This is a genomic window from Limnohabitans sp. 2KL-3 (genome assembly GCF_001269405.1).
In the GTDB taxonomy this organism is placed as follows: Bacteria; Pseudomonadota; Gammaproteobacteria; order Burkholderiales; family Burkholderiaceae_C; genus Limnohabitans_A.
On the sequence record NZ_CXON01000026.1, the window covers coordinates 1 to 48,140 of the forward strand.

Genomic DNA, 48,140 nt, shown 5'->3' on the forward strand with positions numbered 1-48,140 from the left:
TGGGTCGCAAGAACTGGCTGTTTGCGGGCTCACTCAGAGCGGGCCAAAGGGCGGCAGCGGTGATGAGTCTGATCCAGTCGGCCAAACTCAACGGTCACGACCCGTACGCGTACTTGAAGGACGTGATGGAGAAGCTGCCAACCTGGCCCAATAGGCGGATTCAAGAGTTGCTGCCACACCGCTGGCAGCTGACTGGGCAAAGAATCGGCTGAAACTTGTGGGTGGGCAGGGGTTCGCCGTACGCTTACGTAGGAGCGGCGCCCCCACCGCGAAAAGCCTCGCAGACCACTAGCCATCGTCCCGACGGCGGGGCTCACACAAAATGAAGAGGCTCTCACAAAAGCAGGGCCTTCCCTTGTAGGAGCGATGCCCCCGCCGCGAAAAGCCTCGCAGACCACCACCCATCGCCCCGAGGGCGGGGCTCCCACAAAATGAAGGGGCGCTCACAAAAGCAGGGCCTTCCCTTGTAGGAGCGGCACCCTCGTCGCAAAAAGCCTCGCAGACCACCACCCATCGCCCCGAGGGCGGGGCACCCACAAAATGAAGGGGCGCTCACAAAAGCAGGGCCTTCCCTTGTAGGAGCGGCGCCCCCGCCGCGAAAAGCCTCGCAGACCACTACCCATCGTCCCGAGGGCGGGGCTCCCACAAAATGAAGGGGCCCTCACAAAAGCAGGGCCTTCTACAAAAGCAATGACTCCCACAGTCAGTGCTGAGCAAAGCGCAGTCTGCGGCCTCAGGCCGGAAAGCGTTCGCGCAGTTTGAGCTTGTAGAACTTGCCCGTGGAGGTTCGGGGCACGGCGTCGATGAACTCGTAGCGGTCGGGCACTTGCCATTTGGCAAAGCCGTGCTGCAGCAAGTGCGCGGCAAAGTCTCCGGGCCGTGGTGCTTTGCCAGGTTTGAGCACGATGCAAGCCAGCGGCCGCTCGCTCCACTTGGGGTCGGGGATGGCAATGACGGCCGCTTCAGCCACGTCGGGGTGGGCCATCAGGGCGTTTTCCAGATCGACCGAGCTGATCCACTCGCCGCCCGACTTGATCAGGTCTTTGGTGCGGTCGGTGATGCGCACAAAACCCAAGGCGTCCAGGCTGGCCACATCGCCCGTGCGCAGCCAACCGTCGGCGCTGAACTTGTCTTCGCTCACGGGCACCTGGTGGTAGCTGCCGGTGATGAAGGGTCCGCGCACCTGGATTTCGCCCACATGCTGGCCGTCCCAAGGCGCATCGAGTCCGTCTTCGCCCCGGATGCGCAATTCGGTCAAGGGCACGGGCACGCCCGCCATGGCAGCGCGGCGGTAACGCTCGTCCATGGGCGCATCTTTCAGCTCCGACTTAGGGTAAGACACGGTGCACAAAGGCGAGGTTTCGGTCATGCCCCAGCCTTGCAAAATCCAGATGCCGTGCCGGTCAAAGGCGCGAATCAGCGCCTCGGGCACGGCCGCACCACCCACCAATGAGCGCATGCCAGCGGGCAGTTTCCAGCGGTCCGGTTGGGTAGTTTGTGCGGCCTCAAAAGCCTGGATCAGGCCCATCCAGATGGTGGGCACGCCCAGCGAGAGTGTGGGGGGCTCGGCCGTCATCAGGTCCAACAGGTCTTCCGGGTGCAGGTGCGGGCCGGGAAACACGAGCTTGACGCCCATCATCACCGCGCCATACGGAATGCCCCAGCTGTTGGCGTGGAACATGGGCGTGACGGGCAAGATGACGTCGCTGCCTTTCAAGCCCCAAAAGTCTCCCAAGCAGCCCACCAGCGTGTGCAAGATGGTGGAGCGGTGCGAGTACACCACGCCTTTGGGGCGGCCCGTGGTGCCCGAGGTGTAGCACATGGACACAGCATCGTCTTCGGCGTGCGGGGCGTATTGAAAAGCCTGTGTGTCGGTGCTGGCGAGCAACTGCTCGTAATCGGTGAAGGGTGCGGGCACCGCTGCCCCGGAAAACGGGAACACGATCACGCGCTCGAAACGGTAGAGGTGCGCAAACTGCTGGTACAGCGGCAGCAACACGTCGTCGATGATCAGCACCTTGTCTTGCGCGTCGTTGGCGATCCAAGCGATCTCTTCGGGCGACAGGCGCAGGTTGAGGGTGTGCATCACGCCGCCCGCGGCCGGGATGCCGAAATAGCACTCCAGGTGCGCATGGTGGTTCCAGCACAGCGTGGCCACGCGTTCACCCTTTTGCAAGCCCAGGTTTTGCAGGGCTTGTGCCAACTGGCGCGTGCGTTGGTAAAACGCGCCGTAGCTGTGCCGCACCAGCGACTTGTCGGGCAGGCGCGAGACGATCTCGTTGCGGGCAAACAAAGTGCCCGCCCGTTCGAGCAAGTGGTTCAGCGACAAGGGCATCTGCATCATGGTGCTGCAGATGGTGGCCTGGGCGGGGGATGCAGAAGAAGGTGAGGTCATGACGGGCTGGGGTTGAACTTGTCTGCCCAAATCATGCGGCCCACAGTACACAGTGCAGGCTAGGGAAAACCCAAGGCCCGTGTCACTTGTTGGTCCGGCACGCTGAAGTTTGCATGAACGCTTTTTGGGAGGAGCGATGCCCCCGTCGCGAAAAGCCTCGCAGACCAACAAGAATTGCCCCGAGGGCGGGGCTCCTACAAAATGCAGTGCATTCCTTGTAGGTGCGACGCCCCCGTCGCGATCACCCTCGCAAACCACCAAGAATCGCCCCGAGGGCGGGGCTCCCACAAAATGCAGGGCATCCCCTTGTAGGAGCGACGCCCTCGTCGCGATCACCGTCGCAGACCACCAACAATCGCCCCGAGGGCGGGGCTCCCACAAAATGCAGGGCATCCCCTTGTAGGAGCGACGCCCTCGTCGCGATCACCCTCGCAGACCACCAAGAATCGCCCCGAGGGCGGGGCTCCCACAAAATGCAGGGCATCCCCTGTAGGAGCGACGCCCTCGTCGCGATCACCGTCACAGACCACCAAGAATCGCCGCTAGGGCGGGGCTCCTACATTGTTCACATGGCTGGTCGCTGTGCCCAAGACAAGCCTTCACTTCAGACTTCATTAGGCGGGATCCACTGTTCAACTCACTTGGGCAGGTCGCGTGCGCCGCTTTCAGGTCGGTACATCTTGAACAGCTGCTCGGGGCCGATGCTGAAGTAATCGGCTGGGCCGCCCCCGCGCAGGATGTGCCCGGCGTTGGCCGTGTCGTAGACCCCGTTGGCAATCAGGCGCTCGTCGATGTGCACCCCAATCACCTGGCCAAACACCATCCATGTGTCCACTTTTTCGCCCTGCAGGTTTTGCATTTGCAAAATTTGGGTGCAGCGGCATTCAAAGCTGACCGGGCTCTCGGCCACCCGGGGCACGCTCAGCAAGCGGGATGGGGCGGGGGTCAGACCGGCCAGGGCAAATTCGTCCACCTCGGGGGGCACGCCCTCGCAGGTCTGGTTCATGGCTTCGGCCAGGGGGCGCGTGACCAAGTTCCACACAAATTCGCCATTGGCTTCAATGTTATTGAGCGAGTCCTTGCGCCCGATGCTGGAAAAACCAATCAGCGGGGGCACGTAGTTGAAGGCATTGAAAAAACTGTAGGGGGCCAAATTGAGCACGCCGCTGTCGCTGCGGCTGGACACCCAGCCAATGGGGCGGGGACCCACGATGGCGTTGAAGGGGTCGTGCTTGAGGCCGTGGCCCAGGTGGGGTTCGTAAAAATGAGTCATCGGCAAACTATAAGCAAGCCATTCAAGCAGCACTGTCTTGCGCCGGACAAGGCCCCAAGAAGCGTGGCGGCAAGGGTCAAGCTGAAAGGGTAAAGTTCTGAGCGCCCAGTTTGACTGAACAAACCCGGTGATGTTGACATGAGCGCTTTCTGGTGGAACCGGTGTCTTCACCACGATGGCGCTTGCATACCATCCCACAAAATGCAGGGCATTGCCCCTGTAGGAGCGACGCCCTCGTCGCGAAAAGCCTCGCAGACCACCAAGAATCGCCCCGAGGGCGGGGGGCCTACATTCATCACGGAGCTGATCGCTGTGCCCAAAACCAGTCTTTCACTTCATACTAGTCAGGGCCGAATCCAAAGCCCCTTGGCCTGCCGCCCTCTTGGGGTCGACAAGCTTTTAGGCCCAAGCTCAGCTGCGCTTGGGCGTCTCCAGGCCGCCGGTGTAAAACCGGTTGTAGGTGGGCGAGATGACGAGTTCGTTGATGCAGGTGCGGGCGGGCATTTGGGCCAGGAACAAGATGGCCTGCCCCATGTCTTCGGCTTGCACCATGAGATCGCGCTGCGCTTGTGACGGGGGCACGGGGCGTTTGTCCAGGATGGGGGTGGCCACCTCGCCGGGCAGCAGCGAACTGGCCCGGATGCCGTGGGTGCACTCTTCCATGTTGATGGATTCGGTCAGGGCCAAAACCGCGCGTTTGGTGGCGTTGTAGGCTGGCCCCGTGAGCTTGGAGGCGTACAAGCCCGCCCATGACGACACGTTGATGATCAAGCCCCCTTGCTGTTGGCGCATGGCGGGCAAGACCGCGTGCACGCAATAAAAAAGGCCCGACAAATTGATGGCCACCACATCGTCCCAAGCCTCAGGCGTGACGACGTCGAAATTGCGCTGCGTGGCATTGGTGCCCGCGCTGGTCACCAAGATGTCGATGCGACCATGCCGGGCCAGAATGTCTTGCGCCGCTGCCTTGACCGCATGCTTGTCGGCCACGTCGAGCAAAATTGCCTCGGCACTGCCCAAGGCTTGCAGCGTGGCCAAAGCGCTGGCGTTGGTGCTGGCCGTGCGGCCAGAAATCACCACATGGGCCCCGGCCTTGACGAGTGCGATGGCCCCCGCCAAACCAATGCCGCTGCCCCCACCGGTGATCCAGGCAATCTGGCCTTGGAGTGAAGAGGTCATAGAGGGCTCCTGTGTGGGGGGTTGAGGGTGCAGGCTTTCAAAGCGGCCTGTTGAGGGTGGGTCGAATTTAAGCAGTCTTGTGCTGCTGGCCTGCTGCTCAGGTGACAGGCGGGTCGACATCGCCCCAGGGTGTGCCTCTTGCATAGGGAGCTCTGGGGCTTGACCCAAGGGCTAGCCCTTATTGCCCGTGGTCTGGCCTGTGTTCACAATGAAAATTCATTTGGAGCAACTCTATGGACTGGTTAGACCAATCGATCATGCGCTTGCGCGGCGTGGCCCAAGGCCGTACGCCTGAAACCCATTCACTCACGGAAGCCCTGCAGGGCAAATACCACTACACCATCGGCCCTTATTCAGACCCGGTGCTGAAGGTGCGGCCCGGCGACTGCATTGTGGTGGAAACCCGAGACGCTTTTGAGGGAGCCATCAAGTCCGAGCAAGACCTGCCTTCCCGGGTGTTGACCATGCCCTTCGTCAACCCGCAAAACGGCCCCATCATGGTGGAGGGGGCGGAAAAAGGCGATGTCATCGCGGTGCACATCAAGTCCATCCGCCCACGCGGCCCCAACCCCCGAGGCACCTGCTGCATGATTCCGCAGTTTGGTGCCCTCAGCGGCACCTCATTGACGGCTTTGTTGTCCGATTCATTGCCTGAAATCGTCCGCAAAATCGATGTCGATGAAGACGGTGTTTACTGGAGCAAACGCGTCACATTGCCCTACAAACCGCACATTGGTACCTTGAGTTGCTCGCCCGAGATCGACTCCATCAACACCCTCACCCCCGATGCCCATGGCGGCAACATGGACCTGCCTGACATGGGGCCGGGCAGCATCACCTATTTGCCGGTGCAAACAGCGGGCGGCAGGCTCTTCATTGGCGATGCCCATGCCTGCCAGGGCGATGGTGAGGTGTGTGGCACGGCCGTGGAGTTTGCCAGCACCACCACCATCGAGGTGGACCTGATCAAGGGCTGGCAAATCGACTGGCCCCGGCTGGAAAACGAAGCCGTCATCATGGCCATTGGCAGTGCACGCCCACTCGAAGACGCCACCCGCATTGCTTACCGCGAGTTGGTGTTGTGGATGGAGGCCGAGTACGGCTACGACCGTTGGGATGCCTACATGATGCTCAGCCAATGCGGCCAGGTTCGGCTGGGCAATTTTGTCGACCCCAAATACACCGTGGGTGCGGCCATCACCAAAAAATACCTCGCGCCTGAGGGCGTTTGAGCGCCTTCAATACAGCGCCTTGCGCTGCCAATTTTTTCAACTGAAAGGGGAACCCCATGGATTTAGGACTCAAAGGCCGTACCGCGTTGATCACGGGTGGCACCAAAGGCATTGGCCAAGCCATTGCACAAACCTTGGCCGCCGATGGTGCGCATGTGGCCATTTGTGCCCGCAATGCGGCTGAGGTTGAGCAAAGCGTTCAAGAGTTGGCCCGCCATGGCGTCAAGGCTTTTGGCCGCGCGGTGGATGTGGGTGATGGCGCGGCTTTGCAAGCCTGGGTGATCGATGCGGCAGCCGCTTTGGGCGGCATCGACATTGTGGTGGCCAACGTCAGTGCCCTGGCCATCAACAACGATGAGAACGGTTGGCAACAAGGCTTTCAGGTGGACATGATGGGCACCGTGCGCCTGGTCAATGCCGCCATGCCTTTTTTGGAGAAAAGCAGCCACGCATCCATCGTCACCATCTCCAGTGTTTCAGGCCGGGAGATCGATTTTGCGGCGGGCCCTTATGGCGCTTTCAAGGCGGCCATCGTGCACTACACCCAAGGCCTGGCTTACCACTTGGCGGGCAAGCACATCCGCGCCAACAGCGTATCGCCGGGCAACACCTATTTCGCGGGCGGTGTGTGGAACCAGATCGAGGTGGGCAACCCTGAGCTGTACAAACAAGCCTTGGCCATGAACCCGACAGGCCGCATGGCCACCCCCCAAGAAATCGCCAACGCTGTGGCTTTCCTGGCCAGCCCGGCGGCCAGCTTTGTGACGGGCACCAACTTGGTGGTGGACGGGGCCTTGACCAAAGGCGTTCAGTTGTGAAGGCGGGCTTGGGCTGCTGAGCGGCTCAAGCCTTGCAGACCTGCACAACACGGCCCTTGACTGAGGGCCTGCAAGTTCTGGCCTACAAGGGCAAGCGTTTTCAGTGACGCCCTTCGTTTTGGTTGTAGCGCATGATGCGCCCGTGTCGGCCTTCCTTGTCGCGTTCGATGTCGTAGCAGTCACCAGCAGGGCCGGTGCGCCGTGCCAGCAAGGGCGCTAAAAGGGCGTGGTCTTGCGCGTCCAGGCGCAAGGCTTCAATGCGCTGCGTGGCCGGCAGGTGGCGCGTGGAGGTGAAGCCCATGATGGCGCTGCCCACTTGGGGGCGGTCGATCACCCAGCGCGTGGCCACATCCCCCAGGCCCACGCCGTGGCGCGTGGCGATGGCCTGCAAGGCTTGCAGCAGTTCCTGAAACAGGTCCCATCCGCCAAAATCTTCGATGATCAGTTTGTATTTGGTGTGTGAGCGGTTGGCCAGAGGCTCGGTGGGTTCGGCTTGGCCCAGCCAGGCATCGCTGAGCAGGCCGCCGGCCAAGGTGCCGTAGCACAGCAGTTGCAGACCGCGCTCTTGGCACAGCGCGCCCAGGCCTTGGTCGGGGCGGCTGTCGAGCAAGGAGTACTGCACCTGCGTGCTGATCAAAGGAATGCCCGCGTCCAGAATTTCCCGGGTCAGGGCGGTGTTGAAGTTGGTCAGGCCCAGGTGAGCAATTTTGCCTTCGCGGCGCAGATCGCTCAGGATGCCCAGCGCCTCGACATAGCCCGGTTGGGCCAGGTTCCACCAGTGAAACTGCACCAGGTCCAGCTGGTCCACGCCCAGGCGTTCCAGCGAACGGTCGATGATGCCGGTGAGGTAGGCGCGGTCGCATGAGGTCAGTCGGTCGTAGTCGGGCACACATTTGGTATGGACCTGAAGCTTGGGGGCCAGATCAGTGTGCTCGCGCCGAAATCGACCAATCAAGGCCTCCACGCCGATGTAATGGTCAGCGCAGTCAAAGGTCGTGAGCCCGGCCTCCACGAAGGCGGCCATGTCTTGCACGGCTTGCGCCTGATTGACCTCACCATGGCCGCCCGCCAAGTGCCAGCAGCCTTTGATCAGTCGGGACGCACGGTAATTCGGTGCCAGCTCGGTGGTGGAGATACTCATGGGGTTTTGTCAAGGTCTTGTGAAGGGGTGGCCAATGGCTCTGCGGTGACGGCCGCGTGGTTGAACTGCCGAGTGCCGCAGCGCTTGATGACAAAGCGGGCCTTGCAATTCGGATCGGGGCAGGCGACGCGGGCGTCGGTGCTCATCCAGTCGTTGGGGTGGCAGGGGCGCTGCTTGGCGGGCAAGATGGGCAGCAGCGCCGCCAGGGTGTAGATGGACCAGCTTTGCCCAGGCGGAAAATGCAGCTGCTCACCATGCAGCTCGAAGTGGTCGCCGGCTTTGGCCTTGCACCAGCAAGGACCATCGCCTTCCCACTCCACCCGCAGGTCGAACAATTCAAATTGGTCGTTGCCTGCGGGCTGGCTCATTTGCTCACGCCCAACTCGCGCGACACGCTGGTGATGAGGCCACGGTACTCGTCCAGCGCTTGTTTGGCGGCGGGCGATTTCTTGCCAGCCTCTGCCAGCCATTCATCCTGCACAAAAGCCAGCTTGGTGCGCAGCTCTTGCAGCAGGGGGCCTTGCACGGGTGTCACCTTGACCCCGGCAGCGGCCAGTTGGCGGTCGGCGTCGTCTTCCTTGGCCTGCCAGACGGTGGCAAAGCGGCGAACCATGGCTTCACCCGAGAGCTTTTCAATGGCTGCGCGGTCGCGGGCCTCCAGAGCCGCCCACTTGGCGGCGTTCACCACCACGAACTGGCTGGAATGCGCAAAACCACCCGGCACATACGAAGCCGTGGGCATGTGCTGGGTCATCTTGAAGGCCACCACGGTCTCTTTTTGCTGGAACATGCCCTGGATCACGCCCCGCGAGATTTGTTCGTAGGCTTCGGACAGTGGCGAGGAGATGGGCGTCATGCCCAGCGAGCGGGTGATTTTTTCGACCGTGGTGCCGGGCACACGGATCTTGATGCCACTGACCGCGTTCATGGAGGTCAAGGCATTGGCCTTGGTGAACAGCTGGTAGGAGCCATTGGTCCACAGGCCGAGCAAGACGGTGCCTTCGTGCTCGTTGGCTTGTGCAAAGTGTTTTTGGTAGGTGCGCCAGTAAGCCAGCGAGTTCACCACCGCGTGGTCGGTTGTGAAAGGCAGCTCGCCCATTTCGGTGAACTTGAAACGGTTGGGCGTGTAGGCATGCACGCTGAAGGCGATGTCGGCCACGCCGTTTTTGACCAAGTCAAAGTGAGCTGGCGGCGCACCCAGTGCGGGCAGCACCTGGATCTTGACGCGGCCCTCGGTGGCTTTTTCGACATCGGCGGCCCAGGGCTGGATCATTTCGGTGACCACATGGTGGGTCGGTGGCAGCCAGTTGGAAAAGCGCCAAACGGTTTGGGCTTGCGCTGCCAGGGCAAGACTGCCCAGCGCTGTGATGAGCAAGGACTGGCGCAGAAAACGAGGGGTGACCATGGGAAAGCTCCTTGGGTTGAGGGTGATGGAGGTGACGAAGGATTTTGGGAAAAAATCAGGTGATGGAGGGCAGCCACAACGCAATGGCCGGCACAGCCAGCAAAATGCCCAGGCGGATCACGTCCGCCGCCACAAAGGCGCTGGCCCCGCGAAACACCACATTCAGCGGGACCGATGGAATCTGGCTGGCGAGCATGTACACGTTCATGCCCACGGGTGGGGTGATCAGTGCCACCTCGATGAGGGTGACGATCAGCACACCGAACCAGATCGGGTCAATGCCGTAGCTCACCACCAAAGGAAACACAATGGGCAGTGTCAGCAACAGCATCGACATGCTTTCCAAAAAGCAACCCAGCACCAAATACATGGCACAAATGATGAGCAGGAACTGCATGGCCGACAGGTCCATGCCCTGAAACACGCCGCCCAACCAGGGGGTGAAGCCCGAGATGGTGATGTACTTGGACAAGACCAGGGCCCCGATCAGAATGAAAAACAAGCTGGTGGTGGTGACCGCGGTCTCGCGCAGCACCTGGGCCAGCAGTTTGCGCGTCAGTCGCCCGCGTGCAATCACCATCGCAAAGGCGCCTGCAGCGCCGATGCCCGCTGCTTCGGTCGGGGTGAACCAGCCGCCATAAAGCCCACCAATCACCAAGCCGAACAACAGGACCACACTGCCGATGCCGCGCAAGGAATGCAAGCGCTCTGTCCATGTGCTGCGCTCGCCGGCCGTACCCGATTGCGGGTGTCGCCAGGTGTAGACCATGACCGCGCCCACATACAACAAGGCCCCCAACAGGCCGGGCAGCACTCCGGCGATGAACAGCTTGCCGATGTCGGTCTGGGTCATGATGCCGTAGACCATGAGGGCCACACTGGGCGGAATCATGATGCCCAAAGTCCCGGCCGATGCGATGCAACCCGTGGCCAGCGCATCGCTGTAGCCGTAGCGTTTCATCTCGGGGTAGGCCACACGCGTCATGGCCGCCGAGGTGGCCAGGCTGCTGCCACAAATGGCCGCAAAACCCGCGCAGGCCAGCACGGTGGCAATCGCCAGGCCGCCACGCAGATGCCCCACAAAACGGTAGGTGGCGCGGTACAGCTCGCGCGAAATGTCCGCCTCGTTGATCAGGTTGCCCATGAGAATGAACAAAGGCACCACCGTGAGCGAATAGTTGTTGACGGTGCTGAAGGCCGTTTCACCCACCATGAACAAGGTAGGGCTCCAACCCAGGACACTCAGGCACCCGACCACGCCCGTGACCAGCATGGCCACGGCAATGGGCACTTCCAAGGCAATCAGGCCCAGCATCACGGCCATGGCGATCAAGGTGGCGCTCATGACGATTCCCCCACACTGCGCTTGGACCACAAGGCCATCACCGCAGAAAGCGCCATGCTCACCGCCCCAAATCCGGCCACCCACGACAGGGGCACTTCGATGTAGGGCGCCCGGTCACCTGCTGCGCCGACCCGCAGCATGTACTGAAACAGGGCCCAGGCCAAATAAGCCAAGGCCACGCAGGACAAGATTTTGCGCAGTTCACGCAGCACGCGCTCCAAGCCTTTTGGCGCACTTCGCCACATTTGCAAAATACCAGCGCGCACATGTTCGTCTTGCGCGGTCACCAGGGGCAAGGTGGCATACACCAGCAAGCCCATGAGCAAGGCCGTTAACTCGTAAGCCCCGGTGATGGGGCGGCCTGCGATGCGCAAAACCACATCCAGAAAGGCCACAGCGGCCATGGCCGCGAGCACCCATGAAGCCACATGGACAAACCACAAAGCAGGTCGCGGTGCTGCTGCGGGCAGGGGTTCGGATGGGTCTGATTTCATGCGTTCACCATAATGTGATCACATAATACGGCACACCTCATGAACAAAGCAAGCGTGGATATACTGCCCCATGGCCCGACCCCGACGTGATGCCCCCAGCCCAGAATCCCTGCGATCCCCGATGCCGGTGTTGCGTCCGGTCTCGCGCGACTCGGTGCAGGACCGCATTTATGCCGAACTGTCAGACGCCTTGATTTGTGGTCGTTTGCAGGGCGGGCAAACCCTTCAGATCAGGGACTTGGCCGAGGCCTTTCACACCAGTGTGATGCCGGTGCGCGAGGCTTTGCGGCGCTTGGTGGCCGAGGGGGCTTTGGAGTCCGCCACGCAGCGCCCCGTGCGCGTGCCACACCTGTCGGTTCAGCGGCTGGACGATATCCACCAGGCCCGGCTTTTGGTGGAAGGGCACGCGGCCGAAATGGCGGCCGTGCGTGCGGATGATCATTTGTTGGCCGCACTGGAAGTGGCCGATGCCGAGTTTTCACGCGCGCTGCAAACGGGGGATGTGGAGGCTGAATTGCAGGCCAATCGGCGCTTTCATTTCACCTTGTATGAGGCGGCTCAGTCACCCACCTTGCTGTCCATGATTCGCAGTTTGTGGTTGCAAAGCGGTCCTTATGTGCGGGTGGCCGTGGCCCATCACAAGCCAGAGCACGGCGCTCCACGGACTTTGCACCACCATGGCCTGATGCAGGCCTTGGCGCAGCGCGATGCAAAAGCCGCTCGCCGCGAATTGGAGGCGGACCTCGATTGGGCTTGGCGACTGATGCAGGACAAAGTGGGCACGCCTGTCGAGGGTTCTGGGAGCGTTTGAAGTGCAAAAAAAAGCCCACCTTGTGGGTGGGCTTTTTTGTCAATGGATGACTCTGTATTTTTAACCTAAGGTGCCTGCATCTGCCATGAGGCAGCTGCCTGTGATGAATGACGCTTCTGATGACGCCAACCAAAGTATGGGGTATGCAATTTCGAGAGGGTCAGCCCAGCGCTTCAGCAAATTTTGTTCGTAACGCTGGTGGTCGATTTCAATGCCAGATTTTCGCGCCTCTGCAGCACGCTTGATGTGAAAGGGCGTAAGGGTGGCACCAGGACAAATGGCGTTCACACGAACTTGATGCTGTGCTTCTTCATAGGCCAAGGTTTTGGTCAATGAAACAATGCCAGCTTTGGTCACATCGTATTGACCCATGCCGACCCTGGGATGGAATGCATGTGTTGAAGACACATTCACAATGCAGCCAGTTTTACTTTTTCGCAAACTGGGTAATGCCTCCCTTGCCATGTACACATAACTGAGCAAATTGACCGCAAGGATTTGATTCCAAACATCAGCCGTTGAGTCCGCCAGTGGCTCATATGAGCGCATGCCTGCGTTGTTGACCAAAATGTCCAACTGGCCCCACTTTTCGATGACAAGCGAGACAACTTCCGCTGCAGACGCCTCATTGGCAAGATTGAAAGGGATACAAATGACTTCGGCGCCAGGGATGGCTTCTTGAAGCGATTTGGAAACTTCATTCAAGGGGGAATCTGGCAAATCGACCAGTACCACTTTGGCCCCATGCTCACAAAAAAGTTTGGCGGTGGCCGCGCCAATACCGCCAGCGCCCCCAGTCACAATGGCTACTTGATTGGCAAGTCTTTTCATATGGATGGACACCTATCCTAAGGTACTGATTTCTTGATGCTCAACGAAATCTGGGTTTCGACAAATTCGCAAAATTGCGACCATGCTGTACACACTCATGAGCAAGGCATTCAAGGGTATGGCCACATACCAGTAAATTTTGTTGGCTTGCAGATAGGGCGTGGTCTCGCCTGAGTTAAAGCCAAAATCTGCACCGAAATACACCAAGATCCAAAGCAAAAAAAGCATGGCCACATGGATGGCGATGGAAATCAAGCGCCTGAGGGCTGGACGCCAGATTTTGTCAAATGCCCCAACCCTGTACAGCGAACCCTCACGCCAAAGCGCTGCCGTTCCAGCAAACGTCAGCCAAACGAACAGAAGGTCAATGAGCTCGTCGTAACCCGAGACGCTGATGGCAGGAAAACTTCTTTGGACAATGCCAAAAGCCAATAGCAAAAACAGACCCAAGAAACATGCAATGACGGTCCATTTCAACAAATAGGCGATCGTTTTATCGAGCTGAATGAGGTACGTCATTTGATGAGACCAAAACCGAACAATTGCGGCAACCACATAGAGAAACCAGGGATGTACGTGACAAGTCCCAGCACCACCACCATGGCGAATAAATATGGCGCTAGCTCGCTCACAATTTCTGCAATGGGCACCTTTGCAATTCCTGATACCACAAACAAGCAAAGTCCAACGGGGGGTGTGACCAAACCAATCATCATGTTGACGACCATGATCACACCAAAATGGATGGGGTCAATTCCTATCGCTCCAATCACAGGTGCAAGGATTGGGTACGTGATGATCATGATGGCAATTGTTTCTAGAAACATGCCCAAAAACAGCAGTACCAAATTGATGATCAGCAAAATCATGATGGGATCTGCAGACAGCTTCATGAGGGCCTGCAAAATTTGATTGGGTACTTGCTGCTGAATCAGAACCCAACCAAATGGGGCTGACATGGAAATGATGAACAGCACTTGAGCTGTTTGCCTGCCTGACTCCCACACGGTGTCAATCAAAGCTTGCCAGGTGAGTTCGCGATACACAAATTGGCCCAACACAAAGGCATAAGCCGTTGCCAAAACAGCCGCTTCAGTGGGCGTGACAACACCTGAAAAGATGGCAATCAGAATGGCGGGTGGAAGGGCCAGTGCAGGAATTGCTTTTAAGACAGTGTTCCATGCTTCACTGCCAAATTTCACGCCTTGAGAGACTGGTAAATTCAATTTTTTGGCTTGCAGACCAATGGCAATCATCAACCCAATGCCCATCAAAAGGCCCGGAATGATGCCAGCTAAAAACAAAGCACCCACAGAAACATTGGCCAAGCTGCCATAAATCACAAATGGAATGCTGGGAGGAATGATGGGTCCAATGGTGGCCGATACTGCAGAGATGGTGGCTGCAAATTTGGCTTTGTACCCCTCCTTGACCATGGCTCGAATTTCAATAACGCCCAACCCTGCTGCGTCTGCAACGGCTGAGCCGGACATGCCCGCAAAAATCATGCTGCCAATGACATTGACATAGGCTAGACCACCTCTAACGCGTCCCACCAAGAGTTTGGCCACTTCAAAAATGCGTTCGGTGGTGCCACCCACATTCATCAAGTTGCCGGCCAATATGAAAAATGGAATGGCCAGCAGCGGAAATGAAGTGGTGGCTGCGTAAGTTCGCTGAATAAAAATTAAAAGTAAGTCTGTGCCGCTTGTGGCAATCATGATGACGCCAGCGATCAGACCCAATGCGCCTGCAATCGGAAATCCTAAAAGAATGGTGATGCAGGTCGCAACAAGTATGTACGCTACAAGCATTGCAGAACTTACTTCAATCAGGTTTTAGCTGCTGCTACTGCGCGTGACCAATTGTTCCAATTTTCATCACCGATGCTCTTGCGTAAAACATCGTATGCAGGAGCCATTTTGTCGCGGAAGGGCGCCACCTCGGGTCGGGTAATCGCAATGCCAGCCTTTTGCATCGTTGCAATTTGCTCTTCTTCTTTTTCGCGAACTGCTTTGCGTGCAGCTTGCCCAGCAACTGTAGCCTCCTCAGAAATAATTTTGCGTTGGGCTTCATTGAGCTTGTTTTGCCAAGCACGCTGGTTGGCTACCAGCATGATGGACGTGTAGATGTGTTTTGTCAGTGCAATATGGCTTTGCACTTCAAAGAACTTGGCCGCAAACGTGGTGCCAATTGGATTGTCTTGGCCATCGACCGTTTTGTTGGCAAGCGCCAGGTAGACCTCTTGGAAGGCAATGGTTTGGGTGTTGGCGCCCAAGGCTTCAAAGGCAGACTTGATGGCCAATTCGGGCGGCACCCGCAACTTCAGGCCTTTGATGTCGTCTGGGGTACGGATGGCTTTTCGGCTGTTGGAAAGAGCGCGGAAGCCCCACTCAAAGTTGGCAATCCAGCTGAAACCCACAGCAGAAAATTGTTGGGTAAGCCAAGCTCGGCCAGTGACATCGAGTGCTTTATGGGCGTGCTCATAGCTGTCGAACTGGTAAGGAATGTTGATGACGCCAAGTGGCTTGGAAATGGACTCGATGTTGGAGGGGTTCATCAAAATCATGTCGATGGCCCCAAGCCTTGTTTGCTGTGCGGTTTCGACGGGTGAGCCCAGTGCGTTGTTGGGAAAAATTGTAATTTTGACTTCGCCATTGGTGCGATCGCTGATGCGTTTCACCATTTTTTCGGCTTCGATGTGAACAGGGTGCGAGGGGTCGGCAGGGTGGGTGAGCCTCAGTTCAACGGCTGCTTTTGCCGGTATCCAGATAGAACCTATGGACGCAGCAGCCCCTGCTTGCAAAACGCTGCGCCTGTTGATTGAAAAAGTTTGTTTCGTTGAGTCGGTCATGTCTGTCTCCTTTTCAAATAATTCTTGCATACAAGATTTTGATCGTCAAGTGGTCTTCGAGCGGACATTTATTTTCTTTTTAACGGGGTTGGATTGGTCGCGAATCGACTTCACAACAATAGAAAGTCCATTTTGAACATGCGACTTCATGGCCTTTGCAGCGCCCAAACTGTCGTGCTGTTTGATGCATTCCAGAATGGCGCCGTGCTCAACCATGGCCTTGTCCCAGCGTTCAGGCCACAAGTTGGAGGCATATCGTGCGCGATCGATTCGAAGTGCCAACAAATCCCAGACCCACAGCAAAACAGGGTTGCCTGAGTATTCCAATATCAAGCGGTGAAAAGCTTTGTTGGCTTTGAAATAATCTGGCAGCTGATCTTGGGCACGATGCTTCAGCATGGTGTAGTGAAGAATGCCCAATTCGGCTGTTTCTGCCTCTGTAATTCGGGCTGCAGCCAATTCGCCTGCAAGTGCCTCAATGGCCGAAACAACATCAATCAAAGCGGCAGTTTCTTCTGCATCCAGTCGTGTGACGGTGGGGGATCGATTGGGGTTTACATCGAGTAAGCCTTCCTGTGCCAAAGTTTTGATCGCTTCACGCACAGGCGTTCTGGAAACATTGAGGCGCTCGCACAATTCACGCTCATTTAATTTTTCACCGGGGCCAATGGCACCAGCAATGATCAAGTTGCGCAGGGTCTGTGCGGTGCTGGCATGCATGTCCCCTTTGCGCAAAGTGGCGCTCTTATTAGTTTCAGCCGACAGGCTGTCCAGTGGGGTAGGGGTGTTGACTTTATTTTTCTTCATGGTTTGTTTCAGTTTGACAGACTTTATTCTTGTATGCAAGAATTAAGCATGAACATTGAGTCTGTCTTTCACAAATTTTCTACGAACAACTCCACTGAATCTGGCGTGGGACTCGTCGGTGCTGGTGAATTTGGGGCCACCTTTGTTTCTCAAATTCATCGAATGAAGGGGGTGAGGGTGGTGGCCATCTGCGACCAACAACCTGAAAAAGCCTTCCAAGTGGCACTTCAGTCTGGCATCGATCAGGCGCAAATTTTTGTAGCCCACGATCTTGAATCCGCTAAAAATGCCATCTCTCAGAACCGATGTGTTGTTCTCAATCAGGCCGAGTGGCTTGCGCAACTGCCCTTGCAGGCGGTCCTCGAAGCCACGGGTGATCCAGAGAGTGCAGCGGCCACTGCATTGGCGTGCATCAAGTCTGGCAAGCATGTGGTCATGGCCACCAAGGAGGCTGAGATTGTCGTGGGTGCTGAGTTGGCCAGGCTGGCCAAGCAACACAATGTAGTGGTCTCTCCAGTCGATGGTGATCAGCCCAGTTTGCTGATTGGACTGATTGAGTGGGCCCGGTTATTGGGTTTGCCGGTGATGGCCGCAGGCAAATCCAGCGAATCAGATTTTGTATGGACGCCAGCAACCAATGAGGTGAAAGCCTGGGGCCAAACAGTGGTTTCCACTGAAATAGGTCAAAACTTTATTCGCAACGGCCCTTATTCATGGCAGGACGTTTTAGCCAACCGTGCCAGCGTTCCATTTGAACTGACAACAGTTCCGGACCTTTGCGAAATGGGCATCGTGGCCAACCACACAGGTTTGCTGCCCGATTGCGCAAGCCTGCATGCGCCACTGGCCAGAACCGTTGAATTGCCCAGTATTTTTAGGCCCAAGGAAGAGGGTGGCATTCTCAGTGGCCAAGGCCGCGTGGACATGTTCAACTGCTTGCGTCGTCCCGATGAGCTCAGTTTTGCAGGTGGTGTCTTTGTGGTGATCGAGGCACCCGATGTCGCAACTGGAAAGCTTTTTGCGGCCAAGGGCATTCCAACTTGCCCCAACGGAAAATACGTCCTGATTCACAACCCGGTTCATTTGCTAGGCGCTGAGGCGGCCATGTCTATCCTCTCTGCGGTCAAACTTGGGGCATCGTGTGGTGGCCGAGATGTTCGCCCCGTGGTCGATTTAATTGCCATGGCGCAGCGCCAAATTGAGGTAGGTGAGTTGTTTGAGATTGGCACTCGGCATGTCATACCAGGCCTAGGCCATCAACTCATGGGTGCCCAGCCAATGTCTCCAGACAATCCACTGCCATATTATTTGTGTGCTGGTGCAAAAGTGCTGCGCCCCATTCCAAAAGGCAAAATTGTCACTTGCAGTGATGTTGAAATCGATTCAAATAGCATTCTTTATCAACTTCGATCATCACAAGATCAACACTTCTTTCCTCACTGACATGACGCAAGCAAATCCTGATAAAAAAAAGCTGCAATTCATTGATGCGCATCATCACTTTTGGGATTTGGAAAAGAACGACTACCCGTGGCTGAATGACCATCCAGAACCCAACTTCTTCCTGGGTAATTACGATGGCATCAAGCGCAATTATTTATACAAAGACTCAGTAGTGTCCGGTTAAAAAGTGAATAAATTCAACTGCTTAGCGCAGTCAGGTGGTGCGGTTGTGTAAGCATCGGTCTGCAAGGCGCATGAAATCGACGTTTTCTCGAAAACAGACACCGACAAAATCTGTAGAAAAGTGTAGAGCGAGGCATTCAATTGCAACTCCTTCTTGACAATGGCAATCAGCACGTAAGTGGCCACGGCGCACCAAATTTGCGTCTTGACCGCGTTCTCGCTGGTACCCAAAAACTTCTTGATGCGCAGATGCTGCTTGATCCATTTGAAGAACAACTCGACCTGCCAACGGTTCTTGTACAGGGCTGTGATGGTCAACGCTGGCAGTGTCATGTTGTTGGTCAGAAAGACCAGCACCTTTCCCGTCTGCGGGTCCTTGAACTTGATGCGCCGCAAGTGCTCGGGGTAGTCCTTGCTGGCGTAGTGCCCATTGAGTGCAATGGTCTGATCGCAGACAAGGCCCGTGGTTTTGTCTACAGGAGCCGAGTACATACGACGAGAGTTCATATTGCTCTTGGCACGGGTCACGAAGAAGGCCGCGCACTGGTGCATGGTGTACAGGCGAGAGAAGTCCAGATAGCCCCTGTCCATGATGTAAAAAGCGCCCGCCTCGATGGGCAACATGTCCAGCACATGCACATCGTGCATCTTGCCGTCGCTGATGTGGATGAAGGCTGGAATTGCGCCGCGCAAGTCCAGCAAGGTGTGCATCTTCACAGCGGCCTTGGTGGAGCGAAACGGTGCCCAGTCGAACAACCCCAGACACAGGTCGATGGTGGTGGAGTCCAAGGCGTAGACGGTGGCATCCAAATCCACGCCCATGGGTTCTTGTGCGTACAGTCTGCGGGCTCGGTCGATCAATCGCATCGCCAGAGCATGGTAAATGCGCCAGTCGCGAGAATTCAAGGCATCGGCCAGCGTCGAGCGTGCAGGAATGTGGCGCATGCCCATGTGAAAAAGTTTGGACTGATTGGCCGTCAAACACGCTTCGATGTCGCGCAAAGACTCGCGCCAAGTCAGTTGGGCAAACGCCATGATGCGAAACAGCTCCGTACAACTGAGCGTGCGCACCCCAGCATCGCCGCGATGGCGATCGACGATGCGACCAAAGGTCTTCCAGGGCACAAATTCCATGACCTGCGCGAACAATGTTTTGCCTGCGTTCATGGGCATCTCCAGGTGATTGAACCCTTGGAGCATGCCTAGTGCGCAAAATCAAATTCAAATCGTGGACACCCATGAAACCTCTGAAACCCTTGTCGTTACTCGCTTGCAGCGAGTTGGCTATCAAATAAACCGGACACTACTGACAAAGACTATTTGCAAGACAGCCAAGACTTTGAAGTGCTGGCCACAGTGCATTGCGAGGCCGAATGGAACAGAGATGATCAAGTTGGTGAGACCCAGTGGCTGACCGATATCCATGCGCAAACGGGTTTTCCCACAGCCATCGTGGCGCATGCATGGTTTGATACTGACAATGCGGCAGAAGTCCTTTCAAAGCAGGCTGCTTTTCCCTTGGTCAAGGGCATCAGGTCCAAACCCAAGACCACTTTGAGACCCGATCTTTTGACAAATCATTTGCCTGGGGGCATGCAAGACAAGAGGTGGCTAGAAGGGTATTCACGCTTAGAACAATACGGTCTTAGCTGGGATTTGAGGGTGCCGTATTGGCACCTGTATGAAGCGGCTGAAGTTGCGCGGCAATTTCCCAACACCCCCATCGTCTTAAACCACACTGGATTTCCTTGGGATCGAAGTGCGCAAGGCATTTTGGCCTGGAGCAAAGCCATGGAGGCTTTGGCCAAACACCACCATGTACACCTCAAAGTTTCTGAATTCGGTTTGAAAGACCAAGCTTGGGACTACACCTCCAACAAAGAAATTGTGCTGCGTGCCATCGGCATTTTTGGCATTGAGCGGTGCATGTTTGCATCCAACTTTCCTGTTGCGGGTCTGAGGGTTGATTTTTCGACCTTGCTCAATTCTGTTGCCAACATGGTCTCAGAATTTACGGAGAAGCAGCAGCATGATTTCTTCGTGGGCAATGCTGCCCGGTTTTATCGCTTGGATATCTGAAGACGCCAGACTGACATGCCATGAAGAACGTCTGAAAGAACGAGGCATGCGACCGCAGAAACGAAAAAGCCCGCTTTTGGCGGGCTAAGTCGTAGTTTGTAATGGCTCCTCGACCTGGGCTCGAACCAGGGACCTACGGATTAACAGTCCGGCGCTCTACCGACTGAGCTATCGAGGAACAGCTTGAAATTATAGAGTGCTTTTGGGCAAGTTTTGGGCAAGAGGTGCAGTTTTTTGAAAAATTTGAAGCCTCTGTTTAAAAACTGGTTTTCAGGGCCACACGCAGCGTCCGGGGGGCACCTGCGTACAGGTAATAGTGGCCAAACTGTTTGGGCGATTCGCGCCAATACTGGCGATTGGCCAGGTTGTCGACGGCCAAAGTCCATTGGGTGCGGGTGCCTTGGATGCGCGTGTCGTGGTGCACGGCCCAGTCCAGCGTGGTCCATGCGGGCAATTGAACGCTGCCGTCTTCGGTGGCTTGGCGCTCTGCCTCGTGGCTCAGGCGCAAGCTGGTGCGCAGGCCGGGTACGGCCGCAAAGCGGTATTGGGCTTGGGCGCGAAGCGTCATGCGGGGCACGTTCAGGGCGCGTTGGCCGTTGACGCTGGGGTCGATCACGGCGTTTTGGCGCAGGGCTTGTATCCAGGCGGCACCCATGTCCAAGGTCCACTGGGCATGCGTCATGCCGGCCGACAAGTCCAGTCCCCGGTGACGGGCTTGGCCGTCGATTTTTCGGGTGCAGGTGTTGTCTTCGTCGCAAGTGCCTTCGTCGCCCGATACGGGACGCGTGATGTCAAACCCACTCGCTTGCCAGCGCGTTTGGGCCCATTGGCCTTTGACACCGATTTCTGTTTGATGGCTGCGCAGCGCTGGCAGGGCCTGTCCAGCGTTGGTGTAACGGCTGCGGTTGGGCGCGACATCGGTCTCAATGCCTTCGCCGTAACTGCCATACACCGAATAAGCCGGCGTGATCTGGTGCGTCACAGCCAGCCATGGGGTGTTGAAGCTGCGCTGGTCCTGCACGGCTCGGCTGCCGTCGGTGCGTTGGCTGGCGCGGTTGAGCTGTGTGTGGCGCATGCCCAGCCACAGCGCGGTTTGTGTGTTGAGTTCAATGCGGTTGCGCAGAGCCACTTCGGTGGTGTATTCGCTGCGCTCGGTGTTCAGCTCGCTTGGGGTGGGCTGGGCCTCGGGGCTGACTGAAGTGCCGTCAATGTTGCCGGTGCCCGCCCAGTTGTAGGCTTGCATGAAAGAGGGGCGGTCGAGCAATCGGCTGCGCTGCACACTCAGACTCAGGTTGTGACGCAGGCCTGCCCAAGTTTGCTGGCCACTGAGTTCGGTGTGCAGCGCATCGCTGCTGCGGCGCTCGTTGTCGCTGCGGTAGTCGTACAGGTCAAAGCCGCCGTTGCTGCAGTACTTGTCGCCAATCCAGTCACCGTTGGGCAAGGTGCAGCCAAACGCAAAGGTCAAACGGTCGTCGGTGCGCAAGCGTTGTGCGCCGTATTGCGTAGTCCAAAGCCAGCCGCCGTCGAGGTTTTGCTTGAAGCGCAAGGTGCCCGTGGTGCCCGCAAAAACGCCGGGTACCGACCAGGCCTGGCGCGTGATGTTGCGTGTGCCGTCCACGGTGGGTGGCAGGGTGGGCACGCCGTTCAGGGGATCGGTGGCGTTGGCCAGCAGGCTGTAGGCGTTCACGCCCATTTGCTGGCGCTCGCTGCGTTCGATTTCCCATTCCAGGCGGCTGTCGGGCGTGAGGCGCCAGTCCATGGCCAGTGCAAACAGTTTGCGGTGGCCTTCGGTGTTCTTGATGTACGGGTTCAGGTCTTCGTAGGCGGCATTGAAGCGGTAGCCCAGTGCCTGGTCTTGGCCAAAGCGGCCACCCAGGTCCAGCCCGATGCTGCTGTTTTTGCCCGGGCCATAGCTGGTGCTGACCGAGCGGATGGTCTCGTCCTTGGCTGTGGGCGGACGTTTGACCACGTAATTGACCAAACCGCCCGGGGCGCTGGTGCCGGCCTGAATGCCGCTGGTGCCTTTGAAAAGTTCAATGCGCTCTTTGTTGTCCATGCCGATCATGGTTTCGGCCGAAATGGGCAGGCCTTCGCGGCGGTAGTTGTAGCGGTTGTCCAAGGTATAGCCGTGCACGCTCAGGCTGTCCCAATAGGCGGGTGAGTTGTAGCTGTCGGCCACGCTGGCGTCCAGGCGCAGGGCGTCGGACACGCGCTGTGCCCCGATGTCTTGCAGGGTCTGCTGGTCAATGGTTACCGCGCTGAAAGGCGCCTTGCGCAAAGGCACATCGCCAAAGCCGCTGACCTGCGAGGGGGCCGAGCCGATGATGGTGATTTCACTCACCGCTGGCGTTTGGGCTTGCGTTTGAGCTTGGGCACAGCCCCAGGCCAGACAAGCCACGGCGCTGGCGATGTGGGTGACGCGGCAAGTCAAACGCTCAGAAGAGCGGTGCGAACTGGACGAAAAAAATGGCGAAAAAAATGCCATGACGTTTTTCCTTCAACGTAATGGCAGGTCGGCTGGCTGGGAACATGGTGCGCCCACAAATGGGACACGGTTCTTTTGACAAGCTTCCCTGCGCGAGGATTACCTCAATCAGGTTCAAAGGGACTTTCTCAGTCGAAGGCCTCACGGCTTTCAACACCCCTAGCGAATGCGCCGCAGAATTGCGGCGCGAGGTGGATTCTAGGTCAAGGTGCTCACCACTGCGTGGGCAGGGGGTTTGCCTGTGCTGGGGGTCCCACAAAATGCGGGGCATCTCGTTGTAGGAGCGGCACCCTCGCCGCGATCAAGTCTCGCAGACCACCACCCATCGCCCCGAGGGCGGGGCTCCTACAAAATGCAGGACTCCCACAAAATGCGGGGCACCCACAAAGGGAGGGGCATCTCGTTGTAAGAGCGGCGCCCTCGCCGCGATCAAGCCTCGCAGACCACCACCCATCGCCCCGAGGGCGGGGCTCCCACAAAATGCAGGGCTCCCACAAACTGTGGTGCATTCGCCCAAACGGCGTTCCTGCAAACTTCGATGGGTTTCAGGCTTGTGTTGGTTGCAGCAACAAGCGTTGATGCAGCAGGGTGGAGGTTGTGGTGTATTGCAAGAGCTGTTTTTCGGCTGGTCGCAGCAAGGCCACCGCGCCGAAAGCGGCCAGTGTGGCTTCGTGGAAGCCGCAGAGGATGAGTTTCTTTTTGCCGGGGTAGGTGTTGATGTCGCCCACGGCAAAGATGCCGGGCTCGGAGGTGCCAAAATTTTCGGTGTTGACCACCAGTTGCTTGCGTTCCATGGCCAGGCCCCATTGAGCCACGGGGCCTAATTTGGGCGACAGGCCCAGACAGGTTTGCAGCACATCCAGGCTCAGCCATGCGGTTTCGCCTTGTGGGTTGAGCAGTTCCAGCGCTTGCAGGCGGCCTTGCTCCACCTTCAGTCCGGTGGGCTGTCCGGCCACAAAGCGCATGCGGCCTTGGGCGCAGGCTTGGCGCATTTGGGCGATCAACTCGGGTGCGGCGCTGAACTGGTCGCGTCGGTGCAGCAGGGTGACGCTGGCGGCCGCTTGGGGGCCTTGGGCTGCGTCCAGGCAGGTTTGCAAGGCGGTGTCGCCGTCGCCGGCCACCACCAAGTGGCGTCCTGCCCAGCGCTTGGGCGCGGGGTGTTCGGCAAACACCTGCGTGCCTTCAAAAGCGCTCAAGCCATCCAGCACCATGCGGCGCGGCACAAAAGCGCCCACACCCGCCGCAATGAACAAGGTGGAGGTGAGAAAGTGTTGTCCCGCATCGGTGCTGATGGCCAGGCGCTGGTCGGCTTGGCGTTCGATGTGGGTGACTTGTTGGCCCAGGTGCAGCGTGGCTTTGAAGGGGGCAATTTGCTGCTGCAAGCGCTCGACCAGCTCTTGGCCGGTACAAAACGGAATGCCCGGGATGTCGTAAATCGGTTTGCCCGCATACAACTCGGCGCATTGCCCGCCGACATGGGGCAGGGCGTCGATCACTTGGCAGTGAATGCCTTGCAGGCCCAGCTGAAACACCTGAAACATGCCCACGGGGCCTGCGCCAATGACCAGCGCTTCGGTCTCGATGGGGGCCTGGGTCATGGGAGGTATTTGAAAAAAAATGGCCGAAAAATCGGCCCCTTGCTTGAAGGGGCCGGGCAAACGATCAGCCTTGGGGCGCTGGCGTTCAGCGGATCAATTCGGCCAGCTTGCCGGTTTTGTCTTTCCAGGCATCGGCATCGGCCATGGGTGTTTTGCGTTTGGTGATGCTTTTCCAGCCGGGCAACAGGGCCAGCTCGGCGTTCAGCTTCGTCATGTGCTGTTGGTCGGCCGGCAGGTCTTCCTCGGCATAGATGGCGTTGACGGGGCATTCGGGGATGCACACGGCGCAGTCGATGCACTCATCGGGGTCGATGGTCAAGAAGTTGGGGCCTTCGCGGAAGCAGTCCACAGGGCAAACGTCCACACAGTCGGTGTATTTGCACTGGATACAGGATTCGGAAACAACGTGGGTCATGATGGACTCGGAAAAAAAGGGGTCCGCGCTTTCAGATGGGCACGGAAGTCTGGATTTTAAAGGAGATCGTTGGCCTCCCTCTGGAAGCGAACCCCTGCTCACAACAGGGGTGATGGTGAATCCAACGCATGGGCGATGCGGACCGATTTGTCGGGGCTGAAGCCACCGACCTACAAAATCATGGTGTCAACCGGTGGTGCGGGCGATGCGGGTCGATTTGTCGGGGCTGAAGCCACCGACCTACAAAATCATGGTGTCATCCGGTGGTTTGAGCCCCGGCATGAAATGAACCTGTAGGTCGGTGGCTTCAGCCCCGACATGTCGACTCAGTTCACCAGCACAGCCCCCGAGGTTTTGTGGCTGGCCGTGTCCACCAGTACCAGCGCACCCAAAATGCGCGACTGGGCAAAGGGCAGGGTCGCCAGCGGCTCTTGCAGGGCCAGCGTGACATGGCCAATGGCGTTGGGGGGCAGTTCGCTGGCTTCTTCTTCGGCCAAGGTGTTCACGTTCAGGCGGTGCACCACGCGCTGCACCTTCACTTTGACCCAGCGGTGGCCGTGCAGCGCCCAGTACAGGCGGCCCGCCACCAAGGGCTCGTCGTCCATCCAGGCGATGGTGGTGCTCAGCTGGCGCTGGCCCTCAGGAGCGCCCTCGGCGGCCAGCAGCCAGTCGCCACGCGACACATCCACCTCGCGGTCGAGGACGATGCCTGCGCTGTGGCCTGCGGCTTTGTTTTGCGGCTGGCGGGTGGCCGACAGCACTTGGGACACCACGGCGGTTTGGCCGCTGGGGAAGACCTTGACGGTCTGGCCCGGCGCGATGCTGCCGGTGGCCACACGGCCCCAGAACACGCGTCGGCCCTGGGTGGTGACGCCGGAGTCATGGAATTTTTCGACCCACTGCACCGGGAAGCTGAAGGCCACATCGGTCTCGGCCGGGGTGACGGGCAGGTCTTCAAGGATGCTCAAAAGGCTGGGGCCGGTGTAGCCGCACCAGTCAGGCTGGTCGTTGTTCTCGGTGGTCACCACGTTCCAGCCCTTGAGCGCCGACACGGGCACCATGGCGGTGACGGTGATGCCCGCTTCTTGGGCGAATTTGTTCAACGCCCGCGCGATGTTTTGGTAAGCCACAGTGGCATCGGTCACAGCGTCGAGCTTGTTGATGGCGAACACGATGGAGGGCACACGCAGCAGGTTCACCAGCAGCGAGTGGCGGCGTGTTTGCGGCAGCAGTTGCAAGTTGGGGTTGGCCCAGTCGAGCTTGATGGCGTCGACCAGCACCACGGCGGCGTCGGCGCTCGATGCGGCGGTGACCATGTTGCGGGTGTACTGCTCGTGGCCGGGCGCGTCACCGATGATGAACTTGCGCGCTTCGGTGTTGAAGTAGCGGTAGGCCACGTCAATGGTGATGCCTTGTTCGCGCTCGGCGCTCAGGCCGTCGGTCAGCAGGGCCAAGTCGGTTTCGCCCGACCGCTGCACCCCGGCCAGGTGGTCTTGCAGCACCGCCTTGGTGTCGACCAGCAGGCGGCCAATCAGCGTGCTTTTGCCATCGTCGACCGAGCCGCAGGTGATGAATTTGAGGGCTGAGAAATGTTGGTTGTTGTGCATGTCTTTTGCTTCCTGATCAGAAATAGCCGTCTTTTTTGCGCTTCTCCATCGAAGCCTCGGACGTCTTGTCGTCCATGCGGGTCGCGCCGCGCTCACTCACATCGGCCGCCAGCGTCTCGATCACGATCTGCTCAGGCGTAGACGCGGTGCTCTCCACCGGGCAAGTGCAAGTGATGTCGCCCACGGTGCGAAAACGCACGTCGCGCACCACCACTTTTTCGCCGTCTTTGGTGGGTGTCAGCTCGGTCACCGGCACCAGCAGGCCCCGGCGGTCCACCACTTCACGTTTGTGGGTGTAGTAGATCGAGGGCAGCGCAATGCGTTCGCGGGCAATGTATTGCCACACGTCCAGCTCGGTCCAGTTGCTGATGGGGAATACGCGAAAGTGCTCGCCCGGTTGCAGCTTGTGGTTGAACAACGTCCACAGTTCGGGCCGCTGCGCCTTGGGCTGCCATTGGCCAAAGCTGTCGCGGTGCGAAAAGATGCGCTCTTTGGCGCGGGCCTTTTCTTCGTCGCGGCGGGCACCACCGATCAGCGCGTCAAAGCGGAACTCTTCAATCGCTTCGAGCAACGTGACCGACTGGTGCACGTTGCGGCTCTCGCCGGGGTGGGCCAGGCGCACGGTGCCTTTTTTCATGGAGTCTTCGACGCTGCGCACGATCAGCTCAGCGTCCAGTTCTTTGGCACGCGCGTCGCGGAAGTCGGTCACTTCGGTGAAGTTGTGGCCGGTGTCGATCATGAGCAGCGGGTAGGGGATGCGGCCTGCGCCGAAAGCTTTTTCGGCGCACTTGAGCATGACCAGCGAGTCCTTGCCGCCCGAAAACAATAGGGTGGGACGCTCGAAAGCGGCGGCGACTTCGCGCAGGATGAAGATGGTTTCTTCTTCCAGTGCGTCCAGGTGGGCGTTGCTCAGGGTGTGCAGTTCGGTGGGGGTGAAGGCGGTCATGTTGGGCTTTTTGTAAAGGTTTTTGTAGGACGGTGGCTTTAGCCCCGACGTTGTCTGTTATCCAAGGTTGCATGTCGGAGCTCAAGCTGCCGACCTACGGGGTCCTTGCATGTCGGGGCTGAAGCCACCGACCTACGAGGGATTCATTTCTTGACGTGCAGGCCACATTCCTTGGCCGCCTCGTCTTCCCACCACCATCGCCCGGCGCGGAACTCTTCGCCCAGGCTGATGGCGCGGGTGCAAGGGGCGCAGCCGATGCTCGGAAAAAACTCGTCGTGCAAGGGGTTGTAGTCCACCTGGTTTTCGGCGATGTAGTGCCACACGTCACCCCAGGTCCATTTGGCCAGCGGGTTGAACTTGTACAAAGCCTTGGTGGCCACTTCGCTCTCATCGAGCAAAGGCACCTCGGCGCGGGCGTTGGATTGCTCTTGGCGCAGACCCGTGATCCAAGCCTTCTGGCCTTTCAGGGCGCGGGCCAGCGGTTCCATCTTGCGCACGCCGCAGCAGGCCTTGCGCAAGTCGATGCTCTGGTACATCGCGTCCTGACCTTTTTCACGCACAAACTGGATGACCGATTCGGACACAGGGCGGTACACCTTGATGGGGGCTTGCGAATGAGCTTGGGTGCGCTCGAGCAGGGCCAGGGTCTCGGTGTGCAGCGCACCTGTTTCCAGGACAAAGACCGGGATGTCGAGCTGCAGGCTGTTGATCAGGTGCGTGATCACCACGTCTTCGGCACCCAGGCTGGAGGCTTGGGTCACGGGGGTGAACTCGGTGGCCGCGCGTTGCAGCAAGGCTTGGGTCTCGGCCAGTTTGTTGGCAAAGTCAGGGCTGGCCTTGGCGTTTTGCTCGGTGGCTTTGACCGGAGCATTGCGAGAAGAAATCAGGCTGGAAGTCATGGATGTTGTCTGTAGGAGCCACGCCCTCGTGGCGATGAAGCGGTGGTGAATGTCCGGAAGTTATCGCGACGGGGGCGTCGCTCCTACGGCAAAGTGCGGTTGGGTTTCGACAGCCGAGCCTTGGTAGAACCCGTCAAAGCGCTCAAACTGGCGCTGCGCTGCCGAGGCGTCCACGCCTTCACGCAGCACGGCCACGTCAAAACCGGTGCGCTGCATTTGCACCAATTGGTCAATCAGCACATCGCCCGTGGCACGCAATTCGCCTGCAAAGCCCAAACGGCGGCGTAGCAAAAAGGCCTGGCTGTAGGCACGGCCGTCGGTGAATTTGGGGAACTGCAGATCGATGCGCGTCACACCATTCAGATCGAGCGTTCGCGGGTCGGCATCGTTGGCCAGTGTGAGGACCTCTGGCGATTCAATGGTTTGGTGTTCGGATGAGGAGAGGATGTTCATGGTCGTTCTTTTCTGGTGCAGGAGAGGCACCCTCGCTGCGATTTGAAGCTCATCGCGACGAGGGCGTCGCTCCTACAAGGGGATGCTGTGCAGGTTGTGGGAGCCCCGCCCTCGGGGCGATGGTGGGTGGTGTTGGATGTCGTGCATGTTGCAGGAGCCCCGGCCTCGAGGCGATGTTGAGTGGCGTTGGATGTTGTGCATGTTGTAGGAGCCCCGCCCTCGGGGCGATTCTTGGTGGTATGCGTGGCTTGATCGCGACGGGGGCGTCGCTCCTACAAAGGGGGTCAGGCGGTGGTTTCCTCGGCGGGGTGGCGGGCGGCGTTGGCGGCTGCTTTGAACGGCTCTTGCCCCACGCGGCGCAGGGTGTCGATGAAGGCTTCGGCCTTGTGGCCTTGGCTGGTGCGCAGGGCCTTGTAAGTGTCCAAAATCGCTTCGATCACGTCGGGCACTTCAAACGATGAGAACGAAGGTCCGACCACCTTGCCCGCCACGGTGGGGCCTGACAGCGCTTTGCCGTCCGAGCCGCCCAGCGTGACCTGGTACCACTCCTTGCCGTCTTTGTCCACGCCCAAAATGCCGATGTGGCCCGAGTGGTGGTGACCGCAGGAGTTGATGCAGCCGCTGATGTGAAAGTCGATGTGGCCCAGGTCGTTCAGCTCGTCCAGATCCTGGTAGCGCTCGGTGATGGCGGCCGCCAAAGGCAGTGAACGGGCATTGGCCAAGGCGCAGTAGTCGCCGCCGGGGCAGGCGATCATGTCGGTCAGCAAACCAATGTTGGGCTGGGCCAGGCCCAGGGCTTTGGCTTCGAGCCACAGGGCGTGCAGCTGGTCCAGGCGCACCCAGGGCAGCACCAGGTTTTGGGTGTGGGTCACGCGGGCTTCGCCAGCGGAATATTGGGCCACCAGCGCCGCAGCGGCATCGAGCTGGTCGGCGGTGGCGTCTCCGGGGGCCTGGCCCACGCGCTTGAAGGACAGGCTCACGGCACGCAGGGCCGGGTTCTGGTGGGGCTTGACGTTTTGCGCGATCCAGCGGCCAAAGGCGGGCGTTTTAGCCGCTTCGATGCTGACATCTGCTTCGGCTTTGGCTGCCCATTCGGCAGTGGCGGTAGGCAGGTTCAGCGCAGGCACGGCAAAGCAGGCGGCCACGCGGTCGAATTCGGCTTGCGGGATGGTGTGCAGGCCGCCGTCCTTGACCAGAATGTCCTGGTACTCGGCTTCGACTTCGTCAAAGTAGCGCTGGCCTTCGGCCTTGACCAAAATCTTGATGCGGGCCTTGTACAGGTTGTCGCGGCGGCCCCAGCGGTTGTACACGCGGATCACGGCTTCGAGGTAATTCATGATCTGGTGCCAGGGCAGGAACTCGCGGATCTGCGTGCCCACCACGGGCGTGCGGCCCATGCCGCCGCCCACCAGCACCTTGAAGCCCACTTCGCCAGCCGCGTTCTTCACCATTTGCAGGCCCACGTCGTGCCAGCCAATGGCGGCGCGGTCTTCAGCAGCGCCCGTGATGGCGATCTTGAACTTGCGCGGCAAAAACGCGAACTCGGGGTGCAGCGTGCTCCACTGGCGGATCAGCTCTGCATAGGGGCGTGGGTCGACCACTTCGTCCACGGCCACACCGGCCAGCTCGTCGGTGGTGGTGTTGCGGATGCAGTTGCCGCTGGTCTGGATGCCGTGCAGGTCCACGCTGGCCAAAAGGTCCATCACGTCGGCCGATTTGGACAGCGGAATCCAGTTGAACTGCACGTTCTGGCGGGTGGTGAAGTGGCCGTAGTTGGTGGTCAGCTTGGGGGCCAAGCCAGCAATTTTGTCTTGTGTGGCCTGGGCTTCGGCCAGCAGGGCAGGGTCGGGCGTGTCGTATTCGCGGGCAATTTGGCCCAGCACTTGGAGCTGGGGTGCCGAGATTTCGCCATAAGGCACGGCCACGCGCAGCATGGGCGCGTAGCGCTGCACGTACCAGCCGTTTTGCAGGCGCAGGGGTTTGAATTCATCGCCGCTGAGTTGCCCGGCTTCAAAGCGCTCGAGTTGGTCGCGGTGTTGTGCAGCGCGGGCACGCACGAACTGTTTGTCAAATTCGGTGTATTGGTACATGAGGGGACTTCTTCAGATCAAAACGAGTTTGGTGCCAGCCCAGGCCAGCAAGACGGAAAGCAAGGAACGGATCACGCGATCGGGCGTGTGGTGGGTCAGGCGCGAGCCCAGCCAGATGCCAGGGAGTGAGCCCGCCAGCAGCTTGGCCAGCAAAGGCCAGTCGACAGACCCCAATGAGGCATGGCCCAGCCCCGCCACCAGCGTGAGCGGCACGGCATAAGCGATGTCGGCGGCCACGATGCGCGGCAGGGGCAGCATGGGGTAAAGCAAGAGCAAAACTGTGACGCCAATGGCACCCGCGCCGACCGAGGTGAGGGTGACCAAGGTGCCAATCAGGGCGCCGAACACCACCGGCAGGCTCCAGTGGCGTGGGGTGCTCGCATGGGCTTCGTCCGCACTGGCCAAGTGGCGGGGCACTTGCTTGCCACGCACAGCTTTGTAAAGCATGGCCGCAGCCGTCAGCAGCAAGGCCACACCCAAAGTGGTGGTCATCAACGACTGCACTTTGGGATCGGCAGGCCCCACCCAGTGCAAAAAGCCCAGGGTCACCAAGCAGGCCGGAATGCTGCCCGCGCTCAGCAAGCCCACCACGCGCCAGGGCACGATGCGCTGGCGGGCAAAACTGATGGTGCCGCCCAGTTTGGTGAAAGCCGCAAACAGCAAGTCGGTGCCGACCGCCATGTAGGGCTTGACGCCAAAGAAAAAGATCAAGAGCGGCGTCATCAAGGACCCACCGCCCACCCCCGTCAGGCCCACGATGGTGCCTACGAAGAAACCTGCAAAGACATAAGCCAAATCAACCATGGGGGCGACTTTAAGGCGTCTTTATGCCTAAACAAACGATTTTTTAGTTGGGTATATATTCTTGAGGCTTATAAGAGGATGTTGGACCCTGGCTCAGTGCTTGCTGCGTTGAAAGGTTCGAAAGGGGTTGAATCCGGTGAGCAATGCCGAAGCGATCAAGATGAGCAGCACACCTGGCAGCAGGCCGGGTGTGAGGGGTTCGTCCAAAAACAGGGCCCCCCAGGTCACGCCAAAAAGGGGAATCAAAAAAGCCGACGAGGTGGAAGCGCTGGCCGGGATGTCCCGCATCAGGCGCATGCTGATCCAGTAAGTGAAGCCCGAGGTGACTGCGCCCAGCACCAACAAAGCCAGCAGCGCGGGCAGGCCCACCGCTTGGCTGGGGGCGGTGGCAGCCGCTGCGGGCACCAGCACCAGAGCGCTGGTCAGGTGCACCACCGCTGAGGCGGGCAGCGCATGGTGGGCCAGGGTGGCTCGCTTCATGAAGATGGCCCCAAAGCCATAACAGCCAGCGGCCACCACGCAGGCCAAGGTGGCCAGCAGCACTTTCAGGTTCGGGTTCACGGGCCCCAAGCCCAGCAACAGCGTCACGCCCAGCAGACCGATGCCACAGCCCAGCAGTTTGCTGGGGGTGAACCGTTCTTGGGCCAGCATGACCCCGGCCAAGACCCCAAACATGGGGGCGGTGGCGTTGAGCACAGCCGAATACCCGGCCGGCAAGATCAGACCGGCCCAGTTGTACAAGACAAAGGGCACCACCAAGGTCAAGATACCCAGCCCGGTGAGCGAGCGCCAGTGTTGGCGTGCCGGCCAGGCCTGGCGCGTCCAGCGCATGATGGCGCTGAGCACCAGCGCCGCCAGGGCGCAACGCAGACAAGCCATGGTGATGGGGCCAAAAGCCGGGGCGGCCACGCGGATGAGCGGAAACGAGCCGCCCCAAACGGCGGACAAAAGAACAAGTTGGGTGAATTGGCGTCCGTTCATGGTCAGTCCATTATCAGCGGGGGCTTTGCTGAGCATGGCCTCGTTTTTTTGATGCGCGCACCCCGCTGGTTCTATGTGCCATCAGCGAGAGGCTCATGGACGGCAATGACAGTCCTTTTTGCTTGCTTGGTAGAGGCCTATGTGGGCAAGCTTTACCCACGCGGCGGCAAAGTCACCTTGGTGCAGTGGCCTTATGCCGATGGCAAAAACGAGCAAGCAAGCGATGCCTGTTTGAAGGCTTGCCGCCCGGCGCAAGCGATGAAGTAAGGGCTTCAGCCTGCTTTGGCTTTGGGCACTGGTCGGCTGCGCTTGAGCACGTCACCGGCTTCCAAAATCAGCGTGGACACGGGCAGGTTTTGACGGAGTCTGAAGTTTTCTGCCCGCTCTTGCGAGCGAAACGGCCCAGTGACCACCCAAAAACGTGTGCTCTCTGTGTCGGTGGGCTTGAGCATGATCATGCGGGCGTTGACCAACTCGGCTTTAGAGTCGATTTGTCGTTTGGCTTGTGCGGCGCTGCTGTGGCTGCCGTGCAGGATCAGAAAATAGTCTTTGGGGATGGCGGCCAGCCAGCGGTAACCGCGCTGCGCTGCCTCGGGCACAGGGGGCAGTGGTGTGGCCGCGGCGCTGGGTTCAGAGGCGGCGGCCACGGCGGCACTGGATGGCGCTGCGCTGGTGGATTCGGGGGCAGAGGCGGATGTGGATGAGGCTGTGGGTGCCGCAGCAGATGGCACTTGTGTGGCCATAGAGGGGGCAGCTTGGTTTTCTCCAGCCGCTTGGGCGCTGCTTTCACCCAAGCCGCGTGCCTCTGGTGTGGCACTGGCGATTGAGGCGTCTGGGCTGGCTGGCCTGGTTTGGGCCAAACCAGGCGATGTGGACGCAGCGGGGGCTGTGGCCGGGCGTTGCGAGACCACGGCGGCAGCCAGCACGGCCAGGCCCAACAAGCCGGCCAACCACAGCTTGCCTTTGGGGGCAGGGCGGGGCGCGGCGGCAGGCGCGGCGGGGCTGTGCATTTGCCAAATCATCAGGTTTTTGCTGGGCGCATTCAAAATAGCGCTGAGCTTTTCTGAGGTGTCCAGCGTGGTTTTGAACAACAACACCAAACCGAGGCGCCAGCCGGGAAATCCGTCGATGATGCCTTGCAAGAGCAGCAGTTCGGAGGCGGTCAAACACTCTGCATCGCGCACCACACACAGCTTTTGCAAGGGTGTGCAGTCTTGGGTTTGCATGGCCAGGTGCAGGGGTCGTTCGGCCAGTGTGGCATTGACCAGCCCCAACAAGCCCGCACTGTGGCGACCGCTGCAGTGCTCTAAAAGCACCATGGGCGCATGGGTGCGCCACAACGATTGAAGGTTGTCAATGAGCATGTCCAATTCTTCGGACGAAGACCGCACCACCATCAGGCTTTTGCCTTGGTCTGTGACCGCTTGGGCAAAGCGCGTCAGCTCGGACGGGGCCGCGTTGTGCGGCAAGCTGTCAAGGTCGAGGGTGGCGGGGGCAGTCCAGGAGTTCATGGCGCGGTGCAAACAATTCAATACGAAGTGAGCGGATTAGACACCATGAAGATTTCTAAAGTGATCTTTTTGAGCCTGCCGGGGCTGTTTGTACAGAAAATCGCTCGGTCATCAGGTGCCGGGCCAGACTGGGTGCCAAGGGCAGTGGTTCGTTTTCGAGCCAGGCCGCGCAGAGTTCGCCGGCCATGACGGCCAGGCTGATGCCCCGAGCCCCCATGCCTGAGACCATCCACAGCCCGGGCCAACGCTGGGGGTTGATCGGCCCCACCGCAGGCAGGCGGTCGGGCAAGGTGCAGCGCAAACCTGCCCAGCCCTGCACCTGCCCGGGTGCAAACTGGTCTTGCAGGCTGGCCCCCAGATGTGGCAACAAGGTGGACAAACGCTGCTGGTTGGCGGCATTGTCTTCTTCTCGCACCGGGGCCTTGACGCATTGGCGCTCGAAGGTCGAGCCGATGAACCAGCCGGCTTGCCCGGTGAGGGTGGGCACGCCGCTGATGAAGCTGCCGTGGCCATTGACTGGAAACGGCGGCAGTTGCGCACGTTGCGAAGACGACAGCGCCTGCATCTCTCCTGCACTGATTTGCCCGCGCAAGGGGTTCAGTGGGACCGGTGGTTTTTCGCCATCGGCGCACAGGGCTTGCAACAGGGGGTGGGTGTCATAGGCGCTGGCCAAAACCACCAGGCTGGCACGGGCCAGCTCTTGGCCTTGTGGGTCCAGCACTTGCCATGGTGTTTCGCCGTCATCGGTGTGGCCTGGGCCAGTTTGCACGCGGGCCGCTGTTTGCCCCCACATGACCCGAATGCCGGGTGTTTGCAATTGGGCGCTCACCAGTTGTCGCGGTCTGATCCAGCCAGCCAGGCCATGCCACAGTGCGGGTGAGCCGGGTGGCAAGCCTGCAGCGGCGATGTATTCGGCGCTGGCAGGGGTGCTCCATTCGTGGGCGCTGTCGGGCCAGGCGGGTCCGGTGGGCAGACTGCGTTTGCCCTCCACACGGTGCTCCAGCACGCCCGTGGGGGCCCAATCGGTGTCGGCAGTCAGCAGTGTTTGTGCCCTTTGCAAAGTGGCCCTCACACCCGCGCGGGTGATGCGCGACAACACGCTGTCATCGGGTGAAACATGGGGGGCCGCCAGTCCCACGGGCAAGCCAGACGCACCGGCACCCACACCCGTGCCTTGCTCAATCACCGTGACCTGCCACCCCCTCAGGGCCAGGCTGTGTGCCACGGCCGAGCCCGACAAGCCAGCGCCAATGACCACCACCTCACGGCGGGTGGGCGGCTTGGCTTGCCTCAGGTGTTGTTGGCTGCGGCGGGTGTTGTAAAACGGGTGCTCGGTGGGTTTGGCCCAGGCCGGGGTCAGGTGTTCAGCCCCCATCAGCACTTGGTCGGCAGGCACATCGAGTTCACGCCCAAGCTTGTCGGCAGGGCCTGCATGCACGGTCAAGTGGACGTGCCCACCCCCCAACACCAGGCGGTGGGTGCCCGGTGACATGCCTTGCCACGCGGCCAGCCACTCGTCCTTGAAGGTTTGCAGTGCAGGCTCTACCGGCCAAGCTTGCAAGGCCGACCGAGTCGGCAAAGGCTGATCGGTCACCACCGTGAAAAACAAGTGGCGAGGGCGGTGAGGGTCGCGCTGCGAACTGGCCGAGCTTGCCGAGGTGGCCCAAGAGGCCCAAGTGGCCAAAAAATGCTGACCTTGGTCAAACCCGGTTTGCAGCACATGCCAGTGCTGCCGGGCTGGCGCGTTCAGGTTCGGGCTCAGGCTGCAGGGGGCACGTAGCCTTGCGCAGCATCGGCACCCGCACCAAAGAAATGGTTTTCCATTTGGCGGGCCAGATATTGGCGGGCACGCAAATCGGCCAGGTTCAGGCGGTTTTCATTGACCAGCATGGTCTGGTGCTTGAGCCAGTCGGCCCAGGCTTGTTTGCTCACGCCTTCCCAAATGCGTTTGCCCAAATCGCCTGGGTAGGGCGGAAAATCCAGACCTTCGGCTTCTTTGCCGAGTTTGATGCATTGAACGGTGCGTGCCATGGTGTTGTCGAGCCTTGATGTATCTTAAGAAGCGCTGGTTATACGGATATAAAATTTCAGTATTTCCAGTTGTGAACGAATCGCACGAAAATACGCGTTGTTGCCCAGCGGCCGCGACATCTTCGTGTTCTTGCAGGCCGCAACTGTAGCAAGCTTTCAGCATCCCTCAGCGGCATTGGGGCTCTGGCCCCAACCCAAACCAACACAAATCAAATGAGTGCATTTCTCGAAGAACGCGTTTTGAGCGTTCACCACTGGACAGACCGCTTGTTCAGCTTCACCACCACCCGCGATCAGGCCCTGCGTTTTTCGAACGGCCACTTCACCATGATTGGCCTGCGCCAGGAAAGCGGCAAACCGCTGCTGCGTGCCTATTCGATTGCCAGCGCCAACTACGAAGAGCACCTCGAATTTTTGAGCATCAAGGTGCCCGATGGCCCGCTGACCTCTAGGCTGCAACACATCCAGGTGGGCGACACCATCGTCGTGGGCCGCAAGCCCACAGGCACGCTGCTGTGCGACTACCTGCTGCCTGGCAAAAACCTGTACCTCATGGGCACCGGCACGGGCTTGGCCCCGTTCATGAGCATCATCCGCGACCCCGAAACCTACGAGCGTTTCGAAAAAGTCATCCTGGTGCACGGTGTTCGCCAAGTCAATGAACTGGCTTACCACGACTACATCACCCAAGAACTGCCAGCCAACGAGTTTCTGGGCGAGATGGTGACAAAGCAGTTGCTGTACTACCCCACCGTGACCCGCGAGCCCTATAAAAACCAGGGCCGGGTGACCGAGTTGATGGAAAACGGCAAACTCTTTGCCGACCTTGGCCTGCCCCCGCTCAACCCCGAGACCGACCGCGTCATGATCTGCGGCTCCCCCGAAATGCTGCGCGACTTGAAACGCATCTGCGAAGAACGCGGCCTGAAGGAAGGCAACACCAGCACACCGGGTGCCTTTGTGATTGAGCGGGCTTTTGCTGAAGCTTGATGCGTCGCGCTTGGCCCTGCAATGCCTGATGGGGCTGGGGCCATGTGATCGGCTTCACCCAGCCAGTCACCCCACGGGCGCACAATGCGCCCGTTCGCTTTTGTAACCCCCTTGCCCATGAACATGAACAACATCACCCCCCCACGTTGGCTGGCCCTGATCGCCTTGTCGGGCATCGGCATGCTGGCATTTGGTCTGTATTTGCAGCATGTTGTGGGCCTGAACCCTTGCCCCATGTGCATCGTGCAGCGTTATGCCCTGATCGGTGTGGTGGTGTTGGGGGCTGTCGGCTGGCGTTTGCGCGGCTGGGGGCTTGTGGTGTCAAGTGTGTTGCTGGCGCTGGTGGCGGGTTTTGGTGCCTTCACGGCTGCCCGCCAAAGCTGGCTGCAGTGGTACCCCCCTGAAGTCGTCAGCTGTGGCCGTGACTTTTACGGCATGGTCGAAAACTTTCCCATCAACCGCGCCATTCCCATGATCTTCAAAGGCAGCGGCGACTGCACCAAGATTGACTGGACCTTTTTGGGCGGCTCCATCGCCAACTGGTCGTTTGTGGCCTTTGTGGTGTTTGCGCTGTTGGGCCTTTGGGTGGCGGCCAAAGTGCGCTCCAGCCGCTCTCTTGTGGGTGCCGCGCCCTAGCCGCGATAGAGCCCCTTTAACTGTAGGAGCGGCGCCCTCGCCGCGATAGAGCTTAGCCGCACCCAATCCCAACGTTTCATCGTCGAAGCCTTGTGATGTGGTGCTGAACCCCTCGCGTCAGAACCTGATTGCCCACATGCAGCAGTTGGCCGCTCGCCCTTGAAACCGCTCGATGACCATTTGACCCATGTGTGCCCACTACGAATCCCCTCACAACAAGGCCCTGCTACAAAAGCATTTTGGCGTTGACTTGCCCAGCGAGTTGGCGCGGCGCGATGTCTGGCCAGGCTACAAAAGCACCTTCATTCGCCGCCACCCCCATGCCGATGTGGGCGACGACGCCGTGCCCCCGCGTGAAGCGCTGCTGGGCAGTTTCGGGCTGATTCCGCACTGGTCCAAAGACGACAAAATGGCCCGCCACACCTACAACGCCCGCAGCGAAACCGTGGCCGAAAAACCCAGCTTTCGCGATGCCTGGCGGCGTGGGCAGCACTGCATCATCCCGGTCAGCGCCATCTTTGAGCCCGATTGGCGCAGCGGCAAAGCCGTGCCCACGCGCATCACCTTGGCCCGTGGCGAGCCCATAGGCCTGGCCGGTTTGTGGGCGCAATGGCGCTCACCCGCAGGCGAGACGGTGCACAGCTTCACCATGATGACCATCAACGCCGATGCACACCCTTTCATGCGCAATTTTCACAAGCCGCAGGATGAAAAACGCTCGGTGGTGATCTTGCCGCCCGAGCGCTACGACGACTGGCTGCAGGCCAATGCAGCCGAGAGTGCGGCGTTTTTGCAAGCCTGGCCAGCGTATGACTGGCTGGCCGATGCGCCGGTGCAGGCGGCTTTGATTTGATCGCTTGAGGTGGTCGCCTTTTCAGTGAGCCATCGCTTGGTGGGCTTTCACTATTGATCTGGCACGCTGAAGTCTGAAACGCTGATCAGGCACTTGGCGCATGTTGAATACTTTTATTTATAGATGAGAGCACCGCCCTTGGGGAGATGGGGCTTAGTTCAGCTAGGCTAGATTGCGGCGGGAAATCCTCTATTACAAGCCGAGGGTTCCGATTGAAAAATCGTTGTATGGATGCCTTTGAGGAATTGGGTCTCAGGCCCTTGTTTCACTAGCTTTCGTCAGCTGTCCGGGTGTCCGCTGTGCAGCGGAATGTTTTGATACTTTTGAATCGTCAAAAATTTTATTTTTAGCTCTTAATATAACTAAAGTCAATAATTAATGTACTGTAAAGTATTTATTTAATTATAAATTTAATTAAATTGAAAATTATTATTTAAATATTTATTAAAATTAAAAAGTAAAATTTTAATTTACTAAATTAAAAATAATTTCAATTATTTGGAAATCATTACTTTGTATATCAATTTAATGTTTGAATTTTTCGTTTAAAGTTTTTTTAATTTAATTTGAGGCAGAATAAATTTTAATTATTGTATTTTGAAATCATATCTATTCAGAGGTTAACAGTGGCTTCCAAAACACCCGCATCTTCCAAAGCAGCTGATCAAGCTCTGAAAACACCCGGTCTCGCAAACCCAAACTCAATTTCCAATTCGGCCTCATCTTTGCTGTCTGGCGAGCAAGCAACGTCAGCATCAAAGCTCGCTCAGCTGCGCAAAATTGAACGAGTATCTTTTAAAGCAAAACAATCAGAAGAAGATGCGCCACTTGGCGAAGCATCAGCTATTGCTTCTTCTGAAGACACGCTGGATATGGTGTCACCTATTGCCCCTGCAAACACTGATGATGTGATATTGCTTGCCCAAGCCAGTGGTCATTCCCCTGCCGAGGGCAGTGGCAAGTCATCCCCAAGTGAAGCCCTGGCATCAGGTGCAAGCACCGTTATGGGTTCTGTTGCTATAGGTTTGGGCAGTGCTCTTGCCTTTGGGTCTATCAGAAATGATTGGTTGCGTAGTAGCGGTGTCCGTGATCAAAAGGACAACGTCATCAACAAACCAGCAGCGCCCACGCTGAGCCTGGCGGTTGACAGTGGCAGCTCAAGCAATGATGGGGTGACAAACAATGGGACCGTGAATGTCATTGGCTTAGAGCCAAACGCCACTTGGTCATACAGCACCGATGGTGGGCAGACCTGGAAAGAGGGTGTAGGAAGCAGCTTGGCGTTAGCAGGAGATGGTCAAAAATCGGTGATTTTGCGTCAAACCAATTTGGCGGGCAGCACAAGTGACAGCAGCGTTGCCTTGGCCTTCACGCTGGACACAAAATTTCCTGATTTGCTGCAACTGAAGGCGCACAGCAACGGCGGTACCCAACCGGGGACCTTAGAACTGGTGTTCAGTGAGCCAATCTCACCAGACAATTTACCTGCTGCGAGCGCGTTCCTTGTCACCGTCAATGGAAAGTCGGTCACGGCCAGCGGTGTGAGTGCACTGGGCGATACCGTTATTCTGACTTTTGAAGCTGGTGTGATCGTTTCAGGTAATTTGCAGCTCACCATTGTTTACGCCGACCCCAGTGCTGAGAATGACGCGGTTGCCGTGCAAGATTCGGCGGGCAATGATGTTGGTTCGATCAACCTGTCCAGTGGTGTGGTAGCCGACGGTTATATCCGAGGTGCTCAAATGTATCTCGACGGGCCTGACGGTCTGATAGAGTTAATGGGTGTTGTGACCGATAGCTTCGGTAATTTTTTCCTGCCATTGGGTATCAATCCGCAAGGCTACGCATTGGTAGCCAAAGGTGGTGTCAATATCGACACGGGCTTGCCCAACGTGGCGTTATTGAAAGCACCTGCAGGTTCCACCACTGTTAACCCAATCACGACGCTGGTGCAAGCTGTTGTTGACCAAGCTCGGGAACAAGGCGAGCCTGTGGATGCGCAGACCGCTGCCAGCGATGTTGCAAAAAGCCTTGGATTACTGCTGCCAGAAGGCCAAAGCCTTACTTCGTACGATCCATTATCTGCACAGGGCGACAACGCAGTGGCGGCTCAAAAGGCGGCAGCACAGTTGGCTACGTTGACATTTTTGGCGTCCAGCGGAACTGCTGATGTTCAGGGTGCCTCTGACCAAGTGCTGTCCAATTTGGCGGCAATCGTACTGAATAACAGTGCCAACACAATCCAAAATCCGATCAGTCTTTCTGATGGTTTGGTCTTGAGCCAAGCGCTGTCTGGTCTAGACGTCAGTCAAGCCACACAAAGTACTCTGCTTGATGCCAATGCCGCAATTGGTACGGCCAATTCAGTTTCAGGCATCAGTACAGCGCAAAGCCAATTTCTCGACAAAATAGCACCATCGGCTCCCCTTAGCTTGACTGTGGATGCCTTGACGAAGGACAGCACACCGCTTGTGCAGCTGCTTCTGAACGTGAGTAGCACCGACGGTCAGGCCGTCGTGGAGGGCGATACTGTCGTGCTGTTCGATGGCGCTGTTGAGGTTGGGCGCAAGCTTTTGACAGCAACGCACATTTCTTCTGGGCGCATCGACATCAACATTGCACCATTAGAAGAAGGGCAACACAGTTTGACAAGCCAAGTGGTTGACCTTGTCGGTAATGTGAGTCCAAGAAGTGCGGCGCAAACCCTGCAAGTTGACCTGAGTGGTCCACAGGTCACCTTGTTTGCAGCGACAGATAATCTCGCTTCGGGTGCCACCACTGAATTGACATTAATCTTCAACGAGGCTGTCAGTGGACTAAGTTTGGATGACTTCGGAGTTACTGGTGGTTTGCTGACAGCTTTGAGTGGTCCCCAGGTGGTGGGAGGGCAGCAGGTTTATACCCTCACTTACACCGCTCCACTTCAAGGCACCGCAGGCACCGTTAAGCTGGTGGCTGATGGCTACACCGATGGCGCTGGCAATGCAGGTGCGCAAAGTAACACTTTGGATCTGGCTATCGTCAATCCACCGGTGCTCAATATCATTTCTGCTGGCGGTTTAGACCGGTTGATCAGTACCCAACAAGGCGATGCTGTTATTCATGGGACTGCCCAGTTGATCAATGGTCCTGTGATCATTTCATCTGGACAAATAATGCTAGGGCAGGCACAGGTATCTAGCGGTGCCTGGTCGTACCAACTGACTGCAGAGAATTTGATTGATTTGCAACAAGGTGTTGGAAAAGAGATCACCGCTTCACAGACCCGTACCGTTGGTGGAAATGACTACACCGGTTCGACCACCGTCACGGTGGCAATAGACACGTTGGCGCCAAACGACCCGGTCATCAATGACGTTGCATTTAATAACCTAATTAATGCCGTTCAAGTTACCCAAGGTGTTTCATTGACGGGCACTGCAGAAGCAGGTGCCAGACTAGAACTGACAGTGGCTGGTATCACCAAGGCACTCACGGTGAATGAACAAGGACAATGGACATACACCCTCAACACTGCAGACTTCAAAGCACTTGAAACTTCGGGCGCTGAGATCAAGATGGTTGCAGTGTCTGTAGACGCAGCAGGCAACCGATCAAATGCCGTGGAGAAGGCTTTTTCAGTCGACACATTAGCCCCTTTGCTGGGACTGGTCCGCTTGGCAGACGTCAGCGACACTGGTGCACTGGGTGATGCCAAAACAAGTCAACGTCAGCCGGTCATTGGTTTTACCGCCGAAGAGGGTGCAACCTTGTTCTTGGATATTGGTGAAGGTTATGCCGAGGCAGGCATTGGTTCGGGCGCACTTCAGAACTTGACCCTGAGCAATGCCGAACTCATTGATGGCAATTACACCGTCAAGTTGAAGGCCGTCGATGCAGCAGGTAACGAATCAGTCCGTACGGCAACGATCGTTGTTGACGCGACAGGTCCGTCAATAACATCCGGTGGATTGGCTGCGGCGATTGATGAGGGCAGTGGCAAAGGGCAGATCATTTATACCGCTGCATCCACTGATGCATCTGTCGTTAGCTACAGCCTTAAGGCCGACACTGTTGATGCTTCAGCATTCACCATCAACAGCAAAACGGGTGCTGTGTCTTTGACCGGAAACCCCAATTTTGAGACCCAGCCCAGTTACAGCTTCATGGTGGTCGCTACCGATGCAGCGGGTAACGCCACTGAACAAGCTGTGGCCATTACGGTGACGGACGTCAATGAAGCGCCAACGGCCCAGGGGTCTGTGTCGAGCCAGACGGCTGTCAACGGCCAGGCCTTCAGCTTTAACGTCAGCGGCAACTTTGCCGATGTGGATGCAGGCACCAACGGCACCTTGAGCTTCAGCGCCACGGGCTTGCCCAGTGGGCTGAGCATCAACAGCACCACGGGCGTGATCAGCGGCACGGCCACATCAGACCAAACCTCCGCGCAGGTCGTTGTCACGGCCACCGACGGTGGTGCTTTGGCTGTCACGCAGAGCTTCAATCTGGATGTGGTCTCAGCGCCGACCATTACCGCTCTGGCCGCCAACTCTGCCGTTGCCAACAGTGGGGACGCACTGACCTTCACGGCCACGCTGAGCGAAGCGGTGATCGTCAACACCACGGGCGGCACGCCGACCCTGACGCTGGATGTTGGGGGACAAGTCCTGACAGCCACCTACAGTGGCGGTTCTGGCACCACCAGCTTGAGCTTTACGGCCACGGCAGGCACGGGCGATGACAGCACGGTGAGTGTGAGCGCGATCAACCTCAATGGTGCGAGCATCATTGGCAACACGACGTCGCAGGGGCTATTGACGGGTATCACGGGGCAGGTGGTTTCGGGCTTGATTGTTGACAACACGGCACCTTCCTTTACCAGCGGTGCCACGGCCAACTTTGCTGAGAACGGTGCGGGTATCGTCTACGCCACGGCAGCTACAGACCTGACGACCTTGACCTACGCCCTGAGTGGAGCGGATGCGAGCCTTTTCGCTATCAACACCAGCACGGGTGCGGTGAGCTTCAAGGGGGCACCGAACTTCGAGGCGCCTGCAGACGTGGGCAACAACAACGTCTATGACATCACCGTCACGGCCACCGATGGTGTGGGCAACACCAGCAACCAGTCTGTGGCGATCACGGTGACCAATGTCAACGAAGCGCCAATGGTGACCAGTGCCGCCACAGCCAGCTTTGCTGAGAACGCGTCAGCTGCGGTGTACACCGCCAGTGCGACTGACCCGGATGCGGGGACTGCGCTGAGCTACAGCCTGGATGGTGCGGACGCGGACCTGTTCAACATCAACAGCACGAGTGGAGTAGTCACCTTCAATGCTCCCCCCAACTTCGAGGCCAAGTCGAGCTACAGCATCAATGTCGTGGCATCCGATGGCAGCCTGAGTGACACCCAAACGGTGGCGATCACGGTGACGAACGTGAACGAAGCGCCAACGGTGACCAGTGCTGCCACAACCAGCTTTGCCGAGAACGGCGCTGGTGTGGTGTACACAGCCACCGCCACCGACCCGGATGCGAGCACTACGCTCAGCTACAGCCTAAGTGGTGCCGATGTTGCCCTCTTCAGCATCGATGCCAGCACCGGTGTGGTGCGTTTCGTGTCCGCGCCCAACTTCGAGGCCCCGGCTGATGCGGGTGGAGACAACATCTATGACATCGTGGTCACGGCCACGGACAGCGGAACCTTGAGCGCGACCAAAGCTGTGGCCATCACGGTGACGAACGTGAACGATGCGCCGACATTGACAAGTGCAGCTACAGCTAACTTTGCCGAGAACGGCTCTGGCACTGTCTACACCGCCACCGCCACCGACCCTGATACTGGCACAGCACTGAGCTACAGCCTGGATGGTGCGGACGCGGACCTGTTCAACATCAACAGCACGAGTGGAGTAGTCACCTTCAATGCTCCACCCAACTTTGAAGCCAAGTCGAGCTACAGCATCAATGTCGTGGCATCCGATGGCAGCCTGAGTGACACCCAAGCGGTGGCGATCACGGTGACGAACGTGAACGAAGCGCCAACAGTGATCAGTGCTGCCACAACCAGCTTTGCCGAGAACGGCTCTGGCGCGGTGTACACAGCCACAGCCACCGACCCGGATGCGAGCACTACGCTCAGCTACAGCCTAAGTGGCGTCGATGCTGCCCTCTTCAGCATCGATGCCAGCACCGGTGTGGTGCGTTTCGTGTCCGCGCCCAACTTCGAGGCCCCGGCCGATGCGGGTGGAGACAACATCTATGACGTCGTGGTCACAGCCACGGACAACGGAACCTTGAGCGCGACCAAAGCTGTGGCCATTACGGTGACCAATGTGAACGAAGCGCCAACGGTGACCAGTGCTGCCACAACCAGCTTTGCTGAGAACGGCTCTGGCACTGTATACACCGCCACCTCCACCGACCCGGATGCGGGTGCGGTGCTCAGCTACAGCCTCAGCGGTACGGACGCGGACCTGTTCAACATCAACAGCACGAGCGGAGTAGTCACCTTCAATGCGTCACCCAACTTTGAGGCCAAGTCGAGCTACAGTATCAATATCGTGGCATCCGATGGCAGCCTGAGTGACACCCAAACGGTGGCGATCACGGTGACGAACGTGAACGAAGCGCCAACGGTGACCAGTGCTGCCACAGCCAGCTTTGCTGAGAACGGCTCTGGCCCGGTGTACACCGCCACCGCCACCGACCCGGATGCGATCACAACGTTGAGCTACAGCCTAAGTGGTGCCGATTCTGCCCTCTTCAGCATCGATGCCAGCACCGGTGTGGTGCGTTTCGCGGAGGCACCCAACTTCGAGGCCCCGGCCGATGCGGGTGGTAACAACGTCTATGACATCGTGGTCACGGCCACAGACAACGGCTTCTTGGCTGCCACCAAAGCAGTGGCTGTTACGGTGACGGACATCAACGAAGCGCCTACGGCCCAGGGATCTGTGTCGACACAGACGGCTGTCAACGGCCAGTCCTTCAGCTTTAACGTCAGCGGCAACTTTGCCGATGTGGACGCAGGCACCAACGGCACCTTGAGCTTCAGCGCCACGGGCTTGCCCAGTGGTTTGAGCATCAACAGCGCTACTGGCGTGATCAGCGGCACGGCCACAGCAGACCTGGCTTCAACTCAGGTTGTAGTCACGGCCACCGACGGAGGCGCTTTGGCTGTCACGCAAAGCTTCAATCTGGGCGTGGTGTCAGCACCGACCATTACCGCGCTGTCCTCCAACGTTGCTGTTGCCAACAGTGGGGACGTACTGACCTTCACGGCCACGCTGAGCGAAGCGGTGATCGTCAACACCACGGGCGGCACGCCGACCCTGACGCTGGATGTTGGCGGACAAGTCCTGACGGCCACTTACAGTGGCGGCTCTGGTACCACCAGCTTGAGCTTCACGGCAACTGCAGGCGCGGGCGATGACAGCTCGGTGAGCGTGAGCGCGATCAACCTCAATGGTGCGAGCATCATTGGCAACACGACGTCGCAGGCGCTGTTGACGGGCACGACGGGGCAGGTGGTTACAAACCTCATTGTGGACAACACCAATCCGGTGTTCACTTCTGGCATCACGGCCAACTTTGCCGAAAACGGTACGGGGATCGTTTACGACACGGCAGCTACAGACGTCACGACCTTGACCTACGCCTTGGGTGGAGCGGATGCGGGTCGGTTTGACATCAATACCAGCACAGGTGCGGTGAGCTTCAAAACGTCACCAAACTTCGAGGCGCCTGCAGACGTGGGCAACAACAACGTCTATGACATCACCGTCACAGCCACCGATGCGGCGGGCAACGCCAGTAACCGCGCCGTGGCCATCACGGTGACCAATATCAACGAAGCACCATCGGTGAGCAGCGCCGCTATAGCCAGCTATGCTGAGAACGGCCCAGGTGCGGTGTACACAGCCAGTGCCACCGACCCTGATGCGGGGACTGCGCTGAGCTACAGCCTGGGTGGGGCAGATGCGAGTTTGTTCGACATCAACAGCAGCACGGGTGTGGTGAGCTTCAAGGCTTCGCCGAACTTTGAGGCCCCGACTGATGCGGGAGGCAACAACGTCTATGACATCACTGTCACGGCGACGGATGACGGAACTGGCACGCTGAGCAGCAACATCCATTCTGTGGCGATCACGGTGACCAATGTGAACGAAGCGCCAACGGTGACCAGTGCTGCCACAACCAGCTTTGCTGAGAACGGCTCTGGCACTGTATACACCGCCACCTCCACCGACCCGGATGCGGGAGCTACGCTGAGCTACAGCCTCAGCGGCACGGACGCGGACCTGTTCAACATCAACAGCACGAGCGGAGCAGTCACCTTCAATGCGTCACCCAACTTTGAGGCCAAGTCGAGCTACAGCATCAATGTCGTGGCATCCGATGGCAGCCTGAGTGACACCCAAACGGTGGCGATCACGGTGACGAACGTGAACGAAGCGCCAACGGTGACCAGTGCTGCCACAGCCAGCTTTGCTGAGAACGGCTCTGGCCCGGTGTACACCGCCACCGCCACCGACCCGGATGCGAGCACAACGTTGAGCTACAGCCTAAGTGGTGCCGATGCTGCCCTCTTCAGCATCGATGCCAGCACCGGTGTGGTGCGTTTCGTGTCAGCGCCCAACTTCGAGGCCCCGGCCGATGCGGGTGGTAACAACTCTTATGACATCTTGGTCACGGCCACGGACAACGGAAGCTTGACTGCCACCAAAGCCGTGGCCATCACGGTGACGAACGTGAACGATGCGCCGACAGTGACCAGTGCTGCCACAACCAGCTTTGCCGAGAACGGCGCTGGTGCGGTGTACACAGCCAGCGCTACCGATCCGGATGCGGGCGCTACGCTGAGCTACAGCCTCAGCGGTACGGATGCGGACCTGTTCAACATCAACAGCAACACGGGTGTGGTGAGTTTTGTGTCTGCACCCAACTTTGAGGCCCCTGCTGATGCGGACGGTAACAACGTCTATGACATCGTGGTCACGGCCACGGACAACGGGACCCTTAGCGCTACCAAAGCTGTGGCCATCACAGTGACCAATGTCAACGAAGCGCCAACGGTGAGCAGTGCTGCCACAACCAGCTTTGCCGAGAACGGCTCTGGCGCGGTGTACACAGCCACAGCCACCGACCCGGATGCGAGCACTACGCTCAGCTACAGCCTAAGTGGTGCCGATGCTGCCCTCTTCAGCATCGATGCCAGCACCGGTGTGGTGCGTTTCGTGTCCGCGCCCAACTTCGAGGCCCCGGCCGATGCGGGTGGAGACAACATCTATGACGTCGTGGTCACAGCCACGGACAACGGAACCTTGAGCGCGACCAAAGCTGTGGCCATTACGGTGACCAATGTGAACGAAGCGCCAACGGTGACCAGTGCTGCCACAACCAGCTTTGCTGAGAACGGCTCTGGCACTGTATACACCGCCACCTCCACCGACCCGGATGCGGGCVCMACGCTGAGCTACAGCCTCAGCGGYGCCGACGCKGCCCTCTTCAACATCAATRSCACCACCGGTGCGGTCCGTTTCGTGTCATCGCCCAACTTCGAGGCCCCG

The 48,140-nt window shown here is 58.6% G+C and carries 38 protein-coding genes, 1 tRNA gene, 1 pseudogene and 1 riboswitch; of the genes and pseudogenes, 12 read left to right on the forward strand and 28 right to left on the reverse strand.

Annotated elements, in window-relative coordinates; translation table 11 throughout:
• On the forward strand, positions 1–212 hold a 212-nt coding region (locus AMM41_RS19730), incomplete at its 5' end, for a transposase domain-containing protein (protein ID WP_194944829.1).
• Between the two features lie 521 nt (positions 213–733).
• Here AMM41_RS19730 and AMM41_RS19735 read toward each other — a convergent pair.
• The 3 genes from AMM41_RS19735 to AMM41_RS19745 form a co-directional block, all read right to left on the reverse strand.
• Positions 734–2,395, reverse strand: a complete 1,662-nt coding sequence (locus AMM41_RS19735; protein ID WP_089963408.1) for a long-chain fatty acid--CoA ligase — start codon at positions 2,393–2,395, stop codon at positions 734–736.
• A 637-nt stretch (positions 2,396–3,032) separates the two neighbouring features.
• A complete protein-coding gene (locus AMM41_RS19740; protein WP_089963409.1) occupies positions 3,033–3,668 on the reverse strand; it encodes a flavin reductase family protein in 636 nt (211 codons plus the stop codon).
• A gap of 411 nt (positions 3,669–4,079) precedes the next feature.
• Positions 4,080–4,847 (reverse strand): SDR family oxidoreductase, encoded by a 768-nt coding sequence (locus tag AMM41_RS19745; RefSeq protein ID WP_089963411.1) that lies wholly within the window; start codon positions 4,845–4,847, stop codon positions 4,080–4,082.
• A gap of 233 nt (positions 4,848–5,080) precedes the next feature.
• Between AMM41_RS19745 and AMM41_RS19750 the strand changes: the two genes are divergently transcribed.
• Complete coding sequence (locus AMM41_RS19750) at positions 5,081–6,079, forward strand: acetamidase/formamidase family protein (RefSeq protein WP_089963413.1); 999 nt, start codon at positions 5,081–5,083, stop codon at positions 6,077–6,079.
• A 56-nt stretch (positions 6,080–6,135) separates the two neighbouring features.
• Complete coding sequence (locus tag AMM41_RS19755; protein WP_089963416.1) at positions 6,136–6,897, forward strand: SDR family NAD(P)-dependent oxidoreductase; 762 nt, start codon at positions 6,136–6,138, stop codon at positions 6,895–6,897.
• Between the two features lie 100 nt (positions 6,898–6,997).
• On the opposite strand, the gene AMM41_RS19760 is transcribed toward AMM41_RS19755, so the two are convergent.
• The 5 genes from AMM41_RS19760 to AMM41_RS19780 are packed head-to-tail and all read right to left on the reverse strand — an operon-like array spanning position 6,998 to position 11,282.
• A complete protein-coding gene (locus tag AMM41_RS19760) occupies positions 6,998–8,038 on the reverse strand; it encodes an aldo/keto reductase (protein WP_089963418.1) in 1,041 nt (346 codons plus the stop codon).
• Positions 8,035–8,406 carry a TIGR04076 family protein gene (locus AMM41_RS19765; protein WP_089963420.1) on the reverse strand — a complete coding sequence of 124 codons (372 nt, stop codon included), beginning with the start codon at positions 8,404–8,406 and terminating at the stop codon, positions 8,035–8,037. Before AMM41_RS19765 ends, AMM41_RS19760 begins: the two co-directional genes overlap by 4 nt.
• The gene (locus AMM41_RS19770; RefSeq protein WP_089963422.1) at positions 8,403–9,443 is read right to left on the reverse strand and encodes a TRAP transporter substrate-binding protein; all 1,041 of its coding nucleotides are present in this window, start codon (positions 9,441–9,443) and stop codon (positions 8,403–8,405) included. The genes AMM41_RS19765 and AMM41_RS19770 overlap by 4 nt, the downstream gene beginning before the upstream one ends.
• 55 nt (positions 9,444–9,498) lie before the next feature.
• Positions 9,499–10,788 carry a TRAP transporter large permease gene (locus tag AMM41_RS19775; RefSeq protein ID WP_089963424.1) on the reverse strand — a complete coding sequence of 430 codons (1,290 nt, stop codon included), beginning with the start codon at positions 10,786–10,788 and terminating at the stop codon, positions 9,499–9,501.
• Positions 10,785–11,282 (reverse strand): TRAP transporter small permease, encoded by a 498-nt coding sequence (locus AMM41_RS19780; protein WP_089963427.1) that lies wholly within the window; start codon positions 11,280–11,282, stop codon positions 10,785–10,787. The genes AMM41_RS19775 and AMM41_RS19780 overlap by 4 nt, the downstream gene beginning before the upstream one ends.
• A 70-nt stretch (positions 11,283–11,352) precedes the next feature.
• On the opposite strand from AMM41_RS19780, the gene AMM41_RS19785 reads away from it, so the two are divergent.
• Positions 11,353–12,093 carry a GntR family transcriptional regulator gene (locus AMM41_RS19785; RefSeq protein ID WP_089963428.1) on the forward strand — a complete coding sequence of 247 codons (741 nt, stop codon included), beginning with the start codon at positions 11,353–11,355 and terminating at the stop codon, positions 12,091–12,093.
• A 60-nt stretch (positions 12,094–12,153) separates the two neighbouring features.
• On the opposite strand, the gene AMM41_RS19790 is transcribed toward AMM41_RS19785, so the two are convergent.
• Genes AMM41_RS19790 through AMM41_RS19810 form a run of 5 tightly spaced genes read right to left on the reverse strand, consistent with a single transcriptional unit; the run spans position 12,154 to position 16,585 of the window.
• On the reverse strand, positions 12,154–12,924 hold the full coding sequence (locus tag AMM41_RS19790; protein ID WP_089963429.1) for an SDR family NAD(P)-dependent oxidoreductase: 771 nt from the start codon (positions 12,922–12,924) through the stop codon (positions 12,154–12,156).
• Positions 12,925–12,936: 12 nt separating this feature from the next.
• Positions 12,937–13,443, reverse strand: a complete 507-nt coding sequence (locus AMM41_RS19795) for a TRAP transporter small permease (RefSeq protein WP_089963431.1) — start codon at positions 13,441–13,443, stop codon at positions 12,937–12,939.
• Positions 13,440–14,738, reverse strand: a complete 1,299-nt coding sequence (locus AMM41_RS19800) for a TRAP transporter large permease (protein WP_089963433.1) — start codon at positions 14,736–14,738, stop codon at positions 13,440–13,442. Before AMM41_RS19800 ends, AMM41_RS19795 begins: the two co-directional genes overlap by 4 nt.
• A gap of 17 nt (positions 14,739–14,755) precedes the next feature.
• The gene (locus AMM41_RS19805) at positions 14,756–15,808 is read right to left on the reverse strand and encodes a TRAP transporter substrate-binding protein (RefSeq protein WP_089963435.1); all 1,053 of its coding nucleotides are present in this window, start codon (positions 15,806–15,808) and stop codon (positions 14,756–14,758) included.
• A 15-nt stretch (positions 15,809–15,823) separates the two neighbouring features.
• Complete coding sequence (locus tag AMM41_RS19810; protein WP_089963437.1) at positions 15,824–16,585, reverse strand: GntR family transcriptional regulator; 762 nt, start codon at positions 16,583–16,585, stop codon at positions 15,824–15,826.
• A 48-nt stretch (positions 16,586–16,633) separates the two neighbouring features.
• Here AMM41_RS19810 and AMM41_RS19815 point away from each other — a divergent pair, with 48 nt between their 5' ends.
• Both AMM41_RS19815 and AMM41_RS19820 read left to right on the forward strand, forming a co-directional pair.
• Positions 16,634–18,028, forward strand: coding sequence for a flagellar biosynthesis protein FlgA (locus tag AMM41_RS19815; protein ID WP_158273302.1), 1,395 nt, complete (start codon positions 16,634–16,636; stop codon positions 18,026–18,028).
• 1 nt (position 18,029) lies between these two features.
• Positions 18,030–18,212, forward strand: a complete 183-nt coding sequence (locus AMM41_RS19820) for a hypothetical protein (RefSeq protein WP_089963441.1) — start codon at positions 18,030–18,032, stop codon at positions 18,210–18,212.
• Here AMM41_RS19820 and AMM41_RS19825 read toward each other — a convergent pair.
• Complete coding sequence (locus tag AMM41_RS19825) at positions 18,209–19,378, reverse strand: IS4 family transposase (RefSeq protein WP_089963470.1); 1,170 nt, start codon at positions 19,376–19,378, stop codon at positions 18,209–18,211. The two genes, AMM41_RS19820 and AMM41_RS19825, sit on opposite strands and share 4 nt — an antisense overlap.
• 141 nt (positions 19,379–19,519) lie before the next feature.
• Here AMM41_RS19825 and AMM41_RS19830 point away from each other — a divergent pair.
• Positions 19,520–20,290: pseudogene (locus AMM41_RS19830) on the forward strand (amidohydrolase); the annotation flags it as partial.
• A 102-nt stretch (positions 20,291–20,392) separates the two neighbouring features.
• Here the strand turns inward: AMM41_RS19830 and AMM41_RS19835 are convergent.
• The 11 genes from AMM41_RS19835 to AMM41_RS19885 form a co-directional block, all read right to left on the reverse strand.
• Positions 20,393–20,468, reverse strand: a tRNA-Asn gene (locus tag AMM41_RS19835).
• A 78-nt stretch (positions 20,469–20,546) separates the two neighbouring features.
• On the reverse strand, positions 20,547–22,775 hold the full coding sequence (locus tag AMM41_RS19840) for a TonB-dependent siderophore receptor (protein WP_089963445.1): 2,229 nt from the start codon (positions 22,773–22,775) through the stop codon (positions 20,547–20,549).
• A 68-nt stretch (positions 22,776–22,843) separates the two neighbouring features.
• Positions 22,844–22,946, reverse strand: a riboswitch (TPP riboswitch).
• A 374-nt stretch (positions 22,947–23,320) separates the two neighbouring features.
• On the reverse strand, positions 23,321–24,373 hold the full coding sequence (locus tag AMM41_RS19845) for an NAD(P)/FAD-dependent oxidoreductase (protein ID WP_089963472.1): 1,053 nt from the start codon (positions 24,371–24,373) through the stop codon (positions 23,321–23,323).
• A gap of 85 nt (positions 24,374–24,458) precedes the next feature.
• The gene (gene fdxA / locus AMM41_RS19850) at positions 24,459–24,788 is read right to left on the reverse strand and encodes a ferredoxin FdxA (RefSeq protein WP_089963447.1); all 330 of its coding nucleotides are present in this window, start codon (positions 24,786–24,788) and stop codon (positions 24,459–24,461) included.
• 326 nt (positions 24,789–25,114) lie between these two features.
• Complete coding sequence (locus AMM41_RS19855; protein ID WP_089963449.1) at positions 25,115–26,395, reverse strand: sulfate adenylyltransferase subunit 1; 1,281 nt, start codon at positions 26,393–26,395, stop codon at positions 25,115–25,117.
• 16 nt (positions 26,396–26,411) lie between these two features.
• On the reverse strand, positions 26,412–27,341 hold the full coding sequence (cysD, locus tag AMM41_RS19860; protein WP_089963452.1) for a sulfate adenylyltransferase subunit CysD: 930 nt from the start codon (positions 27,339–27,341) through the stop codon (positions 26,412–26,414).
• A 143-nt stretch (positions 27,342–27,484) separates the two neighbouring features.
• Positions 27,485–28,240, reverse strand: coding sequence for a phosphoadenylyl-sulfate reductase (locus tag AMM41_RS19865; protein ID WP_089963454.1), 756 nt, complete (start codon positions 28,238–28,240; stop codon positions 27,485–27,487).
• A 60-nt stretch (positions 28,241–28,300) separates the two neighbouring features.
• A complete protein-coding gene (locus tag AMM41_RS19870) occupies positions 28,301–28,693 on the reverse strand; it encodes a DUF934 domain-containing protein (RefSeq protein WP_089963456.1) in 393 nt (130 codons plus the stop codon).
• Positions 28,694–28,977: 284 nt separating this feature from the next.
• Positions 28,978–30,783, reverse strand: a complete 1,806-nt coding sequence (locus AMM41_RS19875; protein WP_089963458.1) for a nitrite/sulfite reductase — start codon at positions 30,781–30,783, stop codon at positions 28,978–28,980.
• A gap of 12 nt (positions 30,784–30,795) precedes the next feature.
• Entirely contained in the window at positions 30,796–31,587 is a 792-nt protein-coding gene (locus AMM41_RS19880; RefSeq protein ID WP_089963460.1) for a sulfite exporter TauE/SafE family protein, read from the reverse strand.
• Between the two features lie 93 nt (positions 31,588–31,680).
• Positions 31,681–32,568, reverse strand: coding sequence for a DMT family transporter (locus tag AMM41_RS19885; RefSeq protein WP_089963474.1), 888 nt, complete (start codon positions 32,566–32,568; stop codon positions 31,681–31,683).
• A 105-nt stretch (positions 32,569–32,673) separates the two neighbouring features.
• On the opposite strand from AMM41_RS19885, the gene AMM41_RS22065 reads away from it, so the two are divergent.
• Positions 32,674–32,835 (forward strand): hypothetical protein, encoded by a 162-nt coding sequence (locus AMM41_RS22065; protein ID WP_158273301.1) that lies wholly within the window; start codon positions 32,674–32,676, stop codon positions 32,833–32,835.
• A 5-nt stretch (positions 32,836–32,840) separates the two neighbouring features.
• Here AMM41_RS22065 and AMM41_RS22400 read toward each other — a convergent pair whose 3' ends face one another.
• The 3 genes from AMM41_RS22400 to AMM41_RS19900 are packed head-to-tail and all read right to left on the reverse strand — an operon-like array spanning position 32,841 to position 36,110.
• Positions 32,841–34,079, reverse strand: coding sequence for a hypothetical protein (locus AMM41_RS22400; RefSeq protein WP_089963462.1), 1,239 nt, complete (start codon positions 34,077–34,079; stop codon positions 32,841–32,843).
• A gap of 55 nt (positions 34,080–34,134) precedes the next feature.
• A complete protein-coding gene (gene mnmC / locus AMM41_RS19895; protein ID WP_228769376.1) occupies positions 34,135–35,799 on the reverse strand; it encodes an FAD-dependent 5-carboxymethylaminomethyl-2-thiouridine(34) oxidoreductase MnmC1 in 1,665 nt (554 codons plus the stop codon).
• A 38-nt stretch (positions 35,800–35,837) separates the two neighbouring features.
• A complete protein-coding gene (locus tag AMM41_RS19900) occupies positions 35,838–36,110 on the reverse strand; it encodes an oxidative damage protection protein (protein ID WP_089963464.1) in 273 nt (90 codons plus the stop codon).
• A gap of 213 nt (positions 36,111–36,323) precedes the next feature.
• Between AMM41_RS19900 and AMM41_RS19905 the strand changes: the two genes are divergently transcribed.
• The 4 genes from AMM41_RS19905 to AMM41_RS19920 form a co-directional block, all read left to right on the forward strand.
• Positions 36,324–37,100 carry a ferredoxin--NADP reductase gene (locus tag AMM41_RS19905; RefSeq protein WP_089963466.1) on the forward strand — a complete coding sequence of 259 codons (777 nt, stop codon included), beginning with the start codon at positions 36,324–36,326 and terminating at the stop codon, positions 37,098–37,100.
• 117 nt (positions 37,101–37,217) lie between these two features.
• Positions 37,218–37,736 (forward strand): disulfide bond formation protein B, encoded by a 519-nt coding sequence (locus AMM41_RS19910; RefSeq protein WP_089963468.1) that lies wholly within the window; start codon positions 37,218–37,220, stop codon positions 37,734–37,736.
• 187 nt (positions 37,737–37,923) lie between these two features.
• A complete protein-coding gene (locus AMM41_RS19915; protein WP_089963469.1) occupies positions 37,924–38,589 on the forward strand; it encodes an SOS response-associated peptidase in 666 nt (221 codons plus the stop codon).
• Between the two features lie 1,190 nt (positions 38,590–39,779).
• Positions 39,780–48,140, forward strand: an 8,361-nt coding sequence (locus AMM41_RS19920) for a cadherin domain-containing protein (protein ID WP_194944893.1), incomplete at its 3' end; no start/stop codon positions are given.

Coding starts and splice junctions, on each gene's coding strand:
- AMM41_RS19910 (WP_089963468.1), top strand. CDS start 37,218: ATGAACATGAACAACATCACCCCCCCACGTTGGCTGGCCCTGATCGCC.
- AMM41_RS19865 (WP_089963454.1), bottom strand. CDS start 28,240: ATGACTTCCAGCCTGATTTCTTCTCGCAATGCTCCGGTCAAAGCCACC.
- AMM41_RS19795 (WP_089963431.1), bottom strand. CDS start 13,443: ATGACGTACCTCATTCAGCTCGATAAAACGATCGCCTATTTGTTGAAA.
- AMM41_RS19790 (WP_089963429.1), bottom strand. CDS start 12,924: ATGAAAAGACTTGCCAATCAAGTAGCCATTGTGACTGGGGGCGCTGGC.
- AMM41_RS22065 (WP_158273301.1), top strand. CDS start 32,674: ATGACAGTCCTTTTTGCTTGCTTGGTAGAGGCCTATGTGGGCAAGCTT.
- AMM41_RS19765 (WP_089963420.1), bottom strand. CDS start 8,406: ATGAGCCAGCCCGCAGGCAACGACCAATTTGAATTGTTCGACCTGCGG.
- AMM41_RS19800 (WP_089963433.1), bottom strand. CDS start 14,738: ATGCTTGTAGCGTACATACTTGTTGCGACCTGCATCACCATTCTTTTA.
- AMM41_RS19915 (WP_089963469.1), top strand. CDS start 37,924: ATGTGTGCCCACTACGAATCCCCTCACAACAAGGCCCTGCTACAAAAG.
- fdxA (WP_089963447.1), bottom strand. CDS start 24,788: ATGACCCACGTTGTTTCCGAATCCTGTATCCAGTGCAAATACACCGAC.
- AMM41_RS19770 (WP_089963422.1), bottom strand. CDS start 9,443: ATGGTCACCCCTCGTTTTCTGCGCCAGTCCTTGCTCATCACAGCGCTG.
- AMM41_RS19905 (WP_089963466.1), top strand. CDS start 36,324: ATGAGTGCATTTCTCGAAGAACGCGTTTTGAGCGTTCACCACTGGACA.
- AMM41_RS19820 (WP_089963441.1), top strand. CDS start 18,030: ATGACGCAAGCAAATCCTGATAAAAAAAAGCTGCAATTCATTGATGCG.
- AMM41_RS19840 (WP_089963445.1), bottom strand. CDS start 22,775: ATGGCATTTTTTTCGCCATTTTTTTCGTCCAGTTCGCACCGCTCTTCT.
- AMM41_RS22400 (WP_089963462.1), bottom strand. CDS start 34,079: ATGAACTCCTGGACTGCCCCCGCCACCCTCGACCTTGACAGCTTGCCG.
- AMM41_RS19735 (WP_089963408.1), bottom strand. CDS start 2,395: ATGACCTCACCTTCTTCTGCATCCCCCGCCCAGGCCACCATCTGCAGC.
- AMM41_RS19740 (WP_089963409.1), bottom strand. CDS start 3,668: ATGACTCATTTTTACGAACCCCACCTGGGCCACGGCCTCAAGCACGAC.
- AMM41_RS19845 (WP_089963472.1), bottom strand. CDS start 24,373: ATGACCCAGGCCCCCATCGAGACCGAAGCGCTGGTCATTGGCGCAGGC.
- AMM41_RS19870 (WP_089963456.1), bottom strand. CDS start 28,693: ATGAACATCCTCTCCTCATCCGAACACCAAACCATTGAATCGCCAGAG.
- AMM41_RS19760 (WP_089963418.1), bottom strand. CDS start 8,038: ATGAGTATCTCCACCACCGAGCTGGCACCGAATTACCGTGCGTCCCGA.
- AMM41_RS19785 (WP_089963428.1), top strand. CDS start 11,353: ATGGCCCGACCCCGACGTGATGCCCCCAGCCCAGAATCCCTGCGATCC.
- AMM41_RS19875 (WP_089963458.1), bottom strand. CDS start 30,783: ATGTACCAATACACCGAATTTGACAAACAGTTCGTGCGTGCCCGCGCT.
- AMM41_RS19755 (WP_089963416.1), top strand. CDS start 6,136: ATGGATTTAGGACTCAAAGGCCGTACCGCGTTGATCACGGGTGGCACC.
- AMM41_RS19810 (WP_089963437.1), bottom strand. CDS start 16,585: ATGAAGAAAAATAAAGTCAACACCCCTACCCCACTGGACAGCCTGTCG.
- AMM41_RS19745 (WP_089963411.1), bottom strand. CDS start 4,847: ATGACCTCTTCACTCCAAGGCCAGATTGCCTGGATCACCGGTGGGGGC.
- AMM41_RS19805 (WP_089963435.1), bottom strand. CDS start 15,808: ATGCAAGAATTATTTGAAAAGGAGACAGACATGACCGACTCAACGAAA.
- AMM41_RS19775 (WP_089963424.1), bottom strand. CDS start 10,788: ATGAGCGCCACCTTGATCGCCATGGCCGTGATGCTGGGCCTGATTGCC.
- AMM41_RS19825 (WP_089963470.1), bottom strand. CDS start 19,378: ATGAACGCAGGCAAAACATTGTTCGCGCAGGTCATGGAATTTGTGCCC.
- AMM41_RS19900 (WP_089963464.1), bottom strand. CDS start 36,110: ATGGCACGCACCGTTCAATGCATCAAACTCGGCAAAGAAGCCGAAGGT.
- AMM41_RS19880 (WP_089963460.1), bottom strand. CDS start 31,587: ATGGTTGATTTGGCTTATGTCTTTGCAGGTTTCTTCGTAGGCACCATC.
- AMM41_RS19855 (WP_089963449.1), bottom strand. CDS start 26,395: ATGCACAACAACCAACATTTCTCAGCCCTCAAATTCATCACCTGCGGC.
- AMM41_RS19780 (WP_089963427.1), bottom strand. CDS start 11,282: ATGAAATCAGACCCATCCGAACCCCTGCCCGCAGCAGCACCGCGACCT.
- AMM41_RS19815 (WP_158273302.1), top strand. CDS start 16,634: ATGAACATTGAGTCTGTCTTTCACAAATTTTCTACGAACAACTCCACT.
- AMM41_RS19750 (WP_089963413.1), top strand. CDS start 5,081: ATGGACTGGTTAGACCAATCGATCATGCGCTTGCGCGGCGTGGCCCAA.
- AMM41_RS19885 (WP_089963474.1), bottom strand. CDS start 32,568: ATGAACGGACGCCAATTCACCCAACTTGTTCTTTTGTCCGCCGTTTGG.
- cysD (WP_089963452.1), bottom strand. CDS start 27,341: ATGACCGCCTTCACCCCCACCGAACTGCACACCCTGAGCAACGCCCAC.